Below are 54,677 nucleotides of genomic sequence, written 5' to 3'. Positions count from 1 at the left end.
TGCGACGTCCCGGTGCCCGAGTCGCGAAGCGCCGCGAGCGGCCGACCCGACGCGAGCCTGCGCCGCCGACCCCGGAGCAGTACGAGCAGCTGGTCCGGCAGTTGCGGGCCGGCGAGCGGGCCGCGGCGACCACCCAGCGCGGTGCCGGGGTCCGATCGGACGGCAGCCGTGCGGGCAGCGCGGCGACGATGGCGCTGCTGCAACTGGCGGTGAAGGTCAAGCGCAGTGTCCGGATCGGGTACGTCGACGCGCAGGGCGTCGCATCGGTGCGGATCGTCGACCCCGTCAGCGTCGGCGGCGGCCAGCTCGACGCGTTCGACCCTGCCGACGGCGCGATCCGGCGGTTCACGCTGCACCGGGTGACGTCGGTGGCGCTCGTCGAATGACCGCTACCGGACGTCGCGACCCCGGTGTTCGCGTCGCGTCCGTCACCGGAAAAACCACCCGTACCTGCGGGACTGGCTATTTCCAGGAAATGACGTATGGTCTGGGCCAGTGATTGCCTCTTCGAATTAAGGAGCGACAATGGCAGACAAGAATTCCCGCAAGATCATGAAAAAACCCGCCCAGACCCTGAAGGAAAGGCGCGCGGAAAAACGCGACCGCGCCACGGAGGCCGGCGAGTTCATCCGCAAACGCAAGCGTCACTAGCGAGGAAGTCGTGCAGTCCGACACGGCCGCAACGGCCTCCCTGGTACTCGAAACGCTGTACCGACAGTTCTCAGGGCACGCGGACGGCAGCGCCGCGCAGGGTCCCCGAGCACACGGGCGCAACGCGGCGCTGACCTCGGCGCGAATCTTCGTCCTCGACGAAAGCGCACTCGCGCCCCGCACCGAATCGAACAGAAATGAAGGCCCGTTCGTGAAAAGAACACTTCTGGCCCTTGACCGGATCAAGGACCGACTGGAAAACGAACTCGACGCAACCGCCGGGATCACTGAGCGCGAGGTCGGATACCGGGCCGGAATTTCCGAGGCGATCGTGCAGGTGATGGATATCCGGCAGGATTTCGCCTCCACCCGCTGAATTCTCGATCCGGAAATTTCCGGAACTCTCGAATAATCGGCACCTGCCGAGACGAGTGATTCGGATTTCCGCCTCCCCCACCCGGTTGGGTGCGGAATTCCGATGCTTCGCGACCCGGTCACGTCGCCTCCCTTGCAACAGGGTCAACCCCCTCCCTCGCCCATCCGTGGACAATGGAGTGGTTGTCATCGCTAGGAGGCGCACGTGACCGACGGACCGCTCATCGTCCAGTCCGACAAGACCCTGCTGCTCGAGGTCGACCACCCACGCGCGAACGAGGCCAGGCAGGCGATCGCACCGTTCGCGGAACTCGAACGCGCACCCGAGCACGTGCACACCTACCGCGTGACGCCGCTGGCATTGTGGAATGCGCGCGCCGCCGGTCACGACGCCGAGCAGGTCGTCGACGCGCTCGTCACCTTCTCGCGCTTCGCCGTGCCGCAGCCGCTGCTCGTCGACATCGTGGACACGATGGCCCGCTACGGGCGCCTGCAGCTGATGAAGAACCCGGCGCACGGTCTGGTGCTCGTGAGCCTGGACCGAGCCGTGCTCACCGAGGTGCGCAGACACAAGAAGATCGCCCCGATGCTGGGCGCGCAGGTCGACGACGACACCGTCGTGGTCCATCCGTCCGAGCGCGGCCACCTCAAGCAGATGCTGCTCAAGATCGGCTGGCCCGCCGAGGACCTCGCCGGATACGTCGACGGCGAGGCTCATCCGATCGAGCTGGACTACGAGGGACGCTTCCCCGGGTCGGCGGACGGCGGCTGGCATCTGCGGGACTACCAGGAGATGGCGGCCGACTCGTTCTGGGCGGGCGGTTCCGGTGTCGTGGTGCTGCCGTGTGGCGCGGGCAAGACGATGGTCGGTGCGGCCGCGATGGCGAAGGCGCAGGCCACGACCCTGATCCTGGTGACGAACACCGTCGCGGGCAGGCAGTGGAAGCGGGAGCTGATCGCCCGCACCTCGCTCACCGAGGACGAGATCGGCGAGTACTCGGGTGAGAAGAAGGAAATCCGTCCGGTCACCATCGCGACGTATCAGGTGATCACCCGCAAGACGAAGGGCGAGTACAAGCATCTCGAATTGTTCGACTCCCGCGACTGGGGCCTGGTGATCTACGACGAGGTGCACCTCCTGCCCGCGCCCGTCTTCCGGATGACCGCGGACCTGCAGTCCCGGCGTCGTCTCGGCCTGACCGCGACGCTGGTCCGGGAGGACGGCCGCGAGGGCGACGTGTTCTCGCTGATCGGACCGAAGCGGTACGACGCGCCGTGGAAGGACATCGAGGCGCAGGGCTGGATCGCGCCCGCCGACTGCATCGAGGTGCGGGTGACGCTCACCGACGCGGAGCGGATGGCGTACGCGACGGCGGAACCCGAGGAGCGGTACAAGCTGTGCTCAACCGCCCGCACGAAGAACGCCGTGGTCAAGTCGATCCTGGCGAAACACGAGGATTCGCAGACCCTGGTGATCGGCGCCTACATCGACCAACTCGACGAACTCGGCGAGGCGCTGAACGCACCGGTCATCAAGGGGTCGACGAAGACGAAGGAACGCGAGCAGTTGTTCGACGCGTTCCGGGTCGGCGAGATCAAGACGCTCGTGGTCAGCAAGGTCGCGAACTTCTCCATCGACCTCCCCGAGGCGTCGGTGGCGGTGCAGGTGTCGGGCACGTTCGGGTCCCGGCAGGAGGAGGCGCAGCGCCTCGGCCGGCTGCTGCGACCCAAGCACGACGGCGGGCAGGCGCACTTCTACTCGGTCGTCGCTCGCGACACCCTGGACTCCGAGTACGCGGCGCATCGGCAGCGGTTCCTGGCCGAGCAGGGCTACGCGTACCGCATCACCGATGCGGACGACCTTCTCGGCCCGGCGATCGGCTAGGACGAGGATCGGGTAGGAATAGGACCGTGCGTCGCTTCGAATTCCCCGTGGACTCCGCCCATGCCAAGTCGGTCAACGAGACGGTCGGTGACGTCCGTCGCCTGCGCTGGGCCGCTCTGATCACGGCGCTGCTGTTCGTCGCGCTCGCGGTGTGGCTGATCGTGCTCGCGCACCCGTGGTCGTACGCGCTGGGCGCGGTCGCGATCGTGGCGGCGGTGGGATCGGTGTGGATGGCCTTCTGGGCGCCTCGCAAGGTCGGTTCGGTGGAGGACCTGTACGCGAACGGCGAGCTGGTGCCCGCGATCGTGGCGGTGACGCGTCCGCGCGGCGCGACGCTGATGGCCTTGGTGAACACCGCGAAGCCGTCGGCCGACCGTCCGCACTACGCACTGGTGACCCGCACCATCCGTACCCTGCCAGGCCACGCGATGACGAACGTCGGCGAGCGGGTCCCGTCGATCTCGGTGCTGTCGGATCGTTCGACGAACTCGCAGGCCGACACGTGGGAGATGGTCAGCCCGATGCCGATCGCATGGGGAACCCGCGACCCGAAGGTGATCCGCCGCGCCATCGAGCAGATCCCGAACGCCGAGTGGAAGCTCCTGACGAAGTCGATCCCGCTGGTCGACGACGTGCCGCGCGCGAAGAATCAGCAGATCCCCGTCGACGCGAACGACATCCGCTAGTCGGGCCAGCCCACGGCGGGTTCGCGAGGATCGTCGGGAAGCAGTGCGGCGACCCACATGTCCCGCCGGGTTCCGCGTTGCAGACCCCCGGACCTCGCGGTCCCCTCGAATCGGAATCCGACGCGGCGGGCGACCTCGGCCGAGGCCGAGTTCCCGACGAACGCACGCCACTCGATCCGTTCGAGCGCGAGGGCGTCCACTCGGAAACCGAAGTCGCACACCAGGTTCAGGGCGCGTGTGATGATCCCTTCGCCGCGCGCCTCGGGTGCGAGCCAGAATCCCACCTCCGCCGCCGACGAGTCCCGGGCGCCGAGGCCGATCATCCCCAGGACTGCTCCGGCGGCGGTTCTCCGCACTGCCCAGGTCGGGCTGCGATCGGCCCAGCCAACGGGGACGACCTTGCGCACGAACGCCTCGGCGTCCGACCGCGTGTAGGGCACGGGCATGGTTGTCCACCGCCCGATCGCCGGGTCCGTACAGCACTTGGCGATCCGGTCGATGTCGGACGGTGTGGGAGCCGTCAGTACCAACCCGGTTCCGGCGAGGTCCGTGAGAAACATCAGTCCGCCAGGGCCGGGATGACCTCGCGCTCGAAGAGTTCGAGGCCGCTGGTGTCGTAGGCGGCCTCCGGAAAGTAGCAGATGCCGTAGGCGAGGCCACGCTCCTTCAGAGCGGAGAGGTTCGACACGATCTGTTCGGGCGTCCCGACGCCGGGCATCCCGCGGAAGGCGGCCATCGACGCCTCGGCGAGCTGCTCCCCCGCGTACCGCGCGATCCTGTCCTTGACGGCAGCGAGCCGGTCCTGCACCTCGGCCTCGGTGTCAGCAACGATCACGTTGTAGTTCGCGGAGCGGGTGATGGCGTCGAAGTCGGTGCCGACGGCCTGGCAGTGTTCGCGCAGGATCGCGGACTTGCCGCTGAAGCCGTCCAGGGTGCCGTCGAAGTTGGTGTACTGCGCGTACTTCGCGGCGATCCTCAGCGTGACCTTCTCGCCGCCGCCGGCGATCCACAGCGGGATGCCGCCGTCCTGCAGCGGCTTGGGCTGCACGATGGCGCCGTCGACCTGATAGTGCTTGCCGTCCAGGGTGGCGCTACCGGTGGTCCACGCCTGCCGCATGATCTGGACGCCCTCGTCGAGCCGTCCGAGTCGTTCACCCGCGGGTGGGAAGCCGTAACCGTATGCGCGCCATTCGTGTTCGTACCAGCCGCCGCCGATACCCATCTCGACGCGCCCGCCCGAGATGAGGTCCACGGTCGCCGCGACCTTTGCGAGATAGGCGGGGTTGCGGTAGCTCATGGCGGTGCACATCTGCCCCAACCGGATCGTCGAGGTGACCGCGCCCAGCGCGGACATCAACGACCACGCCTCGTGGGTGGCCTCCTCCGTGGGTGCGGGCACGGTGTGGAAGTGGTCGTACACCCACACCGACTCCCACGGCCCGGCCTCGGCGCGCAGCGTCAGCCACTTCATCACGTCCCACTGATCGGACGGATCGATGCCCGTCAGGTCGAGTCGCCAGCCCTGAGGAATGAACATCCCGAATCGCATGTCTCGAACCTAATCGCTGACGGCAGCCGGGGCACCCCGTGGCTCGGCGTCACCAGGCGGTCCGATCGAACGAGTTCCGCCGGATCTCGCGTTACCGGGCGCCAATTTATTCGAATTGTTCTACACAACAGAATATTCCGAATCCCGAAAGGTGAACGATTCGGATATGGGACCCTGTCCGCAGCGCCGACCGTGTCGAGGCGGCCGAACCACTTCACCTACCGTCCCAGGGGGGAATCACCATGTCGTCAGGAATCGGACGTCGGCTCGCGGGATGCGTCGCCGTTGCCGCAGCACTCGCCGGCAGTATGGCCGTCGGCACGGGCACCGCCGCAGCGCAGTATTTGATAGAACCGATCCCGATCTTCGGTTCACTCGACGCCGGATCGCAGATCCCGGACGGCGACATCGGGCTCGGCGAGGCGGCCGATGTCTACTTCATCTGGATTGCCTGCTACGGCGTCACAGGGTCGGTAGTGCTGACCAGCTCCGACATTCCAGACAGCGTGACCGAACGCTGCTCCGTCCGCCCCACTGGGCCTGGTTGGGGCTGACCTGGTCACCCGAGCCGGGTCACGCCACCGGCGTGTACTCCTGCTCGGGTCGGCCGGTCGCGCCGTACCGCAGCTGGACCCGCAGCCGCCCTTTGGCGACCAGCGCCGCGAGGTACCGCTGCGCGGTCGCCCGGGACACCCCGATCTCCGCGGCCACCTCGGCCGCGGACAGCGGCTGATCGGTTCCGGCGAGCAGGTCCACGATGCGGGTTCTGGTGACGGACTGCTGCGGGGTGGCGTCCTCGACTTTCGGCGCGGCCCGCAGCGACGCCAGGGCGCTGTCGATGCGTGACTGGTCCAGCGTTCGGTCGGCGACGATCCGCCGATAGTGCAGGTACGCGCCGAGCCGGCGGGCCAGTTCGGTGTCCGCGAAGGGTTTGACAAGGTACACCAGCGCCCCCGCGGTCATCGCGTCCCGGACCGCGACGCCTTCCGCGGCAGCACCCAGAATGAAGGCGTCACAACGTAGTTCGCGCACGAACTCGATTCCGGAGCCGTCGGGCAGATAGACGTCGACGAGCGCGAGATCGATGTCGTCGGAGGCGATAGCCTCGCGGGCCGCCGCAAGAGTCCCGGCGACGGCGACCGCCTCGAATCCCCCCATCGCGGAGACGATCCCGGCGTGCAGGTCCGCTACGCGGAAGTCGTCGTCGACGACGAGTACCCGAACTTGTGTCACGACTCCCCTCCACCCGGCTCGCACACTCCCGGCAACGTTGCCACGAACACCGCCCCTCCCGTGGGGTTCTCGGCGGTGCGCCGCCCGCCCGAGTCGCCGACGACGACGTCGCCACCGTGCTTGCGTGCCAGTTGCCTGGTCAGGGCCAGCCCGATACCCCGACCGCCGGGCCGGTCGCCGACGGGTTTGGTCGTCACGCCTTCCCGGAACACCTCCTCCGGGTCGACGGCGAGACCCGGTCCGGTGTCGCCGACGGTGGCGATCAGGGTGCCGTCGTGTTCGACGAGGTCGATCTCCACCTCTGCCGGTCGGGCCGGGCCGTCCGCCGCGGCGTCGACTGCATTGTCGACGAGGTTGCCGACCACGGTCGTCACGTCCACCGGATGCACCAGAGGTGAAGGTATCCAGGTGTTCTCGCCGAGCACCAGGGTGACGTCGCGTTCCCGGGCGTGCGCGGCCTTCGCGATCAGGAATGCACGCAGATTCGGGTCGGCGATGTCCTCGGCCCCGGCGAGTTCGTCCACCACACCGCCCGATCCGACGAGCGTTTCGAGGAACTCGGTGGCGGCCGCCGTGTCGCCGCGGGAGAGCAGGCCGTACAGCAGGTGCAGGCGGTTCCCGAACTCGTGTTGCTGCGCCCGCAGGACGGCCCCGATGGCCTGGACGGAGTCGAGTTCGCGAGTGAGGTTCTGCACGTCGGTACGGTCCCGCACCGACATCACCGTCCCCAGGTCGCGACCGTCACGAACGACGCGGCTCGCCATCGCCAGCACCACCCGATCTCCGGCCGCCGCGGCGATGGCCTCGTCATCGGGATTGTTCATCAATTCGAGAAGCCTTGGTGTCAAACCGATCTCGTCGATCCGCTCACCGACACCGCCGTGCAGGTCCAGCAGCCGGGAAGCATCGGCGTTGACGACGGTAACCATCCCGTCTGCGTCGACACCGACGATCCCCTCCCCCACCCCGTGCAGGACCGCCTCCTGTTCACGCACGAGCTGGGCGAGTTGTTCCGGTTCCAGCCCGAGGGTCAGCTTTTTCCATCGCGCCGCGAGCAAGGCCGAGCCCACGACGCCGGCACCGAGGGCGAGCGCGACCACCAACGCGGCCCAGCGGAGGTCGGACCAGAGTTCGGCGCCGACCTCCGCGGTCGAGATCCCGACGCTGACCTCTCCGACGACCACGTCGGAATCCGTCGCGATCACCGGCACTTTGGCCCGCACCGAGTCGCCGAGGGTGCCACGCTCGCGTACCACCACCTCGGCGCCGGAGAGCGCCGTCGGGTCGGTGCTGACCCGCAACCCCAGCCGATCCGGATCCGGATGAGCGAGCCGAAGGCCCTTCTCGTCGGTGACGACGACGAACAGTGCGCCGGTCGCGACACGCGTCGACTCCGCGGCCTGCTGGACCGCGGAGTCGGCAAGTTCCTCGTTCCCGGGTGCGACGACCCCGTCGTCGGCGGCGGCAAATCGCGTGACATCGGCTCGAACGTCGGCATCGGCGGCGACGGTCCGGGCGATCGCGAGCGCCCGCTGCCCGTGCTCGTCACCGACCCGGTTCTCGGTGGTGGTGGCGAAGAACCCGAATCCGACGCCGACAGCGACCGCGACCACGCCACTCTGCAGCAACAGGACCTGGGTCCGCAGCCTCATGATCGCTCCCGACGGGCCATGTCACCAGTGTGCACCGCGGTCCACCACCCGTGCGGTTCCCTGATGTCACATGTGGTCACTTCACGTACCCCGGTGTGACATCAGGGAATCAGCGCCGGATCAGCCGAGCGGTATCTGCCCGAGCAGGACGCCGACCACGAGCATCGCGATCGAGACGATCGACGCCCGCCACAGCACCTTCTTGTGGTGATCGGCGAGCGACACACCGGCGAGAGTGACGAGCAGCAGGATCGCGGGCACCAGCGGGCTCTGCATGTGCACCGGTTGCCCGGTGATCGACGCCCGCGCCATCTCGACCGGCTCGATGCCGTACGTCGCAGCGGTCTCCGTGAGCACCGGCAGCACCCCGAAGTAGAACGCGTCGTTCGTCATGAAGAACGTGAGCGGGATGCTGAGCAGACCGGTGATGACGGCGAGGAACGGGCCGAGGGCGTCGGGAATGATCCCGGTCAGCCACGTCGCCATCGCCTCGACCATCCCGGTGCCCTGGAACACGCCGGTCAGCACCGCGGCGGCGAAGACCATCGCGACGACGGAGACGATGCTCGACGAGTGCCGGGCGATGGCCTCCGACTGGTCGGCGACACGGGGGAAGTTCACGGCGAGGGCGATGCCCGCGGCGATCATGAACAGCACCGGGATCGGCACGACGTCCATGCCGAGGACGACGAGCAGTGCGACGGTGAGTGCCGCGTTGAACCAGAGCAGCCGAGGACGCAGGGTGTCCCGGGCGGGGTCGAGTCCGCCGGTCAGCTGACCGACCTCGCCGTGACCCGAGCCGCCACCGGTGCCGCCGTCACCCGCAGACCCGGCGCTTCCGGAGCTGGAGCCGGACCCGACGGTCCACCCGCGTGACCCGGCCGCAGCGAGCAGCGGCTCGGACGTGAGGACCAGCGACCCGATCCGGCGACGCTCCATGAGACCGAGGTGCACGGAGAACAGCAACACGATGACGAGTCCCGCGATCAGCGACGGGATCATCGGGACGAACACGTCGGAGGGCGACAGCCCGAGGGCGCTCGCGGCGCGCACGGTGGGCCCACCCCACGGGATGATGTTCATCGTGCCGTTCGCGAGGCCCGCAACGACGGTCAGGACCACGGGACTCACGCCGAGCTTCAGGTACAGCGGCAGCAACGCCGAGGTGGTGATGATGAACGTGGTCGAACCGTCGCCGTCCAGCGAGACGACCATGGCCAGGACCGCGGTGCCGACGACCAGCTTCGCGGGGTCGTTGCCCACCAGCTTCAGGATCACCTTCACCAGCGGGTCGAACAGTCCGACGTCGATCATGATCCCGAAGAAGATGATCGCGAAGAACAGCAGCGCCGCGGTCGGAGCGAGTGACTTGACGGCGTCGATGATCATGTCGCCGATCTCGGTACCCGCTCCCGCGAACAGTCCGAACGCCACCGGAACGAGGATCAGCCCCACAACCGGCGTGGCCCGCTTCGCCAGGATCAGGTACATGAATGTGGCGACCATGAGGAAGCCCAGTGCTACGAGCATCGTTGCCCACCTTCTCGTTTCGGGCCGTGGCTGCGACCTCGGCGGAGGCGGCGTCACGGTTTCGAGAAAGTGTGGGGCAGGCCACATGTGGGTTGCGCGGTTGCGTGCGATAGCCACCTTCTGCGCATTGTGCTCACCCCGCGGCTCCGTCGTCGTGACGCGGGGTGAGCTGTACTAGGCGTCGATGTCCACCGTCTGCGCCGCGGCGCGGTCACCGGAGGACTCGGGCACCACCGGTCGCGGCGGCCACGGCACGTACCGCGGAATGTAGCGGGCGAGCAGCCCGGCCCCGACCACTGACGAGCCGGCGAGCGCAAAGATGGCACCGCCCAACGGAATCGTGACGGTCAGCAGGCCGATCGCCAGCGGACCGACGAACATGCCACTGTCATGGGTGAGCCGCCAGGCCGCGAGGAACTCGGCGCGGGTCTGCGGCGGCGCGATGTCCGCACCGAGCGTCATGATGACGCCGTTACCGAATCCGTTGCCGACACCGAGCACCACCGCCGCGGCGGCGAACGCCGTCAGGGTGTCCGTCAGTGGGATGGCGGCGTACGCGACGCCGAGAAGGAGCAGCGACGGCACCGCGACGAACCTCCTGCCGAAGCGGTCCATCAGGCGGCCCGCCGGATACGAACACAGGAGGTCGACGGCCGAGCTCAACGCGAACACCAGGCTGACCTGAGTGGCGTCCAGGCCGATGTGGACGGCCCACAGCGGCAGCACGGCATCGCGGGAGGCCCGCGCGGCGCCCATCATCAGCGACCCCGCCCCGAGGGTGGACAGCAGGCGCCGATGCCGGGTCACGATCGTGGGCAGCGTCGCGTGAGAGTGCTTTGCACCCGACTCGGCGTCCGGTCGCGGAATGTCCGGCACCCGCGCCATCAGCCACCCGGAGACGAGGATCGCGACGAACTGGACGACGAATCCGCCGCGGGTGCCGAGTGCGGCGATGGTGCCCGCGCCGAGGAGCGGACCGACGAAGAAACCGAGGCGCCACATCGCCGCGAAGGCCGACATCGCCCGCGCCCGCGCGTGCAGCGGCACGGCCTCGGCGAGGTAGCTCTGGCGTGCCAGTCCCCACACTGCGTTGGCGAGACCGGTCATGACCGCGCCGACGGCGAGCATCCACGGCGTGGTGGACAGCAGTGCGACGAGGACGCCCGCCGCGCCGAGCAGGCTGCCTCCGATGATGGATCGACGCTCGCCGAACACGGCGACGAGCCGCCCGGCGGGTAGGTCGCCGAGGACCGCACCCAACCCGACGGCCGCGACGATCAGTCCCGAGACGGCCAGGGAGGCGCCCATGTCGTGCGCGACGAGCGCGATGACCGGGGCGCCCGCTCCCTGACCGATCCCGAAGATCGCGGCGGGTACGAAGACCGTGCCGACGAACGGGCGCAGCGGCGACGGGCTCCGCGTCATGCGCTCACGTCGCGGGCGAGCTCTTCCGTGAACCGGTTGCCCGGATCGCCGAGACCGTAGTGACCGCGCAGCCTGTCCGCGGTGTACTCGGTGCGGAACAGGCCCCGCTCCTGCAGGATCGGGACGACCCGGTCGACGAAGTCGTCGAGCCCGCCGGGCAGGTACGGCGGCATGATGTTGAATCCGTCCGCCGCGCCCTGCTCGAACCACGTCTGCAGTTCGTCGGCGATCTGTTCGGGAGTGCCCGCGAACGTTCGGTGGCCGCGGCCACCGCCGAGCAGGCCGATCAGTTCCCGCACCGTCCGCCCTTCCTCCGCGAGGTCCTTGACGAGCTGGTAGCGGCTCTTGTTGCCCTCGATCTGGTCGACCGGAGGCAGCGGCGGCAGCGGCGCGTCGAGGGAATGTTCGGTGAGGTCGACACCGAGCATCAGCGACAGCTGACGCAGTGAGTACTCGGGCGAGATGAGGTCGGTGAAGGATCGTTCCAGTTCCTCGGCCTCCTCCTTCGTGTCCGCGATGAACGGGACGATGCCGGGCAGCACCTTGACGTCGTCGGCGGACCGTCCGTGCGCGACGACGCGGGTCTTGAGGTCGCGGTAGAACTGCTGCCCCTCGGCGAGCGTGCGTTGCGCCGTGAACACCGCCTCGGCATGTGTTGCGGCGAATTCCTTGCCGCTCTCGGACGATCCGGCCTGCACCAGCAGCGGCCTGCCCTGCGCGGAGCGCGGGGCGTTCAGCGGCCCCTTCACCCGGAACCGCTCACCGGCGTGATCGATGGTGTGGACGCGGTCCGGGTCGGCGAAGACACCGGACTCCTCGTCGAGCACGACCGCGCCGTCCTCCCAGCTGTCCCACAGCGCGAGGGTGACGTCGACGAACTCCTCAGCCCGCTCGTACCGGCCGCGGTGGGCCGGGATGCCGTCGACGCCGAAGTTGGCGGCCTCGTCAGCGCCCGCCGAGGTGACGATGTTCCAGCCGGCGCGGCCCCCGCTGATGTGGTCGAGCGAGGTGAACTTGCGAGCCAGGTTGTACGGGTCGCTGTAGCTGGTCGACGCCGTCGCGATCAGGCCGACCTTCTCGGTCGCGACGGCGATCGCGGACAGCAGGGTGACGGGCTCGAACACGGCGAGGGCGTTGTGCTTGACCCGCGGCCCGACGGCGAGACCGTCGGCGAAGAACACCGAGTCGAGCTTGCCCCGTTCGGCGATCCGGCCGAGTTCCTGGAAGTGCGCGACGTCGAGGACCCGGTGCGCTTCGGTGCGGGGGTGACGCCAGGCCGCCTCGTGGTGACCGACTCCCATCAGGAAGGCGTTGAGGTGGAACTGTCGGGAATTCTGTGACATGAGAGGTGCTTTCGTGGTGGCGGAGCGAACGAGGGCCGGTGTCAGACGCGCCAGCGGGACAGTCGGCGTTCGATCAGGACGAGGATCGCGTTGATCGTGAGACCGAGGATCGAGATGGCGACGATGCCCGCGTACATGTCCGGGATCTGGAAGTTGAACTGGGAAGCGGTTATCAGATATCCGAGGCCGGCCTTCGCGCCGACCATCTCGGCAGCGATGAGCACCAGGATCGACGCCGCCGCGGACATGCGGACACCGGTGAAGATGGTGGGCACGGCGGCGGGCAGCACCACCTTCTGGAACAGCCGGATCGGCGAGAGTCCGAGCGACGACGCGGACTTGATGAGGAGCGGATCGACCGTGCGGACACCGGAGATCGTGTTCAGCAGGATCGGGAAGGTGCACGCGTAGATCACCAGCGCGATCTTCGACTGCTCGCCGATGCCGAGGATCAGGATGAAGACCGGCAGCAGAGCCAATGCGGCCGTGTTGCGGAACATTTCGAGGATCGGGTTGAGGAAGTCCGACACCGGCCGGTACCAGGCGATCGCGATGCCGAGGGGAATCGCGATGACCAGCGCCACCGAGAAGCCGATCACGGCGCGGGAGAGGCTGGCCGAGACGTGCGTCCACAGCTCGCCGCTCCGGGCGAGGTCGAGCAGGGCGCCGATCACCGTACTGAACGGCGGCAGGAACACCTCGTCGACCAAGCCCACACGGGGGGCGATCTCCCACAGCAGGAGGAAGGCGACGATCGCGACGAGTGGCTTGACGATCCTCCAGATCACCGGCCCGACGCTCGCGCCCACCCGTTTGACGGTGCCCGGATCACGCTGTGCGGGCGCCTTTTCCGGAAGGACCTCGGGAGTGGGCGCGGACTCGGCAGGTGCCTCCGGTGCGGCCAGTGCGCTAGACATTGACCGACTCCTTCTCGATCACCTGTGCGCGCTCGACCTCGCCGTGCAGCAGTGTCCAGATCCGGTGCCGATACTGACGGAACTGCTCCGACGAGCGCACGTCCTCGCCGCTGCGGTCGATGTCGATGTCCACGAACGTCTTGACCCGGCCGGGCCTCGACGTCAGGACGGCGACCCGCTGCCCCAGGTAGATCGCCTCGTCGATCCCGTGCGTGATGAACAGGATCGTCTTACCCGTCGCCTTCCAGATCCGAAGAAGCTCGTCCTGCAACGACTCCCGGGTCTGCGCGTCGAGGGCAGCGAAGGGCTCGTCCATCAGCAGTACCTCGGGATCGAAGGCGAGGCTGCGGGCGATCGCCACCCGCTGCTTCATTCCGCCGGACAGCTCGTGCGGGTAACGGTCGCCGAAGCCGTCCAACCCCACCAGTTCGAGGTAGTGCTCGGCGATCTCGTGGCGTTCCTTCGCCGGCAGCCCCTTCGCCTCCAACCCGAACTCGATGTTGTGGCGTGCCGTGCGCCACGGGAGCAGCGCGTACTGCTGGAAGACGATCCCCCGATCGAGGCCGGGTCCGGTGACGGGCTTGCCGTCGAGCAGGATCCGACCCGACGTCGGTTCGCTCAGACCGCCGAGAAGGTCGAGCAGCGTGGACTTTCCGCAGCCGCTCGGTCCGACGAGGACGAGGAATTCGCCGTCCGCGACGTCGATGTCGATGTCGTCGATCGCGGTGAAGGTGTCCTTCGTCCCGCGCACGTCGAACTGTTTGGTGACGTTCTCCAGGCGGAGTTTCGGAGTGCGAACCCGGTCGGGGTTCACGGCAGTGGTGCTCATTTCAGTCCTTCCGGCGCTTCATCGGTCGGCCCGCTCCGGGATGGGGACGCGCCTGAGGTGTTCGGGGTGAACTCGATCGCGTAGTGGTCGATTGCGGTCAGTCCCGGCAGCGCGGCGGTCGCGGTGAGCGCGTACACGCCGTTCCGCCAGATCCACGATCCGACGCGGGACGCTGTTGGTCCTGCCTGCGTGGTCATTTCGCCGCCAGGGCCTGGCCGTCCGGGCCACTGTCGACGGGGTAGGTGCCGTTGAAGTAGGGGTTGAACTCGTTGGTGTAGACGTCGCCGGTCGTCAACGCGCCGTCCTCGAGTTCGCCGTTGCGCACCAGCCAGTCGATCCAGAGCTGGATCTCCTGATCGGTGATCACGCCGCCCGGGCCGGCGACGCCCGGCGACTTCCAGTAGTCGGCGAGGTCGGTGGTCTCGCCGCGGCCGCGCTTGCCGATGATCTCCTTGTACTTGGCGATGACCTGGTCACGCGGGGTGGTCTGGGTCCATCGGATGGCGCGTGCCGTGCCCTGGACGAAGTCGGCGACGGCTTCCTTGTTGTCGGCGATGAAGTCGTCGCGCAGCAGGATGGTGCCGTAGGTGAAGCTGCCGAACAGGGACTCGTCGGTGAACAGGGGACGGATGCCGCCCCGCTCGACGGCCTTGTCGCGGAACACACTCCCGAGGGTGCCGACGTCGATCTGACCCTGACGCAGGGCCTGCTCGGTGTTGACGGGCGGAACCACGATCAGTTCGACCTGCTTGATCTCGTCCGGCGTCAGACCCTCCCTGGCCAGCCACTCACGGACCAGGAACTCGTGATGCGCGCCGAGCGTGTTCATGCCGACCTTCTTGCCGATCAGGTCACGGGCGGAGCGAATCGGGCTGTCCTCGAGCACGTAGTAGCCGTTGAACGTCTCCTTGTCCGAGCCGTAGTAGCCGATCACCGACGTGACCGGGGACTTCGCGGCCACGAGCTTGAGCACGGCGCCGTTGAAGGCCCCACCGAAATCGGTCTGCCCGGTCGCGGCGTTCTGGATCGCGGCCGGTCCGCTGGTGTTGTCCCCGACCCAGTTCAACTCGACCTTCTCGTAGTATCCGAGATCCTCGGCGAGCTCGGCGAACTGCACCTGGCCGGTGGTGCCCTCGTATCGGAGGACGGTCTTCCCGTCGGCCGTGGTGGTGGTCTCCGACGACGAGCAGGCAGTGGCGAGCCCGGTGAGGGTGAGCAGTGCGGTCGCAGCCGCGAGGGTCCGCGCAAGACGTGGACGAATCATGACGGTGTTCCTGATGTGTGAAGCCCGCAGGTCGCGGGGCGGGATCACGCACGGCGAAGAGCCGGATCCTCACCGGACCGGCGACGTTGGCGTGCGAAGGAAAGGGCTGTGCGTCAGGCAGACTCAGCTGCGACAGCTGCAACACTCGAACATGATTGCCTCCCCAGGCGGTGTGTCGTGGGGACGACCGTATGCCCGCACCCGACGGCGGTCACCGATTACTCGCAGTGCGATTTAATCTCGATGGCGCTCGTAGAATGGTGAGCGTGACCGAATCCGCCCTGGTCGACGCATTCGAGACCCACCGCAGGCATCTCGTGTCGGTGGGCTACCGCATGACCGGATCGGTCGCGGACGCGGAGGATGCCGTTCAGGAGTCGTGGCTGCGCCTGCAGGACGCCGACTCGGACGCGATCGTCGACCTGCGCGCCTGGCTGACGACGGTGGTGGGTCGACTGTGTGTCGACCACCTGCGCAGCGCGAGCGTTCGACGGGAAAGTTATGTCGGGCAGTGGCTTCCGGAGCCGGTGGTCACTCCCCTGACCGGGACGGCGACCGCGGATCCCCTCGACGTCGTCGTGCGGGACGAGGATGCCCGACTCGCGGCGATGGTCGTTCTCGATGCGCTCGGCCCGGATCAGCGAACGGCATTCGTCCTGCACGACGGATTCGGCGTCCCGTTCGACGTGATCGCAGGCGTACTCGACACCACTGTCGCGAACACCAGGCAGTTGGCGTCCCGAGCCAGGCGAACGGTCGCGGCGGCCGATGTTCCCGCCGACGACCCCGACCACGACATCGCAGTCGAGAGACTGGTCGTCGCGATGGCCAGCGGAAACCTGGACGCCGTGCTCGACGCACTGCACCCGAATGCGCTGGTGATCGGGGACGCCGGAGGAACCACGCGGACCGCGGTCAACGTGGTGCGCGGCGCGGACCGGTTCGCCCGCTTCTTCCTGGGCCTGATCGGCCGCTACGGTGCTGCGGCCCTTGCCGGCGCGGAACCCGTCCTGGTCAACGGCCGTCTCGGGTTCGTCCTACCCGGCTCGCCGGGCGACGCCACCCATCCGGGCTTCCCCGGCCGAGTACAGGGTTTCACGGTCCGCGACGGCAAGGTCTGGGCCGCTTACGATTTCGCGAACCAGTCGAAGCTGACCGGGATCAGGACGTCGCCTCCTCGGCGGTAGCCCCCGTCACCGAGTCCGCCCACGGCACCCGGCACGAGTCGGTGCTGAATCCCTGGTCGACGATCCCCAACGCCGAGTTCATCCGCGCCCGCTGGTTCTCGAGCGCGATCTGGAAGGACAGCTCGACGACACCGTCGTTGCCGAACCGGCGCTGCAGATCGGCGACCTGCTCGTCGGTGACGGCGGTCGGGGTGGCGGTCATCGCGTCGGCGTAGCGGATCGCGGCGCGGTCGTCGTCGCTGTACAGCGGAGAGGTCTCGAACTCCTCGATGTGCTGGAGACGGTCGACGTCCAGGTCGTCGAGGCGCATCAGCATGGCACCGAAGTCGACGCACCAGGAACAGCCGACCGTCCACGCGACGCGGTACACGGCGAGTTCGCGGACGGCGGCGGGGAGAACGGTCGACGCCTTCTCCGCGGCCAGTTCGCTCACGGCCGAGGCCAGGAACAGCTTGCGATGGTGCGCGACGACCGTGAACGGTTCCGGAACCGCGCCGAACTGGCGGGCCATGAAGCGGTAGGCGAACCGGACCAGTGGGCCTGCCTCGGAGGGAGCGAGAGGGGCAATGCGGGTCATGTCTACTCCTGCACTTCGCGTCGGGCGCCCGGAAAGGGCCTTCGACATGTGGACGAGACAGCTCGAGTAAACGTGACAGCGGGCGGCGCGGGCACCCGACACACGGCCGATAAGCTGTGACGATGCCCGCACCACACGTCCAGACGGTGACCCGCCTGCAGCCGTTCACCTCGACGATCTTCGCCGAGATGACGGCGCTCGCCGTCCGCACCGGGGCGATCAATCTCGGGCAGGGCTTCCCGGACACGGACGGTCCCGCGGCGATGCTGGAGGCCGCGCGGGAGGCAATCGCGGGCGGGCTCAACCAGTACCCGCCGGGCCCCGGAATGCCGGTACTGCGCGAGGCGATCGCGGCCGACCGGGCAGCGCGGTACGGGCAGCGGTTCGACCCCGACACCGAGGTGCTGGTGACGGTCGGCGCCACGGAGGCGATCAGCGCAACGCTCCTCGGTCTGGTCGAGCCGGGCCAGGAAGTGGTGCTGATCGAGCCGTACTACGACTCCTACGCGGCGTCGGTTGCCCTCGCGGGCGGCGTGCGGCGGACGGTGCCGCTGGTCGCGGACGGCACCGGTTACGCCCTCGACGTGGACGCCTTGCGGGCCGCTGTCGGTCCGCACACCCGGATGATCGTGGTGAACACACCCCACAATCCGACCGGGACCGTGCTCTCGGACGCGGAGTTGGCGGCGATCGCCGAGGTTGCGGTCGAGAACGACGTGCTGGTGCTCAGCGACGAGGTGTACGAGCACCTGCTGTTCGACGGACGCACCCACACTCCGCTCGGGATGCTGCCGGGGATGGCGGAGCGGACGGTGACGGTGTCGAGCGCGGCGAAGACGTTCGCCGTCACCGGCTGGAAGACGGGGTGGGCGTGCGGTCCTGCCGCACTGGTGGATGCGGTCCGCGCGGCGAAGCAGTTCATGTCGTTCGTCGCGGGCGGCCCGTTCCAGCCCGCCGTCGCGTACGGGCTGACGCACGAGATTCCGTGGGTGACCGCGCAACGGAAGGAACTGCAGCGCAAGCGCGACCTGCTGAGCAGCGCACTGTCCGAGGCGGGTTTCGGGGTACGGGAGAGCGCAGGAACGTATTTCGTCTGCGCGGACATCTCGCCGCTGACCACGTCGACGGATGCGCTGTCGTTCTGCCGTGAGCTGCCCGAGCGGATCGGGGTCGCGGCGGTGCCGGTGAGTGTGTTCGCCGACCACAAGGAGCCGTGGAACCAGTTGGTGCGCTTCGCCTTCTGCAAACGGGACGAGGTGCTCACCGAGGCAGCCGGGCGACTCCACGGGTTGGCGGGACGATGGTGATGCGGCGATGAGCGATCGCACCGTCCCCGCAGATTTCGTTCGCCGCGCCGCGATTCTGGCGGCTGGAGCCGGGTTCGACATGGCGGCACCCTTGTCGGCGGCGGGGATTCCGCTCTCGGTCCTCGACGAGGACGCGGGGCGCATCACACCCGAGCAGTTGACCCGCTTCACCCAGGCGGCGTGGCGCCTGACGGACGACGAACTGTTCGGCCTCGGTGCTGCCCCCGTTCGCCGCGGCACGTTCCGAGTGGTGTGTCTGACGATGATCCACTGTCCCGACCTCGGCAGCGCGCTCGGACGCATGGCGGACGTGATCCGCGTGGTGCCCGGATTGTCACCCCTCCGGCTCGAATTTGGCGAGAAGACAACACAACTGCACGTGGACATGCCGGACCGCGACGCCTCGGTTCCTCCGGAGATCGCGCTCGCCGCCGATCAACTGCTCACCGATTTCATCCTCATGCTGTTGCATCGGTTCGCGGCGTGGCTGGTGGGCCGACGCGTCAAGCTGGCCTCCGTTCGGCTGCCGCATCCCGAGCCGGACCCGAAACTCGCGCGCAGCTACGACGCCATCTTCGGGGTCCCCGTCAGCTTCGGCGCCGAACGCGCATCCATCGAGCTGGACAACACGATTCTGCGAGCACCGGTCATCCAGACCGAGGAGACACTCGAGGAATATCTGAGGGAGTCGCCGAATCTCCTGTTCTCGGAACGTGATTACGACAGCAGCGCGGCGGCGCAGGTTCGCAAGGTGCTCGAGCGCGGCGCTGCGGGACGCGTCGCGTCGGCGGAGGAGATCGCGGAGATGCTCTCCATCAGCGCGGCGCACCTGCGGCGGCTGCTGCGCAACGAGGGCACCTCCCTCAACCAGCTGCGCGAGGAGGTGCTGCGCGACGCGGCCATCTCGGGCCTGGCGCGGGGCGACTCGGTCGACGAACTGTCGGCGCGGCTGGGGTTCTCGGAGCCGAGCGCGTTCCGGCGCGCGTTCAAGCGCTGGACCGGAACGACGCCCGGCGCGTACCGCTGACGGCTGTGCCGTCGATTCCGTGCTGACGGCGGTGCCGTCGATCGTGAGCTGACCCTCCCTCAGGTGAGGCAGAACTCGTTGCCTTCGGGATCGGTCATGGTGATCCACCGGTACGGGCCCTGCTCGGCGTGGTGCAGCACCGATGCGCCGCGTTCGACCAGAGCATCGGAGACCGCCTGGCGGTCCTCGTCACCGACACGCACGTCGAGATGCATGCGGTTCTTGACGGTCTTGCCCTCGGGCACCAGTTGGAACAGCAGTCGGGGCCGTTCGGGATGTTCGGGGTCGTGCAGCGCCGCCCCGACCTTCCAGACCAGCACCCCGTCGTAGACCATGGTGTCCTCTTCGTTGGCGTGACCTGCCGCGAGGAGCCCCCGGATCATTTCCTCGTTGCTCGGCTCGACCTGCCAGCCGAGAGTCTGTGCCCACCACTTCGCCTGGTCGTGCGGCCGCTGAGAATCCACCGTCACCTGGAATTCGTAGCCCATGGTGGGACGGTACCTCCGGGCACCGACATCGTCAGGGTGCGCCAGCCACTTGACCTTGACACAGTGACAGGGCGTTCAGTGATCACCGAAGGAGGTGGTGACCCATGAACACCACAGCTCAGGATCGGTCCTATAGCCGCATCGCCGCCGCGTTGGCGGGCGCCGATTCGTCGAGTCGCCTACGGGCTGCCCTGGCCGCGGGCACGCAGCCCGATCCGCGTCTGGTCGAGACGCTGGTCGCGCGGTGTGCGGTCGAACCCGACTTCTTCGTCCGCGACATGCTCACCTGGGCGCTGTGCCGCCTCCCCGCGGACGTCACGGTTCCGCGGCTGCTCGCCGAGCTTCGGTCCGACGTTCCGCGGGCGCGCAGCCAGGCTCTGCACACCCTGTCGAAGATCGGGGACCGACAGACGTTCGCGTCGGTGACGACCCTGCTGCACGACGGGGACGACGAGGTCGCCCGGAGCGCCTGGCGGGCGGCGGTCGCACTCGTCCCGCCGGGCGGAGAGGGAGTCCTCGCCGCCGACCTGGCGACGGCACTCGGCCGCGGCGACCGGGACATGCGGCTGAGTCTGAGCCGCGCCCTCGCCGGGCTCGGAGAGCCGGTGGTGCCGGTGCTCGACGCCGCCGCAACCAGCAAGGATCCGTATGTCCGCGCACATGCGGAGGCCACGGCGCAGCTGTACCGGGACCCCGACAGCGGGTTCGACGACTCGCTGAAGGTGGCGACGCGCGTCGCCAACATCGGGCCCCGCGAATAGGGCACGGTGGTCGGGAGAGGAGGCGACGGATGTTGATTGGTGAGGTGGCGCAGCGCTCCGGCGTCAGCGCGCGGATGTTGCGCCACTACGACAGGTTGGGGCTGGTCACGCCGACCGGTCGCACCTCCGGCGGGTTCCGCGAGTACTCCCCCGAGGACATCCGTCGCCTCTTCCACGTCGAGTCACTGCGCACACTCGGCCTGTCGCTCGACGACGCCCGGCGGGCACTCGACGAGCCGGGTTTCGCCCCGTCCGACCTGGTGGGTGACCTGATCCGGCTGACGCGGCAGCGGATCGCCGCCGAGCAGGAACTGCTCACGAGACTCGAGCGGGTGGACGCGTCCGCCCCGGCGCAGTGGGGTGACGTGCTGCAGATCGTCACCCTGCTGCGCGGCCTCGAATCGGAGTTCGGGGCGCGGCGTCAGCAGGCGATCCTGTCGCAGGACGAGTCGGCGACCCTTCCCCCCGAGGCTCTGGCCGCGGCCGTGCTCGAGGAAAAGGACCTCAACGTCGCGGGCGCACTGCAGTGGTCGTTGGCGAGGGCGTCCGGGCAGGGCGTCGCGACGTTGGCCGCCGGCCTCGACTCCGCGGACGTCGCGGTCCGCCGACGCGCGGTCGCCGCGATCGCGTCGGTGCCGTCCGCCGAGGCGACGGCTGTTCTCCAGCGGGCACTGAGCGATCCGGACGACACGGTGCGAGACCGGGCCTCCCTCGCGCTCGGCGCACGCGGAAGCGTCGACGCGATCCCGCTACTGCTGGCGATGGTCGTCGACGGGCGACGCGACGTCGAGGCCGCCGAGGTGCTGGGACAGCTGACGCAGGTGTCGGCGTCCGCCGAGGACATCGTCTCCGCCTTGCAGAACGAGCTTGTCGGCACGGATGACGCGGCCGTGCGCCTGCGAATCACGCAGGCGCTGGCGGAGATTCCGGGCGACGCGCCGCGCGCAGCCCTGACCGTGCTGACCACCGATGGCGACAGGACGATCGCGGCGACGGCCGCGGCGATCCTGACCGTGCAGGACCGCCACCGTCGCGCTCAGAAAGGCTGACCGAACAGCACCGCGATCAGCTGCAACGGCATCGTGATGAACGACGCCCCCACGAACAGCGCCGATGCCACGGGATCGCCTGCCAGGTATCCCTCGCGCATCCACTCCAGTGCGTCTGTCGCTGAACCCATTGTCGTTCCTCCCCAGTCGAGTGTGATTCACCTGGACAGTCGTCCGCGACCCCCGTCCCGTTACGACCCGCCTGACGAACCCGAGACACTACCTACGAACACATGTTCGATTATCGGGTAGGATCACGGCATGGAGTTGGGCCTGCAGGCGTCGCTATTCGACGATCCAGCCGCCGGCACCCGGTTCACGCCGCTCACCGGGTCGGTGCGGCGACGGCGGCTGACCGCCGGGGCGTGGGTCGATGTCCTGCCGGGCTGGCTTACCGGCTCGGACGCCCTGTTCACCCGGCTCGCCGACGGCGCGGCATGGCGGGCGGAGCGCAGGCAGATGTACGACCGCGTCGTGGACGTGCCACGACTGGTCGCGTTCTACGACGAGGCAGCGACGCTCCCCGACCCGCTACTCGACGAGGCCCGAAACATGTTGAGCGAGCACTATTCTTCCGAACTCGGCGAACCGTTCGTCTCGGCAGGCCTGTGTCTGTACCGGGACGGCACCGACAGCGTCGCCTGGCACGGCGACACCATCGGCCGCAGCGCCACCGAGGACACGATGGTCGCGATCCTGTCGCTCGGTGCAGCACGGACTTTGGCGCTGCGACCCCGCGGAGGCGGCGGCGAGGTACTCAAGTTCGCCCTCGGCCACGGCGATCTCGTGGTGATGGGCGGATCCTGTCAGCGGACCTGGGAGCACGCCGTCCCGAAGACGACGCGCCCGACCGGCCCGCGGATCAGTGTGCAGTTCCGGACGCGCGGCGTGCGGTGACGACCGCCTCGGCCAGCCGGTCCAGCTGCGCGGCCGTGGTGCCCCAGTCGATGCAGGCGTCGGTGATGGACTGCCCGTAGGTCAGCTCGTCCGACTTGCCGAGGGTGAGGTCCTGACGACCCGCCTCGATGAAGCTCTCGAGCATGATGCCGACGACACCCTTCTCGCCGCCCGCGATCCGCTCGGCGATGTCGGTGACGACATCGACCTGACGCTCGTGGTTCTTCTGGCTGTTGCCGTGGCTGGCGTCGATGACGACCCGCTCCGGCAGGCCCGACTTGGCAAGGCGCGCAAGGGTGTCCGCAACGGACTCGCGGTCGTAGTTCGTGCCGGCGTTGTGGCCGCGAAGGATGACGTGGCAGTCGGGGTTGCCGACGGTGCGGATCAACGCGGAGTGCCCGTCGAGGTCGGTGCCGGGGAACACGTGGCTCGCACCGGCGGCACGGGTGCCGTCGACCGCGACCTGCACGTCACCCTCGGTGGAGTTCTTGATGCCGACGGGCATCGACAGTGCGCTGCACAGCTGGCGGTGCACCTGGCTCGCGGCGGTGCGGGCGCCGATCGAGCCGTAGCTGACGAGGTCCGCGATGTACTGCGGGGTGATCGGGTCGAGGAACTCGCAGCCGACGGGCAGACCCAGTTCGGTGATGTCGACGAGCAGCTTGCGGCCGATCCGCAGGCCGGTGTTGATGTCGAAGCTGCCGTCGAGGTGCGGATCGTTGATCAGACCCTTCCACCCCAGCGTCGTGCGCGGCTTCTCGAAGTACACGCGCATCACGACGTGCAGGTTGTCGCGGTGCTCCTCCGCCTTCGCGGCCAGCCGGCGCGCGTAGTCCATCGCGGCCTCGGTGTCGTGCACGGAGCACGGCCCGACAACGACCATCAGCCGATCGTCGCGACCGGTGAGGATGTCCACGGTGGCGCCGCGACCTGCGCGAACGGTGGCGGCGACGGCGTCCTCGGCGGGATGCTCGGCGCGGATCTCACGCGGCGCGGCCAGCGGAGAAATCGATATGGTCCGCTGATCGTCGAGATCGCGTGCGGTGTCGATCGTGAGAGACATTCGTCATCCTGTTCATCGGTGGCAATTCTTCGAAGGCCGACCCAGGAGACAAAACACATCCGCGAGCCGGTCTGTTCCGGCTCGGGGTGGAGAAGTCAGCGCGTGGTCACGCCGACCGACCCACCCGGGGCCGGCCTGCTAAACCAGAAATATGCGCGCTGCATGGCGGCCACTGTAGCAGGTGCCGAAAAGTAGCTGTGAATGGTCACCGTAGTTGGCGGATGGTCACCTAGTTGGCGGACGGTTCGCCCGAGCCGCACGTTCGGCAGATCCCAGCGAAGTTCCTTGCCGATGCCTGCGGTGAGGGTTGATTTCGGTACCGGATGCGATCTCGCCGACCTCGATCGCTTGTCCTCGTACTCCGGTTCGGGCTCATCCATCCATGCCTGATACCCCGGACTCGTCAGACGCAGGTGGATCGCGCTGGGGCTCATACTGAGTCGGACGACCACTTTGGGCAGGTCCCACCTGAGAGCGGCCGGTGGTCCGGGTTCGGCGCTCGGGGCTGTCCCCAGGAGTGCTGTCAATGCCACATCGAGGTTCGTGAACCCCTCGTCCAGCAGCGGACGCAGCACTGTCATAGGCGTAGCGTCATCTGCCAGATCCGAGACGAAGATCGAGATGGTGTCCATCGAACGGTTACGCCCGTACATGTTCGCCCTCGGCCGGCTGACAGGAAAGTCCGTCCGAATCGAGCCGCCACCTTCCCTGAGTTCGACGAGCTCCCATCCAGCTTGCGAACAGAAGGGTTCCAGGTCATCGACGACCCAGGTCCAATCGAATTCTGCTGCGAGGCGGTCGATCCGGGTGGCGCCCTCGATGTCGACGTGCACGCGTGGATGCTATCCGTGCACTCATCTGCCGCCTCGACGGCGTGCCGCCCCCGCTTTCCTGCTGGTCACAGACACAGCACACGACTGTGGCAGCAACCCTGGGTGGGCGGTACACACAGGTAGGCACGGACAGAGCGGCCGTCGCGATACCTGCGTGCTACACCTGGCGAACGCATTCAGTGCCGGCTTCCACCTCATCGCCCATCGTGCTCTTCCCTTCTCGGATGCTCCCACGGCCTGACGCCGCCGCGTAGTGGAGTTGGCATGCGACGTAGGCGCCAGATTCTGTGCGGTCATACAGTCGCACGGCCGGATGAACCTCAGGCGCCAACACTCGTCTTCTTCGTCCTGATGGTGATCCTCTACGGCGCTTTCATCGCGCTCGCATTCACCATGCCGGCAACGCACAGCTGATCACAGAGGGAGGAGGTCGACCCGTCGTCCTGCGAAGTGTTCGGCGACGCCCGGATCACCGTCGTGAGGTCGCGCAACGGATGACCCGGTTCGGCTGTTGACCGTTTCACCCTCTTACCAAGAAAATGGTGCTGTCCCAGGCGTGTGCCGGACACCGAGCCCGCGGTGTTCGCGGCGGTATACGGCACCAAAAATCGGTCGCGGGCCCCGGCGCTGTCGGAGACAATCACGATCATGTCTGTGGATGTCTCGGCGCCGGCCCGGGTGGGCGAATCTCGTCTCGCAAACGGGCGGGTGATCGGGTGGTCCGAATGGGGTCGCCCGGACGGGGTTCCTGTTCTGCTGTCCCCGGGCGCCGCCACCACCGGGTCACTCGGATTCGGCGCCGCCGTCGTCGATTCGCTCGGCGTGCGGCTCATCGCTCTCGACCGCCCGGGTCTCGGCCGGTCGACACCGATGCCCGGCAAGACATTTCGAGCCTTCGCGGCCGACGTCGGTGAGCTCATCGAGCTGCGCGACCTCGGCAAGCCGGCCCTCGTGGGCAACTCCCAGGGTGCGCCCTTCGCGCTCGCGTGCGCGGCCGCAGGTGTCGGCGCCGCGGTCGCAATCGTGTCCGGCAGCGACGAGGTGGCGGCGCCGCGGTTCGCCGACGACCTGCCGGGCCCGCTGCGTGAGCTCGTCGAACTGACCGCGACGGACCCGGGCGCCGCGGAGCGCATCTTCGCCACGTTCGACGCGGACGCCATGTGGCAGATGGTGATCGAGTCCAGCCCCGCGTCCGATCGCGCCGTCTACCGGGACCCCGTGTTCGAGCACTCGTACCGCGGCAGCCTGCGTGAGGCGTTCGCCCCGGGCCCGACCGGCTACGCCCGGGACACGGTGCTGGCGATGGGCCGCTGGCCGTTCGAGCTCACGACAATCGATGTCCCCGTGGACCTCTGGTACGGAGACCAGGACACCAGCCACTCCCCCGACCAGGGAGAATGGCTGGCCGCCCGCATCCCCGGAGCCGTTCGCCACCTGGTACCGGGAATCGGCGGCGCCGTGCTCTGGACACACGCCGAACCGATCCTGCGCACCCTGCTCGGCCACGTACCCACGTGACCTGCGGTGTCGGCGGCGTCAGCCCTGAACAACCGACACCGAGAACCCAACGCACAGGTCGTCACGGCCCCCGTCACCGATCCAGGCAACCTCATGCAGATACAGGCGCCGGGTAGACCAGCTTTTCGGCGATCTCCCCGAGCTCGGTGAATGTCCCGACCTCCCAGGCCAGGTGATAGAGACCGACGTCGCCCGGCCTACGTACCCCCGGGTCGTTGGGGCTCTGGAACAGGCCGAGGTCGTGGTCGTTGGCGGGCCCCGCGGCCTGCAGGAACGCCGCACCGGCAAAACCTCCCGGCAGCGGACGGAAGCCGAGCACATCGTCAGTCCATGTTTGCGCCACTGCCGAGTCGGGCACTACTCAGCCGTACTGAATCCACGAACATGGAGATGTACAAACGTGGCGGACAACAAGTCCGGGCCCTCCGAGGCGACATGGGCGTCGCGGAGAAGGAAACCGAGGCAGAAAGGGCCCGACCAGAAGCGGCGGCCGACGAGGCACGTCAGCGCGCGGAGCAGGACAACTGAGCGGTCAGCACACTGGCATGCAGTGTGCGCCGAGCGCTGCGCGGTCACGTTATCCGACGCAGATGGCCCGCCCGGAGAAACGCAGCGGTCTTCGGGCCGGGCGGGGACGAGAGTGGAGGAGATATGACAGTCTCGACGTACCTCAAGCGAAGCACAGCCGCGTTCGGGATCTGCGCCGCCGGCATGGTCCTCGCGCCGGCGGCGTGGGCCGGAACATCGTTCGACGATCCCCCACCCAGCTGTGTCCCCATCGGTCTTGGCGACGCCACCGTCGAAGCGGAGACCGGCGCCGAGGAGTCCGAGCTGGCTCCCGGGACGGTTGAGTTCGAGATCGATGATGGCGCCGGGACCGGAGCGAACGTGGTGTGGGTGAACACCGACAATTGGCGGTTCGGCACCGTCATGCTGACGCCGCAGGGGGACGAGGCGGAACCGAAGGCTACGGTCGCGTCCGGCCCAGGGCACGTGATGGCTGCGGTCTACGGTCTCTACACCGACGCAGAGGGCCAAGCCTGCCTGTTGCTGCCGGGTGTGAACACCGCGATCACCGTCCCCAGGTAGCTGGCGGCAGCACTCATGGAGGGCGGCGCTATTTCACCCCCGAGAGCCGCGCAGGCAGCCGTTCGTCACCTGACGCCTTCCCACATTCTCAGGTAGATCTCGGCGCCACGGAACACATCGGCCATGACATCCGGGCCGCCGAGCACCCGGACCGCCTCGAGCCAATCCGCATAAGCCCCATATGTGGCGGTGCCATCTGTGTTGAAGTCGAAAGTGCGCTCACCCCACCGTTCCTGGTCGAATGTCACCCGCCCATCATGCGACGTGAACGGGTACTGGATCGTTCCCGCTCCGGGTGCCGCGCCCTGGCCGGCGATGCCGTTCATGTCGGAGCCGAAGCCGAAACCGAAGTCGCCACTAGGGCGGGACATGGCACGCGCCTCACGCCAGGAGCGCAGGAAGGTTGCCGGCTCGCTGGCGTAGGGTGTGGCGAAACCACCCGCGGCATAGACCCTCGCAGTGGTCTTCTCCGAATCCCAGCCGTGTGAGGAGATCACACCGGAATAGCCGCGCTTTTCGATGATGGCCATCACTTCGTCGGCGGTCGCTTCACTCAGGTGATCCACCTCGATGAGAAACCCGTGGTCGATCATTCTGTTGATCAGATATTCGCCGAGGTCCGTCAAACCGCGGGCATTGCAGTGCGGCCCGGCCGGATAGAGCGGCAGTGGTGCACCTCCGATAAACGGACCGGTGAGATGTGCGAGGAACTGGTTGACATCCCCACCAGCTGGCACCGAGGGCTGCGTGCTGTCGTGGTCGGCACCGGGGCAGGGCTGCACATTCCAGAAGGTGCCGGTTTGCATGAAGTTGCCGGCGTTGACCAGCAACCCGGTCAGGTTGCTGTCCATTTTCGTGCCGCCGAACGCGTTGTCGAATTTGTGGACCGGGAAGAAGCTGCTGACACCGATTTCTCTGAGTTCGATCAGCCGGCGATCGACATCGGCCCGCGTGCACTCGGGCTGCCCGAGTAGTACCCCGCACCCCAGTGGATTGGACAGCTCCATGCCCAACACCACGGCGAGTTTGCCGGACGCGGCGATACGTCGTGCTTGGTCCGGGTCGGTGGCGATGCGGAAAAAGCCCTGCCCGGGACCACCTGCCTGTGCATCGATGTAGTCCTGCAGCGCGTGCAGCCCGGCGGCTTGGATGCGCACGGAAGTCATGTCGTCGCACGGGTTTCGGCGGTCGGTCATCATGGTGCACAGCGACTCGTTGTCCACGAGGTCCACTGTCATCACACGCAGGCCCGCCTTCCAGGACCGCTCGATACTGGTCCAGTAGGCACCTTCGGTGGTGAGTACGGACGGCTTCGGCCAGTCGCGGAAGGTGGGCCAGCCACCGGTGTCGGAGTTGTGGGCGGGTTCGCCGTGATCGAGGAAGTTCGCGATCACGCCGTTGGTACCGGTGCGGTATTGCGCGCAGTCGGGCAGCGCGTATTCCACCCCGTAGGGGTGCCACGGGCGGCCGCAATGGAAGTTCCCGCCCATGAACTCGTAGGCGGTGATGTGTGCGTGCGCGTCGATGGTGCCCTGGATCGAGCCGTCGGCAGCCACGCCGGGACCCGGTGTCCCGGTGGCGCCCGACTGTGCCTCAGGGAAGTCCGCGCAGCCGGTCTCCGGGGTGAAGGTGGCGGACGTGCTCTTTCCCGTTGCAGCGTTGGTGATCGTGAACCCGCTTGCGCCGGAACCGTCCACCTTCCACACTGCGGCATCCGAGGGTGCCTCGGCGGGCTCGATCGACTGCGCAGAGTCCTCGAGTACCTCACCACCGCGCCCGTAGAAAAGGTACTCACCGAGAGTGGTTGCGTGCAGCCGGTACGGGCCCGCCGACGGAACCAGCTGCCCGGCCGGGGTGTCGATCTGGAAGCAGCCGTTGACCAGCGAATAGCGCGTCTGCCCGGGGTCGGCTGTGGCGAGTCCCGAGCTGGACCCGGCGAGGCCCGCGGCGACCAGGGTTGCGGCGACCAGTACCGGCCTCCAGCGCGTGTGTCGTGGGCGGGCAACGGTGAAACGCAAGACTTCTCACTTCCGACCTAGGACTGCTTCACTTTGGGCGCAGTCGAATCCCAGGACGCCTAAGGCAACCCGGCCGCCAAACTACTATGAAGGATAGTTTTTTCGTGGCGCTTTCAGATCAGGGCCACAGTCGCTGCCGCGGAACCGAGCCCGACCGCGATCGCCGAACAGGCCGGTACCAGCAACATCGCCCCCACCAGAGCCCTCGCTGCCCGGCGCCGGGACGCCGAACGACACTCCGGTGCCGCCGCCAGGCATTCCAGACGCACCGTCAACGAGTCATCGTCCGGCTCCGACACCGAGATCGACACAGGCACAGCTCCCCCGTGTACGGCCACGGTGCGCAAGGCACTGCAGAGCGACTGCGGATCGGTGCGGACCGCGGCGCTGCGATCGGCGGCGAGTTCGACCAGCGTTGTCAGTGCCGATGGCGCAGCGGCGAGCAGTGGAATCCGCGGGAATGCGCTGGCGAGAACCTGGCATACACCAAGGATGTGATGGTGGCGCCCCCGTAGATGCGCACGCTCGTGGGCGAGCACCGCATGCCACTGGGCCTCAGTAAGACAGCGCGCGAGCCCGTCTGTGACCACGACATACCCGTCGCGCCCAGAAACGCTGTAGGCCAACGGCACCGGATGGTCGAGCCAGACCAGCCCCGCGCCTCCCGGATCGACGCGGCCGAGCAGCCCGATCAGTTCCGCGTGCCGCCGCCGCAGCGCCAATCCTCGCTGCAAATGAACGACGGAGACTCGTGTCACGAGTATGGCGGGAACGACGAAACCGAGGAAGGCAACCGGCCTTATCAGTTCCGCTGTCCAGGTGACGATGGTCGGCTCGACCGCGGCCAGACTCTGCACCACGGCGCCCGCACGCGAATTTCCCGGTGGATCACCCGGCCAGGCCAGGGCGATCAGCGCCAGCGCGCCGACACCGATCATCGCGACCACCGCACCGAGCCAGGCCACGATCCCCACCACCGGAGCGCCACCGAAATCGACGCGAGACAAGACCACCGGCGCGATCATGGCCAGCGCCATGCCGGCAGCCACCAGCGCGATGAGCAGGATCATGGAGTGTCTTCACCGGCGGACAGCCCCTGCCGCAGCGCTTCGACCTCGCGCGCACTGGCGGTGCGGGCCAAGTGCAGCAGCGCGCTGGTGGCGTCGGGACTGGCGTCGAGGATTTCACGCAACAGATCGGTGGTCGCCTCGGCACGGGAACGACTAGGGCGATACTGATAGCGTCGGCCGACCTTCTCCCGCTGAACCCAACCCTTCTCCCACAGATGCGTCACCACCGTCAATACCGTGGTGTAGGCCGGAGTCCGCTGCTCCCGACCGAGTTGATCGACCAGTTCGTGAACCGACAGCGCGTCGGGGACCTCCCACAGCACAGTCATCACCTGGTTCTCCAGCGATCCCAGCCCTTTCATCACCACTCCATCCGATCTCGCTGCCCCGGCCGCACCGCGCACACAGATGCCGCAGGCACAACATACTGAACCGTTCCGGGTCCATAGCCGCTTCCAGTCCTGCGAAGAAGGCTCGGGTGAACCGAGCGCCAGGTGTGCAACTCGGCCGCTCGGCAGGACGGCGGGGACGTAGCCGCGACCGCGCTCGACGACGAGCGGCCGAGTCGCGGGCCACACGAAGCCGCTCGTCGGACCCGCGAACAACTGCCAACCATGTTGACGCGATCGCGACCGGTCGTGGTCACGACACTTGTCACCCCGCAGGTCAGAGCATCGGCAATTGTCAACTGTGTTGGGGATTCACAGTTGCGGTGAATCCCCACCGTGGTTGGCAACTTGCCAGTAGTTGGCACAGCGCATGGCGACCAACAGAAGAAGAACCCGAGATGCCGGCGCCACCAGCACCCTCAGCGGCCCGCGAAGACCCGCTGCCACACGGACGGGTCGGTGCGCGGGCCACCGAGGGTGTCGGCGCCGTAGCGTTCGATCTCCGCGGCGATGTCCAGCGGCCGGGTCGGCGGCATCCCCGGCACCAACTCCTCCTCGACCCGGTCGTCGGGAACCAGCCAGCACACCTCGAACTCGATGCCGTCGGGGTCGCGGGCGTACAGCGCCTTGGTCGAGCCGTGGTTGCTCGCCCCGGTCAGCGCGTCTGCGGCAACCAGCCTTTCGGCGATCTCCCCGAGCTCGGTGAGCGTCCCGACCTCCCAGGCCAGGTGATAGAGACCGACGTCGCCCGGCTTACGTACCCCCGGGCCGTTGGGGCTCTGGAACAGGCCGAGGTCGTGGTCGTTGGCGGACCCCGCGGCCTGCAGGAACGCTGCCCCGGCGAAACCTCCCGGCAGCGGACGGAAGCCGAGCACATCGCGATAGAAGGCGACGCTGCGCTGCAGGTCCGACACGAACAGGACCGCGTGGTTGAGTCGACGAATCACGTTCGCACCCTACTTCCCGAACCGATAGGTGACGCCGGTGAGTCGCTCCGACTCGGCCCACAGCGACGCCGCGACGGCCCGGTCGTGGGACTTGCCGGACGAACCGACCACCTTGGGGTGCCCGCGCTGTTCGAACGGCCCGTCCGGACCAATGTAGCTGCCGGACGCCACCGAATCGTCGGTGGCCGCATACAGCTCGGGCAGGGCGCCCATCGCGGCGCTTTGCCCGAACAGGTTGCCGACAACCATCACGTGATCCCAGACCGACTGGGTGTGACTCTGGAGTCCGGTCCGCGCGTAACCAGGGTGCGCGGCAAGCGATTTCACCGAGGATCCGGATGCCGACAACCGCCGGTCCAGCTCGTAGGCGAACATCAGGTTCGCCAGCTTCGACTGCCCGTACGCCGACCACCGGTTGTATCGCCGTCGCTGCCAGTTCGGATCGTCGAGGCTGATGGACCCCATCCGGTGTACCGCGCTCGACATCGTCACCACCCGGTCGGCGATCTGGTCCAGGAGCAGTCCGGTCAGCGCGAAGTGCCCGAGATGGTTCGTACCGAACTGCATCTCGAAGCCGTCGACGGTGGTCGACTTCGGCACCGCCATGACGCCGGCATTGTTGATCAGCACGTCGACCTGCTCGACCCCGTCCGCGAACTCACGCACCGACGAGAGGTCGGCGAGGTCGAGCCGACGCACCTCGGCGTTCGCGCCGATCCGCGCGGCCACCGGGCCGGCCTTGTCGACGTTGCGGCAGGCCAGGATCACGGTCGCGCCCGCGGCCCCGAGCGCCGTCGCCGCCTCCGCCCCGAGCCCACTGTTCGCGCCGGTCACCACGAAGGTGCGGCCGGTCTGGTCGGCGATGTCGCGAGGGGTCCATTTCCCCATGTCGCCAGCCTACGTCGACGGCGCCGTCCCGCGGCACGGAAAATCCGCCAACCTGCGCCGATAGCTTGACCAACCTCAGCCTGTCGGGGGGCAATCACGACGGTCCGAGCGAACTGGCTGCCGTAGGGCACTCGCATACTGTGCGGGTGCGATCTGAGATGCCCACTTCCGCTGCACGTGCCCTCCCGGGGAGCGTGACCCGCCGGACCATGTCCCGAACAGGCGAAGGATCGGAACGATGAGCCCGAGACGTAGCGCGCGCCGCGGGGCGGCTGGTGTGCTTGCTGCGGTGAACGCGCAGCTGGGGCGTCCGAGCTCGACACCTCTGGATTCCGAAGCCATCGCCCGGACCGAGTTCCTCGAACTTGATCAGCTGCCCGCGACGGACTTGGCCCCGTTGTCCGAACTGTCGAACCTGACCGAACTGCGATTGCACGGGGAGGTAGTGATCGATCTTCGCCCGCTTTCGACGCTGACCGCGTTGCAGAGGCTCGACCTACGTTGGTCGCCTGTGCGGGACGTGTCCCCGTTGGCGGGCCTGAACAGTCTCACCCACCTCTATCTCAGCGGAACGGAAGTCAGTGATGTGTCCCCGCTTGCCGGTCTGGCCGGACTGGAGTTTCTGGACCTGCGCTGGACGCCACTCCGGGACGTCGACCCCCTGGGAGGCCTGAGCCGCCTCACCTGCCTCAAACTCGCGGAGACCGAGGTGGTCGACGTGGCTGCACTGGCGGGCCTGACGGGCCTGACCTCGCTCGACCTCGAGGGAACCTCGGTCACGGACGTCTCGCCACTGGCCGGCTTGCCGCATCTGGGAATGCTCGAACTCTCCGGATCACACGTCACAGATGTTTCCTCTCTGCACAGCATGGCCAACCTGACCATCATCAACGGGTGATTGACAGGGCCAAGAGGTCAGCGCATCGGCGCGCTGCTGCGTCCTTGCGCGAGGCCGCTCAGCTCGGCGTCGAGGGTCGCCTGTGCCACTCGCATCTGCTCGGCGTAAACGGGGTCCTGCATCCGCTGCCACATCACGTCCTCAGGGACGTCCTCGACATGGCTCGTCACCCACCAGATGTTGCCGAACGGATCCTTGATGCGCCCTCCGCGCTGCCCGAACGCGCTGTCGCCCAGCTCGGTGACCACCTCGGCGCCGGCGGCGAGCGACTTCGCGAACGCCTCGTCCGCGTTCGGAACGAACACGCGCAGCAGGCTCGGCATGGCCGGCCACTCCGGCCGTCGATCGAAGGCCAGCACGACGGTGTCGCCGACCCGGATTTCTCCGTGACCGATCGATCCGTCCTCGGTCGACACTCGGGCGAGCTCTTCGCCGCCGAACACATCGGAGACGAAGTCGAGGAAAGCGCCGGTGTCGGCGGTGACGACCCAGGGGGCGACGCTCGTGTAGCCGGTCGGAGTGCCGTTGCGCAGATCGGACATGTTCGGTTCCTTTCGAGGCTTTTCGCTGGTGTGACCCCGACGCTAGACACGAAATAGGTCTGATCCTGTCCTAGATATGCCGGAGAATGTGGGAATGGCCGGACCCACCTCACGCCTGCTCACCCTGCTGTCACTGCTCCAGACCCCTCGCACCTGGTCCGGCAGCGAACTCGCCGCGCGACTGGAGGTCACGCATCGCACGGTTCGCCGAGATGTCGACCGGCTGCGTGAGATGGGCTATCCCGTCGACGCCGACCTCGGTGCCCACGGCGGGTACCGCTTGGTGGCGGGAACGTCGATGCCACCGCTACTCCTCGAGGACGACGAGGCCATCGCCGTCGCGCTCGGGCTGCGCACAATCGCAGTCCATGGCCTGCCCGAACTCGAGGACGCCGGCGTCCGCGCGCTCACCAAGCTGAGCCAGTCGCTCCCCGCCCGGCTACGGCACCGGGTGCGCGCCTTGGGTGCTGCTGCCGTTCCGTGGGCACGCTCGTCGGGGAACACGGTCGACGCGGACGTCCTGACCGTGCTCTCGGCCGCGATCGCGAATCGGGAACGAGTCCGCCTGGACTACGAGGATCGGGGCGGCAGTCTCAGCGCCCGACACGTCGAACCGCAGCGGCTGGTGACCGTGCATAACCGGTGGTATCTCGTCGCGTTCGACCTCGACCGCGACGACTGGCGCCAGTTCCGGGCGGACCGGATCTCCGCACCGCGAGGCACCGGGGCTCGCGCACGCGAGCTCATGCCCGCTGAGGAGGTGCTCGCGCACCTCGAACGCGCCGAACTCGCGATGGCGCCGACGTACCGGGCAGATGTGACGCTGCGGCTCTCGCTCGAGGTCGCGCAGGTGCGGTTGCGTGATCACCTCGGTGACGGTGAGCTCACGTCGGAGGCGGATGCCACCAGATGGCGCAGCGCGTCGGACACAGTGGAGTGGCTGGCGATTCGGCTGCTCGCGATGGATTGCCGCTTCGTCGTGCACGGGCCGCAGGAGCTGAGGGATCACCTCGGCTGGATCCACGAGCGGACAAGGGTCGACGGTGAGGCGCGCAGCTCAGCTGAGATTCATGGGGCGAGTCCGAAGCAGCTGTCCGGTCCTGTTCGCCGATCGCCCAACAGGCCGCAGTAGGTGTCGAGTTCAACGCGAGGGGAACACTGTCGGGATGGGTATCGTGATTCTTCTACTCGCCCTGTTGGTTCTGATCTCGATCGCGGGAAACGTCATACGTGTCCGGCACGCAAGCACTCTCGGTGCGCAACCACAGGCCCCTTCGCCAGCCACCACACCGGAGGGCTACGACCCGCTCCGGATCGGTGTCGGTGACATCGTCTCGTGCACCGGTGTCGACCACGTCGTCAGCGGCACGATCAACTTCGACCAGGAGGGATTTCGCTGGCACGAGCACCTGCTCGCCGGCCCGAACGGCCGTCGCCGGCTCACGGTCGAGTACGAAGAGGGCGAACTGGAGATGACGCTGTGGACGCCGTGCGAGGGAACCTGCCTCGAGCCCGGCGAAGAAGTGGCTCTCGACAACCGCGTGTACCGGCAGGTCAAGTCCGGTGCTGTTCAGTTCACCGCGGAGGGAACGACCGGTACGCCACCGTCCGGATCGATGGAATATACGGACTATGCGACCGCCGACAGAAGCGGTCGGCTCGCGTTCGAGCGGTGGACGAAGACCACGTCATGGGAGGTGTCGACCGTGCACGCTGTCACGCGTGGCGAGCTCAGGGTCATCCACGCGCGGTCCGTCGAGTGAGCGTGCACCTGTCAACTCGGAACCGCACCATCACTTTTCATTGCACCGCCTGGAAGACGGCAGTCGCAGCTGCAGTCGAGCGGGCCGTCCTCCAGTCCCCGCAGTGTCGCCGTGCACTGCGGCCTGCCGCACGATTGTCGGAATCGGCTCCTGTGCATCGTGATCCGCAAGAGTAGTCGTGGATCAGGATCAAGGTTGTGGCCGCACCGAGTAGCGCTACCTGCCGGGCCGGAATCGCAGCAGAAACTGCCGCGAGCACCACCACAGAGCCCGCAACCGCGGCTGCTTTCGCCGTCGTGCCGATCGACATGTGACCACCTGGAGGTGCCGTCTTCTGGTGTTACGGTGAGCCCGTGTTCGACTTTGCCGACCTCGACGCGGCGATCCTCAGTACCCTCCGCGCGTGCGTCGCGGAACTCCGTTCTGCCGACGACTCGCTCGCGATGGTGGCCTGCGGCATGGTCGAAGACCTCACCGGGTTCTTCGTTGCCGGGGCCGGTGCGACCTGGGCCTCTGGACTTGAGGGGTCGAGCGCAGACAAGGCGCAGTGGGCCTGGTGTCCATCGGAGTGGCCGCTCGACGCTGAAGACCCGGACGATGTCGCGCCGGGTCGGGTGACGAGCGCAATCTGGGCGCTCTCCGGCACCCAGGCAATGTTCGACGGAACGGGGCACGTGCTCGAGGCGGATGCCTACGATGCCCTTCGGCTGCAGTACGAGAACCGGATCGTGCGTGCGATCAAGCGGATGCAGGCCGACGGCGAGTTTCGCGATGCCGCGGGGAACGACGTGTGGATCTGGCTGCACTCCGCCGACGACGCTGATCCCGAGCTCGACGCGCGCACCTTTGCCGCCCTACAAGGACCCGAACTCGCCAGCGATTTCAGTGACCGTTTCGGCGCCGGCGGAGATCGCCTGCTCGCGCGTGTCGCGGCCCGCGAGGCCTAGCGCAGCACTGCAGGCGTCTTCTCGGTGACCTGTGCGGCGCTCTACGTCTGCGAATTAACGGCCGGACCCTGACCGTCGAGCAGACGACCTGATCGGTCAGGCACGATCATGCCCATCCGACGGACCAGGGGTCCCATGCGCTCGAATCATCATCTCGGCCAGGCCGCCGCACGCGGCGACCTCGACACGCTGTCTGCGCGGATCGACGCCGGCGACGACATCGAAGAACGACAGAAGGGCACCGGGCGAACCCCGCTCGTGGAGGCCGCCATCGCCGGGCATCACGAGATCGTGGAACGGCTTCTCGTCTGCGGAGCCGATCGCACGGCGTCGTGCACCGCGGTCGGCCACACCGCGCTGGAGTGGGCTGCCGTTCAGGGCCACGTCGAGGTGGCCCGGGTCCTGCTTGCTCACGATTCCGATCCCAACGTGGTTTCGGCGAACAGCTTCATGGGCCACACTCCCCTCATGCTCGCCGCCTCCACCGGGCACATCGAGGTACTCCGACTGCTGCTCGACGCGGGCAGTGACCCTCAGCTGGAGGACAATCGCGGACACAACGCACTCTCGCTCGCGGAGAAGCACCGACACGACGCGGCGGTGACGATCCTCCTCGAGGCGGGAGCAACTCCACCTGCACCACGGGAACCATTGACGGCGCGCCCCTGGCCCGAACTGACGTGGGAGCCGGAAGTACTCGATGGTCTTGGTTCTCCGATCCCCGACACTGCATCACCCGCTCACGTGGTCTGGAGCTACATTCGGGCCATTCACGCGTGGGAAGCCGCGGCCTGGCAGGCGCTGCAGGCTGCCGAGTCGAAGGGCGAGCACTACGGCTTCGCCGCGGCGCTCGAGGTCGCTGGCGCAATCACAGCCGCCCACTGCACCACCGGAAAGCGCTACGTGCGCGCCTCCATCGGCGCGATTCCGGACATCTCACCAGAGTTCGCGCTCGTGGACGAGACCGAACCGACCGCATCCCGTCGTGAGCTCCACCTCCGGCATCTGGAGCCGACCGAGTTCGTTCACGAATACGAGTGGATCTTCGTCTGCGTCCGCAGAAACAGGCGATGGCGAATCGAGTCGGCGAAGTCCCGCTTGATCGGCACCGACAAGTGGGAGCAGGCCGTGCTGTGAAGGATCGAGCTTCGTGAACCGCACCATCGACGCTCTGCCGGTTGGCCGCGCGTTCTCACAGAGGACCAAGGCCCTCGCGATCATCGACGCCATCCTGTGCCCGGAATGGGAGTACCGCTGCTACTCGTTCAACTCCGGATGGGGTTCCGGACAGTCGATGGCCTCGGCCCGGGACGGGCAGGGCGCCGAGTACTTTGCCCTGATCTCGAACGATGTCATCGGATTCACATCCTACGAACCCCAGAGTCTCTTGGTGCCAACGCCTTCCGATGGCTGGGCCGCCCACGCGCCCGCGAGCACAGGGCTCGAGGACTTCTGGGACGAACCGGCGTTCTCGATGGATCGCATCTCGTGGTTGGCGGCGTGCGACGCGGGCAGCTGGCTGTTGCTCGCAGGCGAACTGCGGATCCCCGACCTGGCAGAGGCGCTGACCCGCGATGCAGAAGAGCATGCCGGCTGGGCAGCAACCTACTACGAGCTGACCCCGAGGACCGAGCAGGTTGAGGCGCTGCGGCACCTGCTCGATGGCAGACCCCTGACCGGCGAGATCGTGGCCACACTGAACCCATCCACGAGCATCGTCGACCTCGCCGACGACATCACGGAGATCGGGTGGCCAACCGCGGTGTAGCCGTTGCTCTCACTGCGGTTTGCGAGACGATCCGCCGGTCAGAGTCACCAGTTCACTTCTGGGGCAGGACCAGGATCTTCACGTGTTCATCCGGGTCACGCAGCGCTGTGAAGGCATCCGCCACGCCGTCCAGCCCGACCCGGCCGGTGATGATCGCTTCGGCGTCGATCTCGCCGTCGGCCAGCCGCTGCAGGGTGATGTCGTAGGCGTTCTCGTACGGGCCGTGACCGAAGTTGATCGCGATCCGCCGGAACTGCCCGACCACGGGGATGATCACCTCGTCGCCGAACGGCGCCGCCAGCACCTGGATCCGCGAGTTGAACGGCATCGTGTGCATCAGGGTGCCGAGGATCCCGGCCCGGCCGCTGCACTCGTAGGCGATGAGGATGCCCGCGCCCGCCTGGCCCACCAGGGTGTTGCCCTCCGCGACCATCCGATTCCACAACTCGATGGGGTCCTGCTCGTTCGGGTCCACGACGATGTCGGCGCCCACTTTCGCCGCGAGCTCGCGGCGTTTCGGCGACGGCTCGGACGCGATCACCAGCTGCGCCCCGCGGGCCTTCGCCGCGACGATGGCGCCGAGACCGATGGTGCCGCAACCGATCACCAGTGCCGAGTCGGCGGGGGTGAGACCGGACTGCTGCATGTGCATCTCGCCGACGTGCAACGGCTCGGCGAGGGTGGCGTGCTCGAGCGAGAGCCCCTCCGGCACGTGCCGGACCCAGAACGCGTCGACGACGATCTGTTCACCGAACGCGCCGTGGTACTCGTTGGAGTAACCGATGATCTTCGGGATTCCGGTCGCGGTGTCGGTGGCCAGCCCGATGCCCGCCACCCGGTCACCGACGGCGAAATCGGTGACTTCCGAACCGATCTCGGAGACGATGCCCGCGTACTCGTGGCCGAGGACGACGGGTCGGTCGGTGTCGAAGGTCGCCAGCGGGTACCCGGCGTTCTCGGCGACGTGCACGAACCGGCACGGGTCCTTCGACATGCTCAGGTCGCTGCCGCAGATGCCGCAGGCGGTGACGTCGATGCGGAGCTGGGCGGGAGCGAGCGGAGGTGCGTCCGGGACGTCGGCGACCGCGAACGCGCCGTTGCTGAACTGTGCTGCCTTCATGCTTGCGCTCCTGCGGTCTCGGCGGGCTGGCCGTAGTAGTCGGTGTGCGCCTTGGTGATCGCGCCGACCAGGCCGCCGATGAGGTAGTCGCGGTTGTCCTCGGCGAACTGGAGACTGGCCTCGCGGCCACGGTTGCGGTTCTTGAAGTGCGGGATCACCTCGGAGGCGAACAGGTCGTAACTGCGCTTGGTGTCTTCCCAGTTCGCCATGTCGACGTGCAGGATCAGCATGGTTCCGAAGCCACCGGTCTTCTCGATCAGGCGCTCGATCTGGGCGATCGCCTCGTCGGGCGTGCCGATGATCGCCTGGCCGAACTCACCGAGGGTGTCATTTCGCCACTGGTCGATGATGCCCTTGGGGGTCTGCGCCCAGTCCGGGTTCTGCCCGGTCTGCCGGTTGACATAGGCGGCCATCGAATCGATTCGGCGGCTCACGGCCCGCTCCGCGTCGGCCCTGGTCTCGGCGAGGAACATCGGGTTGACCAGCCGCCAGGTGGACCGGTCGGCGACATGACCGTTCTCGGCACACACCTTCTCGTAGACGCCCCAGTTGCGGTCGAGGACATCGAAACCACTGGGAGAGCTGGCGGCGAGCGAGAGCAGCGAGAGGCCGTGGGTTCCGGCCAGGACCGAGCCGTTGGGTGACATCGTCGATGCGGTCGCGATCTCGATGCCCGCCGGGTTGTAGGTGGGCAGCTGGGCGCGGGCGTCGCGCAGCGTGAACCAGTCCGTCTCCATGTTCACGACCTCGCCGCGCAGCAGCGGCAGGATCGCCTCGAGGGCCTCGCCTTGCATCCGGCGCTGGTCCGAGGGGTTGATCCCCATCATGTGCGCGTCGAGCGGAATCTTGCCGGGGCCGGTGCCGAAGATCAGGCGGCCGCGGGTCTGCAGGTCCAGCTGCGTGATCCGGTCCGCGGTGACCAGGGGATGGTGGTACGGCAGTGAGGTGACGCCGGTGCCGAACCGGATGCGTTCGGTGCGCTCGGCGGCGGCAGCGATGAACATGTCAGGCGCGGGGACGATCTCGGCGCCGGTGGAGTGGTGTTCACCCATCCACGCCTCGTCGAAGCCGAGGTGGTCGAGGTGTTCCATGAGGTCGATGTCCCGGCGCAACTGCAGCGCGGGATCGACGTTCAGCGGGTGGTAGGGCGCAAGGAAGGCGCCGAACTTGATCGAATCCGAGGTCCACATGGGCGTGCTCTCCTGGGAGTGAGTGGGGCACAGCAAGGTCGAGAACGTGTCCGACATCACATCGATGCCGGATTTCGTTCTACCACAGAGTTGGATCAAGTGATCCAGAAAATTCCCGCTGAGCGGGCGGCGCGGAGCGAAGCGCCGATCGCGGGGCGCGGGTGCGGAGAGGCGCTAGGTTCGCAGGAGTCGGTCGAGGCCGCCGACAACGAACTCGACGAGATCCTCGTAGAAGGCGGTCATGCCCTCGGGCGACGGGTGCCTGTCGTCGCGGTTCCACTCGTCAACGCGCCCCAGAGCCTGCAAGAAGCTGGTGACCGAGATGGCCCAGCGCAGCTCCAACCGGTCCGGATCGGTATCCGGATACGTTCTGCGAACCTCGCGCAGCAGGGCGGCATCCACGTCCTGGCCCGTCGAACGCAGCGCGGGATGATCCTCCGGAGACAGCTGCGCAACGATCTTCACCCACCGAAGACCCCGAACTCGGTGCTGCACAAGCAGTTCGAGGTACGGATCGGTCAGTGCACGCACCAGTGCGTCAGGGTCCGCGGGCTCCGGGGCGGCAGCGAGGGTCGCGACATTGGCTGCGATCCGGTCACGTACGGGCCCGCCGAGGTCGAGGAGAACCGCCGAGAGCAGGTCGTCCTTGGATCCGAAGTGATAGTGCACCGAGGCCGGTCCGAGCCCGGCCGCCGCGTTGACGGCGCGCACCGACACCGCATCCACTCCCTGGGCGGCGAAAAGTCGCTCGGCCACCTTGATCAGCTTCGCGCGGGTTGCCGTGCCCTGTCGATTTCCGGTGGCGGTGGACATGGTCAGAGCATGTCACAGCTCGACGGGCACCCCGGGGATGGCTTCCAATGGCCACGTATGGCTCGAGATCGGCCAACTCGAGCAGGCTCTGAACTCGCACCCCGACCGCCTGCCGGGCTGGCTACCCCGATTCGTCGCGATGATCGACTCGCCGCATCCAAGGGCTGGAACGGTGCCCGTGTCAGCGCTCGATCCGTGTGGTGGGCAGGTGCCGGACCGCGAAGTTCACCGATCGGGCGATGAAGCACATCTCGTTCGCCCTCTCGTGTAGCGACTCGATCGTGGTCAGCAGGTCGGCGCCGCGGGCGTCTCGTGGGTCCAGGCCGCGCACCGTGACGTCGGGGTTGAGCGTTACCTCGGTGAACTGTCCTGCGCCGCTGGGTTCCTCGGCCATCGTCCCGTTGGGGCGGTCGGTGTACCCGGTGACCACGATCCCGGCGGACGCGGCCAGGCTGAGGAACCAGAGCATGTGGCACTGAGCCAGCGAGGCGACCAGGAGCTCCTCGGGGTTCCACCGCGCGGGGTCACCCCGGAAGGCGGGATCCGAGCTGCCGGGCAGGTCGGGCTTCCCTTGGGCCGAGACTCGGTGCTCGCGGCCGTAGGCGCGGTGATCGGCCGTGCCGACGCCCCGGTTCCCGGTCCAGGCGACGGTGAGGGCGTAGTGGTGTTCGCGCACACGCCGATCCTCTCAGACCGGTGCGAACCACCGGCTACTGTCCGGGAGAGGATCGGTCCGACCACGCGCTTCAGTGTTTCTGGATCTGAACGTGCCTCCTCGCCTGCCACGATTGGTTCATGGGGAACAGGCTGATCGACTTGAACGAGTCACCGAAGTCCGCCCACCCGGTCCCAGAATCCGTACCGAATCCTGACACCTCGACCTGAGCGAACGTAAGGACTTGCCGGAGAACACCATTCGCGCCTCCTTCTGCGGTACCTGGGACCGGATCCTCGAACGCCTGCTCACCCACGCCGACGCGGCGGAGATCGTCGACTGGGCGGTGTCGGTGGACTCGACCATCGTCCGCGCTCACCAGCACGCCACGAACACCGCCCGCCACACAGACAGACGGGACGAGGGCCACAAACTGTCAGACCCGCCCTAGCCGGACACGAGGCGGAGTCGGCGCGCCAGGTCGGAGACGAACACCCCTTCCGGGTCGATGCGGTCCCTGGTCGCGCGCCACTCGTCGAGTCGCGGGTACATCCGGGCGATGCGCTCCGGGGTGCTCCGCGAGTCCTTGGCGAAGTACAGTCGGCCACCGAAATCGAGGACTCGCTCGTCGAGTTCGTCGCAGAATCTCCCGAGGCCGCCGCGAATCGGGAAGTCGAGGCTCAGCATGTATCCCGGCTCCGGCCACGACAGCGGCGCCGGGTTGCCCTCCCCCATTCGTTTGAACACGTTCAAGAACGACCGGTGACCTGACTCGGCGATCGAGCGAATCGTCTCCGCCAGTTGCTGTTCGGCGCCGAACGGTACCGAGAACTGGTACTGCAGAAACCCACCGGGACCATACGCGCGATTCCATTCGCCCAACAGATCCAGCGGATGATAGAACTGCGTCAGGTTCTGGATGGTGCCGCGGCCGTGCTTCGGGTACATCCGATACGCGACTTCTGCGGCGATTCGTGTGGTGACCCGGTTGACCATCCCGCTCGGAAAGACGTCCGGGACGGTGAACAGCTGTGGGGCGTTGAACCGCAACGGATCCCGACGTAGTTTCGGGGGGAGCTGATCCAGTGTTGCCAGCGAGCCGCGAGTGAAGCCGGCCCGACCCAGTTTCGGTCCCGTCGTGATCGTGTCGGGCACCGACATCGAGTAGTCGTAGCCTTCGTCGCTGCCGCCGGTCAGCAACTCCATCGTCTGATCCAGGTTGGCGGTGCGGTCGTGGTCGGCGATGAAGTACGCGGTCTCGGTGTGCTTCATGCGCACGCGGGCCCGAACGACGATGCCGGTCAGTCCCATTCCGCCGATCGTGGCCCAGAACAGATCGGGGTCGTCGCCGGACGGCGTCAGCGTGCGAATGGTTCCGTCGGCGGTGAGCAGGTCGAGCGCTTCGACGTGATTGCCGAAGCTGCCGTGTGAGTGGTGGTTCTTGCCGTGGATGTCGGCGCCGATCGCGCCTCCGATCGTGACCTGCCTGGTCCCGGGCAGCACGGGAACCCAGAGACCGTGGGGCAGGACGGCACGCATGAGGGTGTCGAGGCTGACGCCGGCGTCGAGGTCCACGATTCCCGAATCCGGGTCGATGTGGTGGATGCGGTTCAACGCGGTCATGTCCACGACGAGTCCGCCGGCGTTCTGCGCGGGGTCGCCGTAGCTGCGGCCGAGCCCGCGGGCGATGACGCCGCGTGGCCCTGCCGTGCGTACTGCCTGGGCAATCACATCGAGGTCGGGGGTGGCGAGCACGTCTGCTGGTGTTGCTGCACGCCTACCCCACCCGCTCAGAGAACGCCGTTCGGTTCTGAACTCGGTCGTCACAGTCACTCGGTCCACGATAGCCATCGCCCAGGACCTACCGGTCGGATCCACTGATCGCCGCCGGATCCGTCACGGCGGCCCGCGTGACCACCGGGGTGGGGCAACACCGAGTCAGGCGCGCGGCGCCGCGAGATAGTCCGATCCGCCGACATAGACCGTGTGCCCCGTCGCGGCGTCGATCACCGTGGCATCGACGATCGCGCGAGCGAACTCCTCAACGGTGGGAAGCGAGCCGTGACCCCGGCGAGCCGCAACCGCACCGGGGTTTCGCCGTTCGAGCAGTCTCACGATGATCGTCCCGTCGATCATGTCGCCGGACACAACGGTGAGCGTGACTCCCCGATCGGCGAGCGCAGGCGCCATCGCCCGTAGCGCATCCTCCCCGGCCCGTTTGCTCGCCGCGATGGGCTCGTACGCCGCCGGTACGGGCTTGCGGCCGTGGAAGTGCGCCTGGTGGCTCGTGACGAACACGATCCGAGACCCGGCTCCCATCAGTGGAAGCATGCGCTCGACGATCCGAACCTGAGCATCTCGGTTGATTCTCATCGCGTAGCCCGGTTCCGCGTCGATCTCGAGGCCGCCGGAAGCATTCAGTACCAACACATCGAGGCGACCGAACTGCTTCGCAATCTGCTCCGCCATCCGGTCGACCGAGGCCTCGTCCGACACGTCGGCACCGAGGAGTGATGCACTACCGCCGGAGTGCACGATGGCCTCGGCGACAGCGTGAGCGCGCTTCGCCTTCTCGCGATAGTTGACGACAACGTGGTCACCGATGGCGGCGAGCATTCTGGCGGTATCCGCGCCAATTCCCCGCGACGCACCTGTCACGAGGGCAACGCGACGCCCCTCCCCGCCGGCTGCCTCGACCATGCCGCTCCTCTCCACCCGACCAATCGCTTCTGATTTAGAATCACTATGGTGGTTCTAAATGAGAAGCGCAAGCGAACTAGAGCACCCCGATCGAGCATCTCCGCATCCGGCTCTCGGGGCCATCGAGCTGCTCGGACAACGGTGGGTTCTGCGGGTGATCTGGGAACTCGAGCCGGGACCGCTCGGCTTCCTGGAGCTCCGCCGCAGGATGGGCAACTGCTCGTCGAGCATGCTGTCCGAACGCCTCCAGCGTCTGCAGCACCACCGCATCATCGAGAAGCGCGCCGACAAGTCCTACGAACTGACCGTCGCGGGAACCGAACTGAGCGATGCTCTCCAGCAGCTCTGGGACTGGTCGGAGCGCTGGACGTCGAGCGTGGCTCCCGAGGCAGCCGCCGAGTAGCGGCCCCTGGAATTGCTCGTCATCACCCGACAGCGGGTCCTGGCGTCTAACGCGTTCGGTCGCGAAGCTGCCGGGCGAGGAGCTCGTGGACGGTCAGCGTGGGCTCGTCATCCGGCAGTCTCCGTTGCCGTCGCGTGGATCTGGGTTGGTCGCTCACGGCCCGGGCCCGCGCTCGGGTGTTCATGGTGTGGATCTGCTCGGTCGCCGGCTCCGGCAGGTCGACACCCGATGGCCCTCCCGCATCGGGATCGGTGCGCCGCGTCCACGACGCGATCGATCCGTCGGACGCCACGAGATCCGGGATGCTGTTCTGCATTCGTTCGTCGGCGAGGACCACCTCCCCGAGCCCCAGTCGTTGCTGAATACGCTTCATCCACGCCGGGGCCCACCAGCAGTCGTCGCCGAGCAGCTTCATCACCGCAGGCACCAGGAACATGCGGATCACGGTGGCGTCGAGGACGAGCGCGGCGATCATGCCGTAGGCGATGTACTTCATCATCACCAGTTCGGAGAACGCGAACGCACCCGTGACCACGATCAGGATCAACGCCGCCGCGGTGATGAGCCGGCCGGTGTGCGCGGTTCCGATCCGAACCGACTCGGTGGTGCCGGCGCCCTGTGCGCGCGCCTCGACCATGCGGGAGAGCAGGAACACCTCGTAGTCGGTGGACAGGCCGTAGATGATCGCCATGATCAACACCAGCACCGGCGCCATGATCGGGCCCGGTGAGAAGTTCATCGCGCTCGCGCCGTGACCGTCGATGAAGATCCACGTCACGATGCCCAATGTCGCGCCCAGACCCAGCGCGGTCATCAGCACCGCCTTGATCGGCAGCACCAGTGATCCGAACGCGAAGAACATCAGCAGCGTCGTCAGCAGCACCACCATCGCCACCATCAGCGGCAGGCTGCCGAGCAGCGCGGCGATCGAGTCGTACTCGATCGCGGGCGTGCCACCGACGAGCACCGTTGCTCCGTCTGGGACGTCCATCGCCCGCAGGAACTGGATCGTCGCGTCCGCGTCGTTGCGGTCGACGAGCCCGGCCTTGAAGACGGTCACGCCATCCTCGGTGGGGTTGTTGATGCTGAACTTCTCGACAAGGCCTGGCGCCTCGCTGGCCTGCCTGACGATCTTCGTCAGCTCCGCGCCCTGCGCCCCCTCGACGACCAACTTGATCGGCTCGGATCTGAAGCTGGGGAACAACTCGTCGAACTGTTCCTGGGCCAGCCGGGTCGGATTGTCGGGCGGCAGGTAGGTCTCGTTGATACCACCCAACTTGATGCCCGAGATCGGGATGGTCAGCAACAGCAGGCCGATGACGATCGGGACCGAGACCTGGAGCGGGTGCTTCATCACCCACTGCGTGAGCCGACCCCAGAAACCGTTCTCGATCTCGTCGGCGGTCTTGGTCCTGCGCATCGACTTCAGGCCCAGCGCATCCACCCTCCTGCCCAGGATTCCGAGGATCGCGGGCAGCACCGTGATCGAGATCAGCGCGGCCAGCACGACCGCGGTGATCGCCCCGTACGCCATAGATTTGAGGAAGCCCTGCGGGAAGATCAGCAACCCACCGAGGCTGGTGACGATCATGGTCGCGGAGAACACCACCGTCCGGCCGGCGGTCATCACGGTGCGGCGCACCGCGTCACCGGTGCCGTAGCCCTCGGCTATCTCCTCCCGGAACCGGCTGACCATGAACAGGCCGTAGTCGATCGCCAGGCCCAGACCGATGAGCGAGACCACCGACAGGACGAAAACGTTCACCTCGGTGAACTGCGTGAACAGCTTGACCATGCCACCGGCGGCGACGATGGTCAGGCCGCCGACGATCAGCGGGAGTGCGGCAGCGACGACGCCACCGAAGATGAAGAAGAGCAGCACACCGACCGCGGGGATCGCGAGGATCTCCATCCGGTGCAGATCGTTGGCCATGGTGTCGCTGATCGTTCCGGTCACCGGCTGCAGACCGGTGAGTTGGACGTCGACACCATCGATGGTGAACTCGTCGCGAACCGTCTTGAAGTTGGCCGCGATCTCGGTGTCGTTGGCGCCGGCGATCGCAACGCTGGCGATCGCGTGCTGCCTGGCCGGGTCGGCCATCGCCGCGACCTTCGTCGACCAGTAGCTGCCGTTGACCGCGAGGATCTCGTCCGGGTGCTTCGACCGGAGCTGTTCGAGGTTCCCGGTGATCTTCGCTGCGAAGGTCGGATCGTCGACCGTCGTCCCCTCGGGTGCGGTGTAGAGGAGCACCACGTCGGAGCGGGTGTCGCGCCCGAACGTGCCGTCGGCCAACAGCGAAGCCGCAACGGACTCCGATCCGGGGTCCACCAAACCGCTCTGACTCAGATGCTTGTCGACGCCGAGCCCGTACGCCCCCAGCGCGAGCATCGCTCCGACCATCACCGCGATGACGGTGAACCTCATTCGGTAGACGAGTCGCCCCAACGTTGCGAACACCTTCACCCCCTCGCGGTGCAGTTTCCCGGCCCACCGGCACAGAGTCCTGGTTAGCCCCAGGCAACCTCCGATGTCACTGCCCGATGAGCCTCGCTGCTGCGCGCCGTGCAGACACCGTACGTTCGGTCTGTCACCGTCGAGGGAAGCGAAACTCCTGCGGGCCGGTGCGATCCTCGTGAGGGCATCGCGAGAAGTCCGACGGGACGACCGAAAGCCCAGGTGAGACGCCCTCATCAGGGGGCGGGCGGCGCTCGTCTAAAAACCTTCTGAGAATGTGGGACAGGTTTCTTGCCACCCCACACTCCGAGTCGGAAGATCTGCGCGGCGGTGGCGCACTCGAAGAGCGGCGACTCTCCCGTCCACAGGGGCACGCATTCGCTCGCCGTGCACAATGGCGCAGGTGACCCCAGAGAAAGCGCAGGACCCGGAGTACGGCGACGGCGTCACCTCCCTCGTCGAGTACGTGAAGGACTACCGCGCCGGTGGCCACCGCATCGACACCGTCATCGAGTCGGTGTGTGCCGGATGCGGCGGACGGGTCTTCGAGATAGGCGTGGACGACGAGGTCGGTTGCGCCGAACGGCTCTGCGTGGCCTGCGACGACTCCGTCCTGATCGCCGACAGCGCGGATCACTGGTCCGAGGCCGAACCGGCACAGTGCGAATGCCCCTGTGGTGGTAGCGAGTTCGCCATCGCCGTCGGATTCGCCCCGGTCGCCGACGGGAGCGACGACGTGCGCTGGGTGAGCATCGGACTGCGGTGCGTGCGAGACGGGATGTCTGGCGTGTACGCGGACTGGAAGATCGACTACAGCCCGTCGGGCCACCTCCGAGACATGGCGTAGGCGGGGTCGCCCGGGGTGGTGCTCCATCCCGTGGCGCGGGACGGGAAGTTCGTCGTGAGTCCGCACCAGGGTGGTGACGTACCGATCAGCGCCAAATAATTCAGACTTCTCTGAATACAGATTATTCTGTAGTGTCTGAGGCATGGAGACGCTGATCCATCGCGACGCCCTTGCCCGATTCGGGTACGCCCTGTCCGACACGACCCGGACGCAGATCCTGTTGAGTCTGCGGTCCGGCCCGGGGTATCCGTCGGAGCTTGCGGATCAGATCGGTGTCTCGCGCCAGATTCTGTCCAATCACCTTGCGTGTCTGCGTGGTTGCGGTTTGGTCGTGGCTGTCCCGGAGGGGCGGCGCAGCCGCTACGAGTTGGCGGACCTGCGCATCGGCCGCGCTCTCGACGACCTGATCGGGCTGGTGCTCGCGGTGGATCCAGCCTGCTGCCCGGACGCCGCCGCCGACGGATGCTGTTGATGACCACTCCACTCGAAGTCCCCGAGATTCGACCGCGCGTGCCGGATCAGCGCCGGGCGGTGCTCGCGCGGCGGATCCGGTGGTTCGTCGCCGCGACCATTTCCTACAACGTGATCGAGGCCGTCATCGCGATCACCGAGGGTGCGCGCGTCTCCTCGACGGCGCTGGTCGGGTTCGGCCTGGACTCGGTCATCGAGGTGTCCTCCGCCGCCGCGGTTGCGTGGCAGTTCGCGGGGAAGGATCCCGAGGCGCGGGAGAAGGTCGCGCTGCGGATCATCGCGTTCTCGTTCTTCGCGCTCGCCGCGTACGTCGGCATCGAGTCCATCCGCTCCCTGGCGGGGGTCGGCGAGGCGGAGCACTCGCGCATCGGGATCGCCCTCGCCGCGGTGAGCCTGGTGATCATGCCGGTGCTCTCGTGGGCGCAACGCCGCGCCGGCCGCGAGCTCGGCTCCGCCTCGGCGGTTGCGGACTCCAAGCAGACCCTGCTGTGCACCTACCTGTCGGCGATTCTGCTTGCCGGACTGCTCGTCAACAGCGCGTTCGGGTGGTCGTGGGCCGACCCGATTGCTGCCCTTGCCATCGCCGCGGTCGCGGTGAAGGAGGGTGTCAACGCTCTGCGCGGCGAAACCTGTTGCCCCACGCCGACAGCGGCTGCCGATGACCGGTTCGCCGACGAGTGCTGCACCGATCGCCGGACCACCACACCCGGGCACTGACGAGATGATTCCGACCGACCTCGCTCACAACAGTGTGGTCCAGTACGAGTGGAAACGTACGAGCACCAGCGCTGCCACCGCCAGAAACCATGTCGTCACAGGGATCAGGTGATTTCCACCGGCGGTGAGCGCGCGCAGCACCGCTGGCCGAGCGGCGGAGTACCGGCACACGTTCCGCAAGGTCACGTACCAGAAGATCGGCATCGTCGCAGCCCATACGACCATGCAGTACGGGCACAGGGCTCCGATCCGATCCAGGCTCTGGAAGATCAGCCAGTGCACGAACACCGCTGCCGCACTCACCCCGATCTGAAGGCCGAGCCAATACCAGCGAGCGAATCGGGCACCGGCCAGCAACCCCGCGCCGGTCGCGGCGACCACGGAGAACCCCACGATGCCCAGAAGCGAGTTGGGGAACCCGAACACCGACGCCTGGTCGGTGGACATCACCGACCCACAGTTGAGGACCGGGTTGATGCTGCACGACGGAATGTAGTTCGAATCCGTTGCCAGCGAGAACTTCTCGACGGTCAGCACGAACGACGCGACCAACCCGACGAGCCCGCCGACGAGAAGCAGCCACGGCAGCGACCGCCCGAACGCCACGCCCTCCGTCACGTTCCCGGGCGAGGCCGCAGCGTCAGTCGAGGGCGGCATCGAACGCATCGGTCAGATCCTGATAGGTGGACGGTTCGAACCGCTGCCCGTCGAGGAAGAACGACGGCGTGCCCGTGACACCAAGGCCTTCGCCATCGGCAACGTCGGCGGCAACCCGAGCCGCGGTTGCCGGGTCCGCATACGCCGCGTCGAACGCCGCCATGTCCAGGCCCAGGTCGACGGCGTAGCCGCGGAACACGTCGTCCATGGGCACCTGCTGCTCACCCCACTCGGGCTGGGTGTCGTACATCCGCTGATACATCTGCTCGAACCTGCCCTGCTGCGCGGCCGCTTCGACTGCGCGCGCGGCGCGTTCGGAATTGAAGTGACCGGGCAGCGGGAAGTAGCGGACCACGAAGCTGATCCTGTCGCCGTACTCGGCCCGCAATTCTTCGATCGCCGGATACACCGCCCGACACGCCTCGCACTCGAAGTCGAGGAACTCCACGAACACCGGACTGCCGTCGGGCGCCGACGAGATGCGATGACTGTCCGCCCTCACCGCGACGGCGGTGCCACCGGCGGCGGAAGCATCGGAGTCACCTCCGGTGCGAGTGACGACGAGGATCGCGCCGACCGCGATGACGAAGGCGGCCACCAGGGCCGCCGAGATCTTGACTCCCCGGCTCATACGGTCGCCCCCGGGGCGACACGGTCGATACCGGGCAAATCGGACGAGGGTGTCATGGCGTCACGCTAACCATCGCCGATGAGAATTTGCTGAGCGGCAGGGTGCCCGAATCCGCCGCCCGATTCATCCGACGACGACCGGAAACAGGCTCGTCATGATGTGGGCTACGAGTCGGACAGGCGCAACGCCACGTGGCTCAGGCAGTTCCGTAGGGTTCTGGAAATGCCCGACGCGTCGGACAGCCCCACTGCCCCATCCGCACTACCGAGAGGAAGAGTTCATGAGCGTCCACAACTTCACCGTCGCGACTGCTGACGGCACCACCGAGGACCTGAGCGGCTACGCCGGCAAGTACCTGCTCGTCGTCAACGTGGCCAGCAAGTGCGGCCTGACCCCCCAGTACGAGGGCCTCGAGGAGTTGAACCGCAAGTCCGATGATCTCGGCCTGCAGATCATCGGGTTCCCGTGCAACCAGTTCGCGGGCCAGGAGCCCGGCACCGACGCCGAGATCCAGGACTTCTGCCGCGTCAACTACGACGTCACCTTCCCCGTGTACGGCAAGATCGACGTCAACGGCGACGATGCGCACCCGCTGTACCAGCACCTGCGTGCCGAGGCGCCGGGCGATTTCGGTCCCGACAACGGCTTCCTGTTCGAGCACGTCAGCAAGACGATGCCCGAGTCGATCGGTACGGACGCGGTCAAGTGGAACTTCACCAAGTTCCTCGTCGACCCCGAGGGCAACGTCGTACGGCGCTTCGAGCCGACCGTCCTGCCCTCGGAGATCGAGACGGCGCTCGCCGACCTGGTCTAGGCAGCACAGCCCGGAGCAGTTCCGAAGCCAGCCCGCCCCCGGAGACCGGCCCACACAGGTTCCCCCGGGGGCGGTCCTGTCGAGGGCGACGCACGGACTCACCGAGCCGGCGCCGGGACCAGCTCCCACGTGCTCGTCAGGTCGTGCAGCAGGTCCGGCAGCCGGGGCACCAGTCGCCCGCCCGCCATCTGATCGGCGAACGGGATGCGCAGCAGGGCTGCCGCCTTGTCGGGGTTCTCCTCGACCATCCGCGTGTAGCTGGGCGCAAGGTCCTCGGAGATGTACCGCCAGCGCGGCTGACGATCCGCCCAGTTGAAGTCGGGCAGAGGCGCATGCAGCCGCGGCGACACGACCGGGTCGCCGAGCGGCTCGTCGATGGGCGCGTAGACGCCGGGTGCCCTCGTTCCGGGGACTGCGGGCTTGCCCGCGACCGTGGTCAGGTAGGTCATGACCCGGCCCATCACGCCGCGACCGCCCGAGGTCGCGTCCCACTGATCGGCGATGATCTGATTCTGCTCACGAGAAGCCATGCGCACCAGAGCATCCGCATTCCCCTGACGTGTACCGTCGAAGATCGACTGCCAGGCGCGGGCGATGTTGTCGTCGAGCAGTCCGGCGCGTGCGAACTCGTCGATACCCTCCCGACCCAGGGCGCTGTATGCCTCGTGCATGGGCACCATGTCCATGAAGATGTGCTTCTGCATGACCAACAGCCGCCCGATGTACCAGTCGAGGTCCGCGGAGGTGACCCGGGGACCTTCGGTCGCCAACAGACGCAGATCTTCAGGGAACCGACCGACCACCTCCGGCGGCACACCGCGGATCAGATCTGCGGCCGCCGATCCGAGCTGATGCACACCCGGCACGCTGAAGATCGCACTGGCGTCACCGAGGTCGTAGAAACCGGCGGCGAACGACACCCCCGCGAGCCCGGCCATGCCGGACCAGTAGAGCTCCGGATGCTTGTTGGTCAGCCGCAGGTAGTTGACGTACACGTCGTTGACGGTCTCGAGGTTGGCCGCCAGCCCACGCGGCGGATCCCACGCAGCGAGGTCGATGTGTGCGTTCTCCGCACCCACCACCAGCCAATACTGCCGCAGCAGGCTCGCGTAGCGGCGCAGCTCGACACCCGAAGCCCTGGCTGCGCCGAGCGCCGACTCGAGGGTGGCGCGGTCGAGGGGCAACGCCGGATCGACGCCGCCCGCAGCCGTCCCGTCCCGATTCGCTTCCGCGACGTCCAGATACGCACTCAGGTCCGGACCGGCCGTCGCCGTCGTCGGCACCGCGAACGCGCACACGGCACAGATCACAAGGCACAGCATGGTTCGAATCCTGTTGCGCCGGAATCCACCGACGTGACCGACCACCACCATCAGTCCCCCTACATCCCGACAACTGGTGGAGCAGGGCGGTACGACGTTCAGCCGAAACCCGGCAGTGCCCGAGCTACCACGAATATGACAACATGTGTTGTCAGTTTGTACTCGCACCAGGGCATCACGTCAATAGCGACAAGCCGCTAGGGCGAAAACCTCTTGCGTGCCACCGTTTCGCATCGCGCCCGGCAATAGAAGGCATCCTCGGCCGCACCCCACGCCACGATCGCGTCCCGCATCCGTTGCAGTTCCTCGGGATCCGTCCAGCCGGATTCCACCAGGGGATCGCACATGTGCGGCTGCTGCAGAAGCTCCGCGATGAACTCTGCGAGCCCCCGCGTCTGCGCCCCCCGCGTGTAGTTGTCGTACGACGCCGAGAAATGCAGGGGTTCACAACCTGCCCGGCGTACAAGCCCGAGCTGTCTGCGCCCGAAGAAGGGATCCGTACCGTTCAACCGCCAGGCTTCGACAACTGCCGAGCAGCCTCGTTGCACGAGCTCGTCGGCCGGTCCGACGAGCGATCCACTCTCGTCGGCGTCCCGGATCCCCAGCAGGCCTCCCTCGACCAGGACCCTGCACATCTCGGTCAGCGCGGCACTGGGGTCGGCCAGATGGTAGAGCACGCCGTGGGCGAACACCACATCGAAGGAGCCGTCCTCGAACTCCAGGTTCGTGACGTCGCCTTCGCGGAAGTCGATCGTCGCAATGCCTTTCTGCAGGGCCAGCTTTCGGCCGATGTCGAACTGGTGACCGGAGATGTCGATTCCGACGACGCGGCCCGGCGAGACGCATCCGGCCAAGCCGACGGTGATCGTCCCGGGACCGCACCCGCAGTCGAGGACCGACATCCCGGACCGCAGGTACGGCACCACGAACTGCGCCTCGTGTCCCACTCCACGCAAGCCGAAGGCGTCAACCAGCTGATCACCGTGCCCCAGAGTGTAATTCGGTTCGTCAGGCATCGAGGAAGTCTCCGCTCGACAGCCACGTCACCAAGTCGTGGTCGACCGTCGCGGCCTGCCCGCGCCGGAGCATCTCCACCGTCCACGAGGGATCACGCTGGCCCAACGTGTCGAGCACGACCACACCGAGCAGCGCCACCACCGTGGAATTGGCCATTCCGAGGCGATAGTCCCTGAGACAATGGGCCGGACCGTAATCGGTGATGCCGCGGCCGGCAAGTGTGTCGACGTAGGTGTGAAGAAGTTCGGCCTCGTACTCCCGCCGCGACTCCACCGACAGGCTGGACAGGGCGAATACGGCGAGGTCCATTCCTCCGCGGGCGCGGACGATGTTCTCCCAGTCGATGACGGCGATCTCACCACTATCCGACATCCGAAAGATGTTGTCGGCCCTGAAGTCCGAATGCACGATGGTCGTCGACGGGATCGCGAGCGCCCCCTTGACCTCGGTCAGGCGATCGCCGAGTGCGTCGAGGAGTCCTGACTGCGGCCCACCGTTCA

Annotated in this window: 61 protein-coding genes and 1 pseudogene (2 of these 62 only partly in view); 26 read left to right on the top strand and 36 right to left on the bottom strand. The window is 67.3% G+C overall.

The genetic code is table 11. From position 1 onward, the window contains the following. The 5 genes from RHCRD62_RS20465 to RHCRD62_RS20450 form a co-directional block, all read left to right on the top strand. Positions 1-386, top strand: partial view of a helicase-associated domain-containing protein gene (locus RHCRD62_RS20465; protein WP_050066566.1) — the final stretch only. Its footprint begins 1,900 nt before the window's first position; the window shows 386 of its 2,286 coding nt (coding positions 1,901-2,286); its start codon lies off the left edge, out of view; it ends in the stop codon at positions 384-386. A 139-nt stretch (positions 387-525) separates the two neighbouring features. After that, complete coding sequence (locus tag RHCRD62_RS26655; protein ID WP_283235417.1) at positions 526-651, top strand: hypothetical protein; 126 nt, start codon at positions 526-528, stop codon at positions 649-651. Between the two features lie 10 nt (positions 652-661). Beyond that, positions 662-1,027 (top strand): hypothetical protein, encoded by a 366-nt coding sequence (locus RHCRD62_RS20460; protein WP_050066565.1) that lies wholly within the window; start codon positions 662-664, stop codon positions 1,025-1,027. Between the two features lie 204 nt (positions 1,028-1,231). Next, positions 1,232-2,911, top strand: a complete 1,680-nt coding sequence (locus tag RHCRD62_RS20455; RefSeq protein WP_050066564.1) for a DNA repair helicase XPB — start codon at positions 1,232-1,234, stop codon at positions 2,909-2,911. A 26-nt stretch (positions 2,912-2,937) separates the two neighbouring features. Further along, positions 2,938-3,597 (top strand): DUF3239 domain-containing protein, encoded by a 660-nt coding sequence (locus RHCRD62_RS20450; protein ID WP_050066563.1) that lies wholly within the window; start codon positions 2,938-2,940, stop codon positions 3,595-3,597. On the opposite strand, the gene RHCRD62_RS20445 is transcribed toward RHCRD62_RS20450, so the two are convergent. Together RHCRD62_RS20445 and RHCRD62_RS20440 are read right to left on the bottom strand one after the other, a co-directional pair. After that, positions 3,594-4,157, bottom strand: coding sequence for a GNAT family N-acetyltransferase (locus RHCRD62_RS20445; protein ID WP_050066562.1), 564 nt, complete (start codon positions 4,155-4,157; stop codon positions 3,594-3,596). The two genes, RHCRD62_RS20450 and RHCRD62_RS20445, sit on opposite strands and share 4 nt — an antisense overlap. After that, complete coding sequence (locus tag RHCRD62_RS20440; RefSeq protein WP_050066561.1) at positions 4,157-5,146, bottom strand: LLM class F420-dependent oxidoreductase; 990 nt, start codon at positions 5,144-5,146, stop codon at positions 4,157-4,159. Before RHCRD62_RS20440 ends, RHCRD62_RS20445 begins: the two co-directional genes overlap by 1 nt. A gap of 242 nt (positions 5,147-5,388) precedes the next feature. On the opposite strand from RHCRD62_RS20440, the gene RHCRD62_RS20435 reads away from it, so the two are divergent. Then, a complete protein-coding gene (locus RHCRD62_RS20435) occupies positions 5,389-5,700 on the top strand; it encodes a hypothetical protein (protein WP_050066560.1) in 312 nt (103 codons plus the stop codon). Positions 5,701-5,719: 19 nt separating this feature from the next. On the opposite strand, the gene RHCRD62_RS20430 is transcribed toward RHCRD62_RS20435, so the two are convergent. From RHCRD62_RS20430 to RHCRD62_RS20390, 9 genes are all read right to left on the bottom strand, one after another. Then, entirely contained in the window at positions 5,720-6,379 is a 660-nt protein-coding gene (locus RHCRD62_RS20430; protein ID WP_050066559.1) for a response regulator transcription factor, read from the bottom strand. Continuing rightward, positions 6,376-8,031: a sensor histidine kinase gene (locus RHCRD62_RS20425; protein WP_050066558.1), complete on the bottom strand. Its 1,656-nt coding sequence runs from the start codon at positions 8,029-8,031 to the stop codon at positions 6,376-6,378. Before RHCRD62_RS20425 ends, RHCRD62_RS20430 begins: the two co-directional genes overlap by 4 nt. Positions 8,032-8,151: 120 nt before the next feature. Beyond that, entirely contained in the window at positions 8,152-9,561 is a 1,410-nt protein-coding gene (locus RHCRD62_RS20420; protein WP_050066557.1) for a CitMHS family transporter, read from the bottom strand. Positions 9,562-9,735: 174 nt separating this feature from the next. Further along, complete coding sequence (locus RHCRD62_RS20415) at positions 9,736-10,986, bottom strand: MFS transporter (RefSeq protein ID WP_050066556.1); 1,251 nt, start codon at positions 10,984-10,986, stop codon at positions 9,736-9,738. After that, positions 10,983-12,329: an LLM class flavin-dependent oxidoreductase gene (locus tag RHCRD62_RS20410; RefSeq protein ID WP_050066555.1), complete on the bottom strand. Its 1,347-nt coding sequence runs from the start codon at positions 12,327-12,329 to the stop codon at positions 10,983-10,985. Before RHCRD62_RS20410 ends, RHCRD62_RS20415 begins: the two co-directional genes overlap by 4 nt. Before the next feature lie 41 nt (positions 12,330-12,370). Continuing rightward, positions 12,371-13,246: an ABC transporter permease gene (locus RHCRD62_RS20405; protein WP_050066554.1), complete on the bottom strand. Its 876-nt coding sequence runs from the start codon at positions 13,244-13,246 to the stop codon at positions 12,371-12,373. Then, positions 13,239-14,075: an ABC transporter ATP-binding protein gene (locus RHCRD62_RS20400; RefSeq protein ID WP_050066553.1), complete on the bottom strand. Its 837-nt coding sequence runs from the start codon at positions 14,073-14,075 to the stop codon at positions 13,239-13,241. The genes RHCRD62_RS20405 and RHCRD62_RS20400 overlap by 8 nt, the downstream gene beginning before the upstream one ends. Continuing rightward, on the bottom strand, positions 14,072-14,272 hold the full coding sequence (locus RHCRD62_RS20395; protein WP_050066552.1) for a hypothetical protein: 201 nt from the start codon (positions 14,270-14,272) through the stop codon (positions 14,072-14,074). Before RHCRD62_RS20395 ends, RHCRD62_RS20400 begins: the two co-directional genes overlap by 4 nt. Beyond that, a complete protein-coding gene (locus tag RHCRD62_RS20390; protein WP_050066551.1) occupies positions 14,269-15,339 on the bottom strand; it encodes an ABC transporter substrate-binding protein in 1,071 nt (356 codons plus the stop codon). The genes RHCRD62_RS20395 and RHCRD62_RS20390 overlap by 4 nt, the downstream gene beginning before the upstream one ends. A gap of 266 nt (positions 15,340-15,605) precedes the next feature. Here RHCRD62_RS20390 and RHCRD62_RS20385 point away from each other — a divergent pair, with 266 nt between their 5' ends. After that, positions 15,606-16,526 carry a sigma-70 family RNA polymerase sigma factor gene (locus tag RHCRD62_RS20385; protein WP_157051006.1) on the top strand — a complete coding sequence of 307 codons (921 nt, stop codon included), beginning with the start codon at positions 15,606-15,608 and terminating at the stop codon, positions 16,524-16,526. Here the strand turns inward: RHCRD62_RS20385 and RHCRD62_RS20380 are convergent. Continuing rightward, positions 16,501-17,103, bottom strand: a complete 603-nt coding sequence (locus RHCRD62_RS20380; protein ID WP_050066549.1) for a carboxymuconolactone decarboxylase family protein — start codon at positions 17,101-17,103, stop codon at positions 16,501-16,503. The two genes, RHCRD62_RS20385 and RHCRD62_RS20380, sit on opposite strands and share 26 nt — an antisense overlap. Positions 17,104-17,225: 122 nt before the next feature. Here RHCRD62_RS20380 and RHCRD62_RS20375 point away from each other — a divergent pair, with 122 nt between their 5' ends. Next, positions 17,226-18,410, top strand: a complete 1,185-nt coding sequence (locus tag RHCRD62_RS20375; RefSeq protein ID WP_050066694.1) for a pyridoxal phosphate-dependent aminotransferase — start codon at positions 17,226-17,228, stop codon at positions 18,408-18,410. A 7-nt stretch (positions 18,411-18,417) separates the two neighbouring features. Continuing rightward, entirely contained in the window at positions 18,418-19,437 is a 1,020-nt protein-coding gene (locus tag RHCRD62_RS20370; RefSeq protein WP_050066548.1) for an AraC family transcriptional regulator, read from the top strand. Between the two features lie 59 nt (positions 19,438-19,496). Here RHCRD62_RS20370 and RHCRD62_RS20365 read toward each other — a convergent pair whose 3' ends face one another. After that, on the bottom strand, positions 19,497-19,925 hold the full coding sequence (locus RHCRD62_RS20365; RefSeq protein WP_050066547.1) for a VOC family protein: 429 nt from the start codon (positions 19,923-19,925) through the stop codon (positions 19,497-19,499). A gap of 104 nt (positions 19,926-20,029) precedes the next feature. On the opposite strand from RHCRD62_RS20365, the gene RHCRD62_RS20360 reads away from it, so the two are divergent. Beyond that, entirely contained in the window at positions 20,030-20,686 is a 657-nt protein-coding gene (locus RHCRD62_RS20360) for a HEAT repeat domain-containing protein (RefSeq protein ID WP_050066546.1), read from the top strand. A gap of 29 nt (positions 20,687-20,715) precedes the next feature. After that, the gene (locus RHCRD62_RS20355) at positions 20,716-21,735 is read left to right on the top strand and encodes a MerR family transcriptional regulator (RefSeq protein ID WP_050066545.1); all 1,020 of its coding nucleotides are present in this window, start codon (positions 20,716-20,718) and stop codon (positions 21,733-21,735) included. Here RHCRD62_RS20355 and RHCRD62_RS26110 read toward each other — a convergent pair. Next, positions 21,723-21,866: a hypothetical protein gene (locus RHCRD62_RS26110; protein WP_171018798.1), complete on the bottom strand. Its 144-nt coding sequence runs from the start codon at positions 21,864-21,866 to the stop codon at positions 21,723-21,725. The genes RHCRD62_RS20355 and RHCRD62_RS26110 overlap by 13 nt on opposite strands. Positions 21,867-21,996: 130 nt before the next feature. Between RHCRD62_RS26110 and RHCRD62_RS20350 the strand changes: the two genes are divergently transcribed. Beyond that, on the top strand, positions 21,997-22,632 hold the full coding sequence (locus RHCRD62_RS20350) for an alpha-ketoglutarate-dependent dioxygenase AlkB family protein (RefSeq protein ID WP_050066544.1): 636 nt from the start codon (positions 21,997-21,999) through the stop codon (positions 22,630-22,632). Here the strand turns inward: RHCRD62_RS20350 and RHCRD62_RS20345 are convergent. The 3 genes from RHCRD62_RS20345 to RHCRD62_RS25955 all read right to left on the bottom strand — a co-directional run bounded on the left by RHCRD62_RS20345 (position 22,598) and on the right by RHCRD62_RS25955 (position 25,178). Beyond that, positions 22,598-23,695 carry a 3-deoxy-7-phosphoheptulonate synthase gene (locus RHCRD62_RS20345; protein WP_050066543.1) on the bottom strand — a complete coding sequence of 366 codons (1,098 nt, stop codon included), beginning with the start codon at positions 23,693-23,695 and terminating at the stop codon, positions 22,598-22,600. The genes RHCRD62_RS20350 and RHCRD62_RS20345 overlap by 35 nt on opposite strands. Positions 23,696-23,790: 95 nt before the next feature. Further along, a complete protein-coding gene (locus tag RHCRD62_RS20340; RefSeq protein ID WP_253277406.1) occupies positions 23,791-24,528 on the bottom strand; it encodes a DUF6301 family protein in 738 nt (245 codons plus the stop codon). Between the two features lie 362 nt (positions 24,529-24,890). Beyond that, positions 24,891-25,178: a hypothetical protein gene (locus tag RHCRD62_RS25955; RefSeq protein WP_157051005.1), complete on the bottom strand. Its 288-nt coding sequence runs from the start codon at positions 25,176-25,178 to the stop codon at positions 24,891-24,893. Here RHCRD62_RS25955 and RHCRD62_RS20335 point away from each other — a divergent pair. Continuing rightward, positions 25,177-26,046 (top strand): alpha/beta fold hydrolase, encoded by an 870-nt coding sequence (locus RHCRD62_RS20335; protein WP_050066693.1) that lies wholly within the window; start codon positions 25,177-25,179, stop codon positions 26,044-26,046. The two genes, RHCRD62_RS25955 and RHCRD62_RS20335, sit on opposite strands and share 2 nt — an antisense overlap. A gap of 91 nt (positions 26,047-26,137) precedes the next feature. Here the strand turns inward: RHCRD62_RS20335 and RHCRD62_RS20330 are convergent, their stop codons facing one another. Beyond that, positions 26,138-26,404 (bottom strand): VOC family protein, encoded by a 267-nt coding sequence (locus RHCRD62_RS20330; protein WP_216596652.1) that lies wholly within the window; start codon positions 26,402-26,404, stop codon positions 26,138-26,140. A gap of 293 nt (positions 26,405-26,697) precedes the next feature. On the opposite strand from RHCRD62_RS20330, the gene RHCRD62_RS20325 reads away from it, so the two are divergent. Continuing rightward, positions 26,698-27,135 carry a hypothetical protein gene (locus tag RHCRD62_RS20325; protein ID WP_050066542.1) on the top strand — a complete coding sequence of 146 codons (438 nt, stop codon included), beginning with the start codon at positions 26,698-26,700 and terminating at the stop codon, positions 27,133-27,135. A 65-nt stretch (positions 27,136-27,200) separates the two neighbouring features. Here RHCRD62_RS20325 and RHCRD62_RS20320 read toward each other — a convergent pair whose 3' ends face one another. The 5 genes from RHCRD62_RS20320 to RHCRD62_RS20300 all read right to left on the bottom strand — a co-directional run bounded on the left by RHCRD62_RS20320 (position 27,201) and on the right by RHCRD62_RS20300 (position 32,447). Then, a complete protein-coding gene (locus RHCRD62_RS20320) occupies positions 27,201-28,841 on the bottom strand; it encodes an amidohydrolase family protein (RefSeq protein WP_157051004.1) in 1,641 nt (546 codons plus the stop codon). A gap of 425 nt (positions 28,842-29,266) precedes the next feature. Beyond that, positions 29,267-30,223, bottom strand: a complete 957-nt coding sequence (locus RHCRD62_RS20315; RefSeq protein WP_050066540.1) for a M56 family metallopeptidase — start codon at positions 30,221-30,223, stop codon at positions 29,267-29,269. After that, positions 30,220-30,585 carry a BlaI/MecI/CopY family transcriptional regulator gene (locus RHCRD62_RS20310; RefSeq protein ID WP_050066539.1) on the bottom strand — a complete coding sequence of 122 codons (366 nt, stop codon included), beginning with the start codon at positions 30,583-30,585 and terminating at the stop codon, positions 30,220-30,222. Before RHCRD62_RS20310 ends, RHCRD62_RS20315 begins: the two co-directional genes overlap by 4 nt. 446 nt (positions 30,586-31,031) lie before the next feature. Continuing rightward, positions 31,032-31,556, bottom strand: a complete 525-nt coding sequence (locus tag RHCRD62_RS20305) for a VOC family protein (protein WP_050066692.1) — start codon at positions 31,554-31,556, stop codon at positions 31,032-31,034. 12 nt (positions 31,557-31,568) lie between these two features. Then, positions 31,569-32,447, bottom strand: a complete 879-nt coding sequence (locus RHCRD62_RS20300) for an oxidoreductase (protein ID WP_050066538.1) — start codon at positions 32,445-32,447, stop codon at positions 31,569-31,571. Between the two features lie 238 nt (positions 32,448-32,685). On the opposite strand from RHCRD62_RS20300, the gene RHCRD62_RS20295 reads away from it, so the two are divergent. Further along, the gene (locus RHCRD62_RS20295) at positions 32,686-33,345 is read left to right on the top strand and encodes a leucine-rich repeat domain-containing protein (RefSeq protein ID WP_157051003.1); all 660 of its coding nucleotides are present in this window, start codon (positions 32,686-32,688) and stop codon (positions 33,343-33,345) included. 17 nt (positions 33,346-33,362) lie between these two features. Here RHCRD62_RS20295 and RHCRD62_RS20290 read toward each other — a convergent pair whose 3' ends face one another. Beyond that, the gene (locus tag RHCRD62_RS20290) at positions 33,363-33,887 is read right to left on the bottom strand and encodes a VOC family protein (RefSeq protein WP_050066536.1); all 525 of its coding nucleotides are present in this window, start codon (positions 33,885-33,887) and stop codon (positions 33,363-33,365) included. A 94-nt stretch (positions 33,888-33,981) separates the two neighbouring features. On the opposite strand from RHCRD62_RS20290, the gene RHCRD62_RS20285 reads away from it, so the two are divergent. The 5 genes from RHCRD62_RS20285 to RHCRD62_RS20265 all read left to right on the top strand — a co-directional run bounded on the left by RHCRD62_RS20285 (position 33,982) and on the right by RHCRD62_RS20265 (position 38,365). After that, entirely contained in the window at positions 33,982-35,019 is a 1,038-nt protein-coding gene (locus tag RHCRD62_RS20285; protein ID WP_084734411.1) for a helix-turn-helix transcriptional regulator, read from the top strand. A gap of 40 nt (positions 35,020-35,059) precedes the next feature. Further along, positions 35,060-35,650: a DUF4178 domain-containing protein gene (locus tag RHCRD62_RS20280; RefSeq protein ID WP_253277420.1), complete on the top strand. Its 591-nt coding sequence runs from the start codon at positions 35,060-35,062 to the stop codon at positions 35,648-35,650. Between the two features lie 353 nt (positions 35,651-36,003). Then, the gene (locus RHCRD62_RS20275) at positions 36,004-36,597 is read left to right on the top strand and encodes a hypothetical protein (RefSeq protein ID WP_050066534.1); all 594 of its coding nucleotides are present in this window, start codon (positions 36,004-36,006) and stop codon (positions 36,595-36,597) included. A 135-nt stretch (positions 36,598-36,732) separates the two neighbouring features. Then, positions 36,733-37,734, top strand: a complete 1,002-nt coding sequence (locus RHCRD62_RS20270; RefSeq protein ID WP_050066533.1) for an ankyrin repeat domain-containing protein — start codon at positions 36,733-36,735, stop codon at positions 37,732-37,734. A gap of 13 nt (positions 37,735-37,747) precedes the next feature. Next, the gene (locus tag RHCRD62_RS20265; RefSeq protein ID WP_050066532.1) at positions 37,748-38,365 is read left to right on the top strand and encodes a hypothetical protein; all 618 of its coding nucleotides are present in this window, start codon (positions 37,748-37,750) and stop codon (positions 38,363-38,365) included. Positions 38,366-38,417: 52 nt separating this feature from the next. On the opposite strand, the gene RHCRD62_RS20260 is transcribed toward RHCRD62_RS20265, so the two are convergent. The 4 genes from RHCRD62_RS20260 to RHCRD62_RS20245 all read right to left on the bottom strand — a co-directional run bounded on the left by RHCRD62_RS20260 (position 38,418) and on the right by RHCRD62_RS20245 (position 42,164). Then, the gene (locus RHCRD62_RS20260) at positions 38,418-39,485 is read right to left on the bottom strand and encodes an alcohol dehydrogenase catalytic domain-containing protein (protein ID WP_050066531.1); all 1,068 of its coding nucleotides are present in this window, start codon (positions 39,483-39,485) and stop codon (positions 38,418-38,420) included. Further along, on the bottom strand, positions 39,482-40,675 hold the full coding sequence (locus RHCRD62_RS20255; protein WP_050066691.1) for an LLM class flavin-dependent oxidoreductase: 1,194 nt from the start codon (positions 40,673-40,675) through the stop codon (positions 39,482-39,484). The genes RHCRD62_RS20260 and RHCRD62_RS20255 overlap by 4 nt, the downstream gene beginning before the upstream one ends. 174 nt (positions 40,676-40,849) lie before the next feature. After that, positions 40,850-41,488 carry a TetR/AcrR family transcriptional regulator gene (locus RHCRD62_RS20250; protein WP_050066530.1) on the bottom strand — a complete coding sequence of 213 codons (639 nt, stop codon included), beginning with the start codon at positions 41,486-41,488 and terminating at the stop codon, positions 40,850-40,852. A 181-nt stretch (positions 41,489-41,669) separates the two neighbouring features. Continuing rightward, a complete protein-coding gene (locus RHCRD62_RS20245) occupies positions 41,670-42,164 on the bottom strand; it encodes an OsmC family protein (protein ID WP_050066529.1) in 495 nt (164 codons plus the stop codon). A 256-nt stretch (positions 42,165-42,420) separates the two neighbouring features. Here RHCRD62_RS20245 and RHCRD62_RS26500 point away from each other — a divergent pair. Next, positions 42,421-42,531 (top strand): annotated as a pseudogene (locus RHCRD62_RS26500) (IS5/IS1182 family transposase); the annotation flags it as partial. A 59-nt stretch (positions 42,532-42,590) separates the two neighbouring features. Here RHCRD62_RS26500 and RHCRD62_RS20235 read toward each other — a convergent pair. Together RHCRD62_RS20235 and RHCRD62_RS20230 are read right to left on the bottom strand one after the other, a co-directional pair. Beyond that, on the bottom strand, positions 42,591-43,994 hold the full coding sequence (locus tag RHCRD62_RS20235) for a decaprenylphosphoryl-beta-D-ribose oxidase (protein ID WP_050066528.1): 1,404 nt from the start codon (positions 43,992-43,994) through the stop codon (positions 42,591-42,593). Between the two features lie 87 nt (positions 43,995-44,081). Further along, positions 44,082-44,843, bottom strand: coding sequence for an SDR family oxidoreductase (locus RHCRD62_RS20230; protein WP_050066527.1), 762 nt, complete (start codon positions 44,841-44,843; stop codon positions 44,082-44,084). 58 nt (positions 44,844-44,901) lie between these two features. Between RHCRD62_RS20230 and RHCRD62_RS20225 the strand changes: the two genes are divergently transcribed. Continuing rightward, positions 44,902-45,246 carry a winged helix-turn-helix transcriptional regulator gene (locus RHCRD62_RS20225; protein ID WP_050066526.1) on the top strand — a complete coding sequence of 115 codons (345 nt, stop codon included), beginning with the start codon at positions 44,902-44,904 and terminating at the stop codon, positions 45,244-45,246. A gap of 46 nt (positions 45,247-45,292) precedes the next feature. On the opposite strand, the gene RHCRD62_RS20220 is transcribed toward RHCRD62_RS20225, so the two are convergent. Further along, a complete protein-coding gene (locus RHCRD62_RS20220; protein ID WP_253277405.1) occupies positions 45,293-47,704 on the bottom strand; it encodes an MMPL family transporter in 2,412 nt (803 codons plus the stop codon). A 400-nt stretch (positions 47,705-48,104) separates the two neighbouring features. Between RHCRD62_RS20220 and RHCRD62_RS20215 the strand changes: the two genes are divergently transcribed. From RHCRD62_RS20215 to RHCRD62_RS20205, 3 genes are all read left to right on the top strand, one after another. Continuing rightward, positions 48,105-48,548 (top strand): hypothetical protein, encoded by a 444-nt coding sequence (locus RHCRD62_RS20215; RefSeq protein ID WP_216596650.1) that lies wholly within the window; start codon positions 48,105-48,107, stop codon positions 48,546-48,548. Between the two features lie 142 nt (positions 48,549-48,690). Beyond that, positions 48,691-49,020 carry an ArsR/SmtB family transcription factor gene (locus tag RHCRD62_RS20210; protein ID WP_050066524.1) on the top strand — a complete coding sequence of 110 codons (330 nt, stop codon included), beginning with the start codon at positions 48,691-48,693 and terminating at the stop codon, positions 49,018-49,020. Beyond that, positions 49,020-49,736, top strand: a complete 717-nt coding sequence (locus tag RHCRD62_RS20205) for a cation efflux transmembrane domain-containing protein (protein WP_050066690.1) — start codon at positions 49,020-49,022, stop codon at positions 49,734-49,736. The genes RHCRD62_RS20210 and RHCRD62_RS20205 overlap by 1 nt, the downstream gene beginning before the upstream one ends. Before the next feature lie 24 nt (positions 49,737-49,760). On the opposite strand, the gene RHCRD62_RS20200 is transcribed toward RHCRD62_RS20205, so the two are convergent. Together RHCRD62_RS20200 and RHCRD62_RS20195 are read right to left on the bottom strand one after the other, a co-directional pair. Further along, entirely contained in the window at positions 49,761-50,393 is a 633-nt protein-coding gene (locus tag RHCRD62_RS20200; protein ID WP_172671107.1) for a vitamin K epoxide reductase family protein, read from the bottom strand. After that, positions 50,377-51,024, bottom strand: coding sequence for a DsbA family protein (locus RHCRD62_RS20195; protein ID WP_050066522.1), 648 nt, complete (start codon positions 51,022-51,024; stop codon positions 50,377-50,379). The genes RHCRD62_RS20200 and RHCRD62_RS20195 overlap by 17 nt, the downstream gene beginning before the upstream one ends. A 280-nt stretch (positions 51,025-51,304) precedes the next feature. On the opposite strand from RHCRD62_RS20195, the gene RHCRD62_RS20190 reads away from it, so the two are divergent. After that, the gene (locus RHCRD62_RS20190; RefSeq protein WP_050066521.1) at positions 51,305-51,838 is read left to right on the top strand and encodes a glutathione peroxidase; all 534 of its coding nucleotides are present in this window, start codon (positions 51,305-51,307) and stop codon (positions 51,836-51,838) included. 98 nt (positions 51,839-51,936) lie between these two features. Here RHCRD62_RS20190 and RHCRD62_RS20185 read toward each other — a convergent pair whose 3' ends face one another. From RHCRD62_RS20185 to RHCRD62_RS20175, 3 genes are all read right to left on the bottom strand, one after another. After that, a complete protein-coding gene (locus RHCRD62_RS20185; RefSeq protein ID WP_253277404.1) occupies positions 51,937-53,160 on the bottom strand; it encodes a hypothetical protein in 1,224 nt (407 codons plus the stop codon). 197 nt (positions 53,161-53,357) lie between these two features. Next, positions 53,358-54,176 (bottom strand): class I SAM-dependent methyltransferase, encoded by an 819-nt coding sequence (locus RHCRD62_RS20180; RefSeq protein ID WP_050066519.1) that lies wholly within the window; start codon positions 54,174-54,176, stop codon positions 53,358-53,360. After that, positions 54,169-54,677, bottom strand: partial view of a phosphotransferase gene (locus tag RHCRD62_RS20175; RefSeq protein ID WP_050066518.1) — the final stretch only. 607 nt of this gene lie beyond the right edge of the window; 509 of the gene's 1,116 nt are visible here — the last part of the coding sequence; the start codon falls outside the window, past its right edge — the gene reads right to left on this strand; it ends in the stop codon at positions 54,169-54,171. Before RHCRD62_RS20175 ends, RHCRD62_RS20180 begins: the two co-directional genes overlap by 8 nt.

Origin of the sequence: Rhodococcus sp. RD6.2, assembly GCF_001040705.1 — a bacterium.
Taxonomy (GTDB): Bacteria; Actinomycetota; Actinomycetes; order Mycobacteriales; family Mycobacteriaceae; genus Rhodococcus_G.
Note: the sequence above shows the minus strand (reverse complement) of the source record. Positions and strands in the feature narration are given on the sequence as shown.

Coding starts and splice junctions, on each gene's coding strand:
- RHCRD62_RS20230 (WP_050066527.1), bottom strand. CDS start 44,843: ATGGTCGAGGCAGCCGGCGGGGAGGGGCGTCGCGTTGCCCTCGTGACA.
- RHCRD62_RS20425 (WP_050066558.1), bottom strand. CDS start 8,031: ATGAGGCTGCGGACCCAGGTCCTGTTGCTGCAGAGTGGCGTGGTCGCG.
- RHCRD62_RS20235 (WP_050066528.1), bottom strand. CDS start 43,994: ATGGCTATCGTGGACCGAGTGACTGTGACGACCGAGTTCAGAACCGAA.
- RHCRD62_RS20410 (WP_050066555.1), bottom strand. CDS start 12,329: ATGTCACAGAATTCCCGACAGTTCCACCTCAACGCCTTCCTGATGGGA.
- RHCRD62_RS20210 (WP_050066524.1), top strand. CDS start 48,691: ATGGAGACGCTGATCCATCGCGACGCCCTTGCCCGATTCGGGTACGCC.
- RHCRD62_RS20255 (WP_050066691.1), bottom strand. CDS start 40,675: ATGTGGACCTCGGATTCGATCAAGTTCGGCGCCTTCCTTGCGCCCTAC.
- RHCRD62_RS20375 (WP_050066694.1), top strand. CDS start 17,226: ATGCCCGCACCACACGTCCAGACGGTGACCCGCCTGCAGCCGTTCACC.
- RHCRD62_RS20400 (WP_050066553.1), bottom strand. CDS start 14,075: ATGAGCACCACTGCCGTGAACCCCGACCGGGTTCGCACTCCGAAACTC.
- RHCRD62_RS20380 (WP_050066549.1), bottom strand. CDS start 17,103: ATGACCCGCATTGCCCCTCTCGCTCCCTCCGAGGCAGGCCCACTGGTC.
- RHCRD62_RS20405 (WP_050066554.1), bottom strand. CDS start 13,246: ATGTCTAGCGCACTGGCCGCACCGGAGGCACCTGCCGAGTCCGCGCCC.
- RHCRD62_RS20390 (WP_050066551.1), bottom strand. CDS start 15,339: ATGATTCGTCCACGTCTTGCGCGGACCCTCGCGGCTGCGACCGCACTG.
- RHCRD62_RS20395 (WP_050066552.1), bottom strand. CDS start 14,272: ATGACCACGCAGGCAGGACCAACAGCGTCCCGCGTCGGATCGTGGATC.
- RHCRD62_RS20365 (WP_050066547.1), bottom strand. CDS start 19,925: ATGGGCTACGAATTCCAGGTGACGGTGGATTCTCAGCGGCCGCACGAC.
- RHCRD62_RS20315 (WP_050066540.1), bottom strand. CDS start 30,223: ATGATCCTGCTCATCGCGCTGGTGGCTGCCGGCATGGCGCTGGCCATG.
- RHCRD62_RS20415 (WP_050066556.1), bottom strand. CDS start 10,986: ATGACGCGGAGCCCGTCGCCGCTGCGCCCGTTCGTCGGCACGGTCTTC.
- RHCRD62_RS20370 (WP_050066548.1), top strand. CDS start 18,418: ATGAGCGATCGCACCGTCCCCGCAGATTTCGTTCGCCGCGCCGCGATT.
- RHCRD62_RS20420 (WP_050066557.1), bottom strand. CDS start 9,561: ATGCTCGTAGCACTGGGCTTCCTCATGGTCGCCACATTCATGTACCTG.
- RHCRD62_RS26655 (WP_283235417.1), top strand. CDS start 526: ATGGCAGACAAGAATTCCCGCAAGATCATGAAAAAACCCGCCCAGACC.
- RHCRD62_RS20250 (WP_050066530.1), bottom strand. CDS start 41,488: ATGTCCACCGCCACCGGAAATCGACAGGGCACGGCAACCCGCGCGAAG.
- RHCRD62_RS20435 (WP_050066560.1), top strand. CDS start 5,389: ATGTCGTCAGGAATCGGACGTCGGCTCGCGGGATGCGTCGCCGTTGCC.
- RHCRD62_RS20300 (WP_050066538.1), bottom strand. CDS start 32,447: ATGGGGAAATGGACCCCTCGCGACATCGCCGACCAGACCGGCCGCACC.
- RHCRD62_RS20185 (WP_253277404.1), bottom strand. CDS start 53,160: ATGCTGTGCCTTGTGATCTGTGCCGTGTGCGCGTTCGCGGTGCCGACG.
- RHCRD62_RS20195 (WP_050066522.1), bottom strand. CDS start 51,024: ATGAGCCGGGGAGTCAAGATCTCGGCGGCCCTGGTGGCCGCCTTCGTC.
- RHCRD62_RS20445 (WP_050066562.1), bottom strand. CDS start 4,157: ATGTTTCTCACGGACCTCGCCGGAACCGGGTTGGTACTGACGGCTCCC.
- RHCRD62_RS20180 (WP_050066519.1), bottom strand. CDS start 54,176: ATGCCTGACGAACCGAATTACACTCTGGGGCACGGTGATCAGCTGGTT.
- RHCRD62_RS20325 (WP_050066542.1), top strand. CDS start 26,698: ATGACAGTCTCGACGTACCTCAAGCGAAGCACAGCCGCGTTCGGGATC.
- RHCRD62_RS20345 (WP_050066543.1), bottom strand. CDS start 23,695: ATGTCTCTCACGATCGACACCGCACGCGATCTCGACGATCAGCGGACC.
- RHCRD62_RS20260 (WP_050066531.1), bottom strand. CDS start 39,485: ATGAAGGCAGCACAGTTCAGCAACGGCGCGTTCGCGGTCGCCGACGTC.
- RHCRD62_RS20270 (WP_050066533.1), top strand. CDS start 36,733: ATGCGCTCGAATCATCATCTCGGCCAGGCCGCCGCACGCGGCGACCTC.
- RHCRD62_RS20205 (WP_050066690.1), top strand. CDS start 49,020: ATGACCACTCCACTCGAAGTCCCCGAGATTCGACCGCGCGTGCCGGAT.
- RHCRD62_RS26110 (WP_171018798.1), bottom strand. CDS start 21,866: ATGGGTTCAGCGACAGACGCACTGGAGTGGATGCGCGAGGGATACCTG.
- RHCRD62_RS20285 (WP_084734411.1), top strand. CDS start 33,982: ATGGCCGGACCCACCTCACGCCTGCTCACCCTGCTGTCACTGCTCCAG.
- RHCRD62_RS20225 (WP_050066526.1), top strand. CDS start 44,902: ATGAGAAGCGCAAGCGAACTAGAGCACCCCGATCGAGCATCTCCGCAT.
- RHCRD62_RS20350 (WP_050066544.1), top strand. CDS start 21,997: ATGGAGTTGGGCCTGCAGGCGTCGCTATTCGACGATCCAGCCGCCGGC.
- RHCRD62_RS20355 (WP_050066545.1), top strand. CDS start 20,716: ATGTTGATTGGTGAGGTGGCGCAGCGCTCCGGCGTCAGCGCGCGGATG.
- RHCRD62_RS20310 (WP_050066539.1), bottom strand. CDS start 30,585: ATGAAAGGGCTGGGATCGCTGGAGAACCAGGTGATGACTGTGCTGTGG.
- RHCRD62_RS20335 (WP_050066693.1), top strand. CDS start 25,177: ATGTCTGTGGATGTCTCGGCGCCGGCCCGGGTGGGCGAATCTCGTCTC.
- RHCRD62_RS20290 (WP_050066536.1), bottom strand. CDS start 33,887: ATGTCCGATCTGCGCAACGGCACTCCGACCGGCTACACGAGCGTCGCC.
- RHCRD62_RS25955 (WP_157051005.1), bottom strand. CDS start 25,178: ATGATCGTGATTGTCTCCGACAGCGCCGGGGCCCGCGACCGATTTTTG.
- RHCRD62_RS20190 (WP_050066521.1), top strand. CDS start 51,305: ATGAGCGTCCACAACTTCACCGTCGCGACTGCTGACGGCACCACCGAG.
- RHCRD62_RS20200 (WP_172671107.1), bottom strand. CDS start 50,393: ATGCCGCCCTCGACTGACGCTGCGGCCTCGCCCGGGAACGTGACGGAG.
- RHCRD62_RS20360 (WP_050066546.1), top strand. CDS start 20,030: ATGAACACCACAGCTCAGGATCGGTCCTATAGCCGCATCGCCGCCGCG.
- RHCRD62_RS20440 (WP_050066561.1), bottom strand. CDS start 5,146: ATGCGATTCGGGATGTTCATTCCTCAGGGCTGGCGACTCGACCTGACG.
- RHCRD62_RS20295 (WP_157051003.1), top strand. CDS start 32,686: ATGAGCCCGAGACGTAGCGCGCGCCGCGGGGCGGCTGGTGTGCTTGCT.